Below are 57,157 nucleotides of genomic sequence, written 5' to 3'. Positions count from 1 at the left end.
AAGGGTTCCCGTCGGTCCCGCGATCCGTGTGGTCGCGGGACCGATGCGCGACGTCTGCAGTACGTGGTCGCCCTCGTGCGGCCACTGCAGGACGGCGTCGTCGATCGCCGAGTCGTAGACGAATCGGCCTCTGCCGGAACTGACTCCGTATCCGACCATCGTCGTGCTCCGGGCATCGATCGAGTTCGCGCCCACTGTCAACGGCGGAAACGACGCCTGGATGACGGTGTACGCCGAGTGCGGATCGTCCCAGTCGAGGCTGCCGTAGACGACCGGGCCACCCTGCCCTGAACCGAACCCGTTGGCGACGTCGGCCCAGACGTAGATCCGGTCGGCGTTCGTGCCCCAGCCCGCGCCCAGTTCGTCGGGCATGTCGGGAATTCGGCCTGCAGCGGACGCACGCATCAAGAGCTTGGTGGTGTTGGCGCTGCCCGCAGCCATGACGAGGGCACCGGTGGTGAGGATCTTGTTCTCGACCACCCGTCCGGTCTCGTCGGTGCGGTAGACGTACACCGTCCACCGTCCGTCGGGTGCGCGTTCGACGTCGCGTACCTCGTGCAGCGTCTCGACTTTCGCCGAACCCGTTGCCTCCGCTGCCGCGATGTAGGTGACGTCGACCGAGTGTTTACCGCCGTTGTTGACGCCGAGTGCACCGTCGCCGTTCGTGTACGACGGCGCCATCTCACCCCGTAGCTCCGCCAGCGCGTAATTCCAGTCGATCGGCATCGGGATCTTCGACACGGGGAAGCCCTCGCGAGCGGCATTGCGCGCAAAGATACGTGCGACCTCGTAGTTGGGGCTGTCGATCAACTCGTCCGGCGCCGTGGCGAGTTGGAGCATGCGAGCGACCCGCGGATAGTGGACGCGGTTCATCAGCGACCAGTCGAGTTCCTGCGGGAAGTTCGCATCGAAGACATGCTGGGCCGGTTGTAGCGTCATGCCCTGATACACGAGCGACCCACCGCCGACGCCTGCCGCGCACACCGCCGTCATGTTGTCCCCGACGACCGCTTCCAGCAATCCGACGTACGGCTCGAACGCCACCGGAGTTCCGAACAGTTGGGGATTCGATCGGTGCCACAGTATCCGCTTGTCCGGATTCGTGGCGTGCGGAAACGTGTCGGCATTCGGGCCTGTCGGCCACCGTCTTCCGCGTTCCAGCACCGTCACCGGAACACCCGCCTCGGCCAGCCGCAGGGCCGTCACTCCCCCGCCGAAACCGGAGCCCACCACGACGACTCGATGCTCTTCACGCGTCAGCGGGATGCGTTGAACTCTCGGCCCGGCATGGGCGAGTGGCCGGGAGACGGCAACCGCACCCACCGCCGCCGCGGCACCGAGGAGAAAGGAACGCCTGTTCGGACCGGTCAAGATGTACCCCCACACATCGAATGTGGGGTTCAAACTAGACAGTCGAGGCTGAAAGTGTCAAGATCTGCGGCGTCGCCGCCCGTGCGCGCAAAGTTGGGCTCTACTGCAACTTTCCGCGCACGGGCGCGAAGCGCATCAGCGCAGGCTCCAGCCACCGACGCAGGAATTCGCGCAGATTCTCGTCGGTACGCACGGTGTCGCTGTCGAACGAGATCACCGAAAGACCGAAGCGCACGACGAGTTCGACGACGTCGTCGAGGTCGTTGCGTTGCAGGAGATTCCGCTCGATCATCGGTTCGAACAGTTGTCGCGCAACAGGTTTCGCACGCGCGATCATGCCGGCGTCGAACACGGGGTTTCCATGCTCGGCGACGAGCAACGCCGCCAACACCGGGTGGGTACGCACGGCGGTTCGTCCCGCAACGATGACCTCGGCGATGTAGTCGAACGCCGTGTCCGCAGATTCGACACTCTTCTGGATCCCGCCGAGCACCTCGAGTGTCAACCCCGCCATTGCCTGCGACACCACTTCTTCACGTGATCCGAAGATGGAGTACACCGTCTGCCGGGAAACCCCGGCCGCAGTGGCGACCGCTGCGACGTTGACCCCCTCGAACCCGTTCGCCTCGATCAAGCGCAACGTGGCGTTCAGGATCTTCTGACGTGACCGCATGCCCACCATTATGTATGCAGACGACCTGCCAGGTGCTCGTGTAGATGGTCGACGGCAGCTCGCACCCTCCTGGGAACCTGTGCCGCAGCAGAATACACGGCGTGAATGTCCGCCGCAGGTGTCTCGACGTCGGGCAACAGTTGGACGAGTGTGCCGTCGTCGAGCATGGGCCCTACGTGCCACAGCGACCGCATGAGCACTCCGCGGCCCTCGACGCACCACTGCGTCGCGATGTCCCCGTCGTTGCTGATCATGTTGCCCGCGACGCGGATCGCCGAGTCGCCGACCTCGGATCCGAACCGCCACAGCGCGAAATCTCCCTCGTCCTGACGGAGCACGATGCAGTTGTGGTCGCGCAGATCGGCGATCACCGCGGGAGCCGAATGTGTGTCCAGATACCGCGGCGACGCGACGACGACACGCCGATTGCGGCACAACAGCTTTGCCGTCAGACGCGAATCCTGGAGCACGCCTACCCGTATCGCGATGTCGAACGGTGCCGCCGACAGATTGGGTGGTGCGGCGGACAGCTCGACGTCCACCTCGACGCGCGGGTGTGCGGCGACGAAGTCGGCCATGAGCGGCGCGATGTGCGCTCGCCCCAGACCGACCGACGAGTGGATCAACAGCTTGCCCCGCAGTTCTGCGTAGTGACCGCTGACCGATTCCTCGAGCTCGGCCAGTTCGCCGACGATGACCGCGACGCCTGCTGCATACCGCTCGCCCTCCGGAGTCAACGTCGACCGTCGGGTGCTGCGCTGCACGAGCCGGACTCCGAGACGCGCTTCCAGCTGCGAGAGCCGTTTGCTCACCGAGGACACCGACATCCCCAGCGCACGCCCGGCCTCGGTCAGGCTGGCCGAACGCGCGACGACGTCGAAGAACTCGAGATCGTCGAACTGCGTCATACCAGGCCTTCTTTCCATTTCGGAAAAGCAGTGTTGCCGTCGGGTGGCTTTCGCCTGAGCTTATTGCGCAATACGGTAGTAATACCAGTCGAACATCGATCGAATCGGAGCATCCATGGGCGCCACGCACCGCATTGCCGTCATCCCGGGCGACGGAATCGGCAAGGAAGTCGTTCCCGAAGGCCTTGCCGTGCTGGAAGCGGCTGCGTCGGCGTTCGACTTCTCGATCGACTACGAGGAGTTCGACTACGCCAGTGCCGATTACTACACCGCGACCGGGCAGATGCTGCCCGACGGGTGGTTCGAACAACTGAACACGTTCGACGCCATCTTCTTCGGTGCCGTCGGGTGGCCCGACGTCGTTCCCGACCATGTCTCGCTGTGGGGCAGCCTGCTGCAGTTCCGCAGGCACTTCGATCAGTACGTCAACCTCCGGCCCGTCAAGCTGATGCCGGGGGTGACGAGTCCACTCGCCGGCCGTGTGCCCGGTGACGTCGACTTCTACGTCGTCCGCGAGAACACCGAGGGCGAGTACTCGAGCATCGGCGGCAAGATGTTCGAGGGCACCGACCGCGAGACCGTCATCCAGGAAACCGTGATGACACGCACCGGCGTCGACCGAATTCTGAAGTACGCGTTCGACCTTGCGCAGAAGCGGCCCGCCAAACATCTGACGTCGGCGACGAAGAGCAACGGCATCTCGATCACCATGCCGTACTGGGACGAGCGCGTCGAAGCCATGGCGACCGGGTACGACGATGTGCGCGTGGACAAGTACCACATCGACATCCTGACGGCGAACTTCGTCATGCACCCCGACTGGTTCGACGTCGTCGTCGCCAGCAACCTGTTCGGCGACATCCTGTCGGACCTCGGACCCGCGTGCACCGGCACCATCGGTATCGCGCCGAGCGCCAACATCAACCCGGAACGGACGTTCCCCAGCCTGTTCGAACCCGTGCACGGTTCCGCACCGGACATCGCGGGCAAGGGCGTCGCGAACCCCGTGGGTCAGATCTGGAGTGCGTCGCTGATGCTCGAGCACCTCGGCGAGGCCGAGGCAGGCGCGGCGATCTTGACTGCCGTCGAAACAGTTCTGGCACAGGGCGGAAGCTCACTGACACCCGATATGGGGGGCACCGGAACGACGTCGTCCCTCGGGTCTGCAGTCCGCGACGAGCTGATTCGGGCGACCTCGTAATGGCACATGTGCTGATCACCACCGACTACCTCGTGCCCGGCGACGACGTGGACCGCATGTTCACCGGGCGCGGCCACACGACGGAACACAGCCCCGCCAGCGGATCCCGGCCCGCGGGCGAGTTGGCGTCGCTTCTCGCGAAAGCCGACGCCGCACTCGTCGCCGGGGAGCCCATCACCGCCGAGATGATCACGGGCGCTTCGCAGTTGGCGGTCATCGCACGCAGCGGAGTCGGATACGACTCGGTCGACATCGAGGCAGCGCACGCCCACGGTGTCGTCGTCTGCAACACACCCGGAGCCAACAGCAACGCCGTCGCCGAATTGGCCTTGATGCTGATGCTGATGTGTGCGCGTCGCGTCGGAGAGACGACGACGGCTGTCGCTCGAGGACAGTGGCCACGACATGACACGTTCGAATTGCGCGGCGCGACACTGGGAATCGTCGGATTCGGGCCGAGCGCACGCCGCTTGGCCGAGCTGGCAGCGGCTTTCGGGATGTCCGTCGTCGTCACGACCGGCTACCCGGATTCCACACGCGACGTGCGTTACGCCGAACTCGACGTCCTTCTCGCCGACTCCGATTTCGTGTCGTTGCATGCACGAGCGACACGCGAGAATGCCGGGCTCATCGGGCAGCGCGAGCTCGCGCTCATGAAACCGACTGCGTCGCTGATCAATACGGCCCGCGGATCGCTCGTCGACGAGAAGGCTCTGGCGACGGCGCTGCGCCGCGGCGAGCTGGCTGGAGCAGGGCTCGACGTCTTCGCCGTGGAACCGCTTCCTGCAGACAGCCCACTGCGTTCGCTGCCGAGCGTCGTGACGATGTCACACCTCGGAGGACAGACCGCTCAGGCTCGCGTGGCCGCGAGTCGGGCTGCGGCAGAGGACATTCTGCGGGTGCTGGATGGCGAAGCCCCTGCGTTTCGTGTGTCTTCATGACATTTGCCATGTCTCGACACTGACTCCGTCAACGAAGCCGATGACGGCGTGCACTGTTGTCCATGCTCTCGAAACGCGAGTGTTGTAGTCACACGAGAACAACACCGAAGAGAGCAGGAGAAACAGATGAGGAACTCGACGAAATTCGCACTGACCACTCTGGCTGCCGCTGCGATGTTCGGAACCGCAGGAGCCGTCGGCACCTCCGCCGCGTCGGCGGACACGCTCCACGAACTGGACCCGAGGACCGGAACCGGCGCGCATTGCATGGTCGTCGACGATCACGGCACCGAGCTGCTGCTGTTCACTCCCAACGACTGCAGCGTGGCCGAGCGCGACATCGCCGCCGAGGAACGTCGGGAGGAGCGCCGCGAGGAGCGTCGCGACGAGCAGCAGAACGCACAGGACGCCTCGCGCGCCGCAGTCACCGAGCGAACAGGCTAGCCCGCCACGACCCTGCGCAGTTCTGCGCACGTCGTTCGATAGATTTCGGCCAGATCGGCGTCCTCACCGGCGTCGATACGGGTCGCCCAGTCGTCGAACGCGATGCGCAGGGTCGTCCCAGCGCCCTCGACCAGCAACCGTGCGAACGAAAATGACTTCACGCCTGCGAGTTTCGACGCCACCGCGTCGGTCAAGCGGCAGAGCGTCGTCGCGTCGACGGCGATCGCCGTGGCGCGCAGATGAGCGTCACCGATGATGAGACGCCGCGTCCTGAGAACGCGACTGCGTACGTCGTCTGATGCTTCGACGAGCCGCACCGACGCACGTTCGTAGATCGCTTCGATGCCGGCGAGGTCGATCTTCTCGGGCGCGGTGGACACCAGCCACTCGTCGATCTCGGCCTCGATGTCGACGTCGGACGCGAGGATCGATTCCTCTTTCGTCGGAAACTGACGGAAGAACGTACTGGGTGAGACGCCCGCTCTACGCGCGATCTCGTCGACCGTCGTCGCTGCAACGCCCTTCTCCTCGAACAAGTCGAGCGCCGCGCGGGTGATCTCGAGCCGAGTTTCCAGTCGACGACGTTCCCTGAGGTCAGGCGTTGAACCGGTCATCACATCTCCCTTCGTCTCGGGCCAAGATACCAGTCGATTTCAAGTTGACAGTCACTGTCAGTTTGAATCAAACTGTCCGCACACGCTGACACTGTTGCAAGGGACCTATTACCGAGATGGATACACACGCGATCGACGCTGCGCCGGATCAGCAGTCCGCCGGACCGCTGTCACCCGCAAGCAAACTACTCATCGGCGTACTGGTCGTCGCCTCGTTCGTCATGATCCTGAACGAGACGATCATGAGCGTCGCGCTGCCACGCCTGATGGTGGACCTGAACATCACCGCCTCCACCGCACAGTGGTTGACCACCGGGTTCATGCTGACCATGGCCGTCGTCATCCCGGTGACGGGATTCCTGTTCCAGCGGTTCACGCTGCGTCAGGTCTTCGTCGCCGCCATGACTCTGTTCAGCGTCGGAACGCTTCTCGCCGCGTCGGCGCCCGGCTTCGAACTTCTCCTGGTCGGACGCGTCGTTCAGGCCAGCGGCACCGCAGTGATGCTTCCGCTGCTGATGAACACCGTCCTCAACCTCGTTCCGGCAGAGAACCGCGGAAAGATGATGGGCGTCATTTCCATCGTCATCGCCGTCGCACCTGCCATCGGACCGACGATCTCCGGAATCATTCTCGACGCGCTCGACTGGCGCTGGATGTTCTGGCTGGTCCTCCCGATCGCACTCGTCGCGTTCGGCGTCGGATCCGCGTTGGTCAAGAACGTCACGCCGACCCGAAAAGCAACGTTCGACGCGTTCTCGGTCGTGCTGTCGGCACTCGCGTTCGGCGGGCTCATCTACGGCCTCAGCAGCATCGGCCATTCCGCAGAGGAATCGTCTGTGCCGGTGTGGATTCCACTCGTCGTCGGAGTCGTCGCCCTCGTGATGTTCGTTCTCCGTCAGATCAAGCGTCAGGCATCCGGTCAGGCGTTGCTCGACCTGCGGCCGTTCGCCACACCGACGTTCAGCATCGGACTCGGCATGCTGGCGATCAGCATGATGGCGCTGTTCGGCGCGCTGATCCTGTTGCCGCTGTATCTGCAGAACATTCGCGGTCTCGACACGCTGACCACCGGCCTCATGTTGCTTCCGGGTGGCTTGCTGATGGGTGTGCTCGCGCCGTTCGTCGGGCGGGCGTTCGACCGCATCGGACCACGCCCGCTCGTCATCCCCGGCATCATCGTCGTCAGCGCTGCGTTGTGGCTGATGACGATGCTCGACGCGCAATCACCACTGCCGATGGTCGTCGCCATCCACTGCCTGATGACCGCAGGACTCGCGACGGTCATGACGCCGATGATGACGTCGTCGCTGGGTTCGCTTCCGGCCGAACTGTATTCACACGGCAGCGCGATCTTCAACACCCTCCAGCAGGTAGCGGGTGCGGCCGGAACGGCACTGTTCGTGACCGTGATGACGACGACCACCACGTCGCGCATCTCCTCGGGCACAGCGGAACTCGCGGCGAACGAAGCCGGAATCCACACCGCGTTCCTGTGTGGTGGCGTCGTGTCTCTGGTCGCCGTGGCGGCGTCGTTCTTCGTGCGAAGGGCGGCTACGCCGCACGTGCACGGAAATCCATAGTGCCTGTGGTCGTTCCGCAGGCTCCACTCCGAGCCGCTATGCATTTCCGTGCACATGGGGCTATGCCCCCTGCGTGTGCCGAGCCCGGATCGTCGCCAAAGCCGTGAGGCCGACGGCGGCGAGTGTCATGACGAAGAAGGCGGGCGACAGGATGTTGCCCGTCTTCTCCACGAGCCAGACCGCCACGAACGGCGCCGTACCGCCGGCGATGATGACGCCGAGATTCCAGCCCATCGCGACGCCCGTGTAGCGGGAAGGCTTGTCGAAGAACTGCGGCAGGATCGTGTACGCGCCGACCTGCGCCGCCGCACTGTTCAGCATGATCACGACGAACGCGATCGTGGCGACGACGAGACCCATGTGCATCAGACCCATCATCGGGTAGGTCAACACGATGAAGCCGATGAAACCGATGGCCATCAGACGAACCGTGCCGATGCGGTCGCCGAGCCTGCCCGCAAGAGGCATGGCCAGTGCGGCGATACCGATCGCCATCGTCGCCACCCAGAACACCGACGTCGACTCGTAGCCGAGTTGCTTCGTCAGGTGAATCGCCATGTAGGTCAGTCCGATGTACGCCGTGCCGTTCACCGCGGCACTCAGCGCGGTCGCCTGAGCAAGTGCGCGCGGCTGGCGCAGGAACACCGAATTCACCGGTGAACTCTTCTCCGCCTTGGTCTCGGTCACCTCGTGCGTCTCCTCGACGCGGGTGCGCACCCACAGGCAGAACAGCGTCAGCGGCAACGCGAGCAGGAACGGCACACGCCAGCCCCAGCTGTCCATCTGCACATCCGTCGTCAGCGCCGACACGATGCCGGCGACGGCGGCAGCCAGTGCGAAACCACCCGTCGAGCCCATCGGCGTGAATGCGCCGTACGTCGCCTTCAGATGCGACGGTGCCGACTCGGAGATGAACGTCGCCGAACCACCGACTTCACCGCCGGCCGAGAACCCCTGCAGCAGACGCACGATCACCAACATCACCGTCGCCCAGACGCCGATCTGCGCAGGCGTCGGGAGCAGTCCCATCGCGGTACTTCCGACGCCCATGCACACGAGCGTGGCCATCAGCGCCTTCTTGCGTCCGAGTCGGTCCCCGATGTGGCCGAACACGATGCCGCCGAGAGGCCGCACCAGATACGCCGTTCCGAACACGGCCAAAGCCGAGAGCAACGACGTCACAGGGTGCTCGCTCGGGAAGTACAGCGGTGCGATGACGACGGCCAGGTAGCCGTACAGGCTGAAGTCGTAGTACTCGATCAGTGTTCCGACGCCACCCGCAAGAGCTGCACGACGCGTTTTCTTGCGGTCTTCCGCGGTCCACGGCGCGGCGGGTGGAGCGGACGTGATGTCTGATGCGGTCATAGGGTGCGGCTCCTCGCGAATAATGTGACCTACGTCATGCAAGATAATGGATGTCGAACGATCGTTTGTCAATGGCTGAACATCGCGCCTGCTATCTGTAGTGCAACGACATCTCAATCGGAGTTCAGAACTGAACAATTGACAAACGATCGTTCTGATCACGACTATGGTGGCTACCGAAGCGTCAGAGCGTTGAGAGCTCGATCCCGATGAGGTGGACATACGTGAAGCAGATCGACGAAGCCTGGACGGCCTTCTACCCCGACTCCGTCCGCGCGGGAATGAACACGCCGTACCCCACGATGCGTGACGCATGGGACGCGCACGTCGCGACGCGTCCGACGGCCCCTGCCGTGCACTACTTCGGGGCAACCCTCACCTTCGCCGACATCGATGCGGCCGCGGAAGCCCTTGCATCGGGGCTGGTGGCAGAAGGACTCACACCGGGCGACCGCGTCGCGATCTACTTGCAGAACGACCCGCAGTGGCTGGTCGCGTTGCTCGCAGCATGGAAAGCGGGAGCGGTTCCTGCCGCGATCAACCCGATGCTGAGGGAGAAGGAACTCACCCACCACCTGCTCGATTCCGGTGCACGTGCGCTCATCTGCCTCGACAGCCTGTACGACGACGTCGTCGCCCCGGTCCGGCAGAAGACCGACCTCACGATCGTCGTCACGACTCACCCCCTCGACATGACGCCGACGGCACAGGTTCCCTCGTCCATCGCGTCGCACATCGGCGAGCGACGGACGTTCCCGGACGCGGTCGACTGGCTGGATCTGATCGCGAAACATTCTGGCGCGCGGTCTGTTTCAGTCCCGTGCACGCCCACGGACATCGGAGTATTGACCTATACGTCCGGAACGACCGGTCGCTCCAAGGGAGCGATGAACCTGCAGAGCTCCCTCGTCCACAGCTCGACGGTCTACACGTCGTGGTGGGACCTGCGTGCCGATCAGGACGTGATCATCGGCGTCGCACCGGTTTTCCACATCACCGGGCTCGTCGCGGGATTCGGAATCCACATCGTGAGCGGTGCACCGATCGTGCTCCTGCATCGCTTCGACGCCGAGGAGACGCTGCGTGCGATCGACACGTGGCGTGGCACGTTCATGATCGGTGCCAGTACAGCGTTCATCGCGTTGAGCAATCATCCGGCGAAGGACAAGTTCGATCTGACGTCGCTGACGAAGACACCGTCCGGCGGAGCAGCCGTCGGGCCCGCGCTCGTCGACCGAGTACGGGACGCCACCGGATGGATCCTCCGCGGCGCCTACGGCATGACCGAGACCACCTCCCCCACACACCTCGGTCCCGTCGACGTCGACCCGCCTGTCGACCCCGACAGTGGCGCTCTCGCCGTTGGGGTTCCGGTTCCCGGCGCACAGGTCCGGATCGTGGACATCGCCGACGGCCACGACGTGAAACCCGGTGAGGCAGGCGAGATCGTCGTCTCCGGCCCGATGGTGGTGCCCGGGTACTGGCAGTTGCCCGACGAGTCCGCGCATGCCATTCGCGACGGCTGGCTGCACACCGGGGACATCGGCAAGACGACGTCGGACGGGTGGCTGTTCGTCGTCGACCGACTCAAGGACATGATCAATGCCGGTGGCTACAAGGTCTTTCCGCGTGACGTGGAGGATGTGCTCTATCAGCATCCTGCGGTCCGCGAGGCCTCTGTCATCGGCGTGCCCGACGAGTATCGCGGCGAAACCGTCAAGGCATTCGTGTCACTGACACGCGAGAAGACGGCCACGCCCGCCGAACTCGTCGACTTCTGCAAATCACGCATGGCCGCCTACAAGTACCCGCGCGAGGTCGTGATTCTCGACGAGCTACCCAAGACGACGAGCGGGAAGCTTCTGCGTCGCGAACTCCGCACCACGACACCGGAAGGCAGCAAATGACTGCGACGACGACCGACGAACTGGACGCTGTTCGCGTCCGACAGTGGTTGGAAGACAACGAAACCGGCGACGTCGGCGAACTCACCACTCGGTTGATCGCCGGCGGGCGTTCCAACCCGACGTACGAGATCGGTGACGGCAACCGGCAGTGGATACTCCGTCGGCCACCACAGGGACACGTCCTTCCGACCGCGCACGACATGGGTCGCGAGTATCGAGCATTGTCGTCGTTGCGGGACAGCGCCGTACCGGTGCCCAGAACCGTTGGTCTGTGCGAGGATTCGAGTGTCATCGGCGCGTCGTTCTACGTCATGGACAAGCTCGACGGAATCACGTTGCGCACGCAGGAGGACACCGCAGCGCTGACGCAGCAGCAACGCGCCGGACTCACCGAGTCGATGATCGACACACTCGTCGCACTGCATTCCATCGATCCTGCCGACGTCGGTCTGGCCGACTGGGGTAATCCCGACGGGTTTCTCGAGCGCCAGTTGCGCCGGTGGCAGCGGCAGTGGGACGCGTCGGCGACGTCCGAACGACCGGAGGTCGCCGAGATTCATCGTCGGCTGACTGCTGCCCTGCCGAGTCGGAGCTACCCGGGAATCGTGCACGGAGACTTCAAGATCGACAACATGATGGTCGACCGCAGCGATCCGACCCGCATACTGGGTGTACTCGACTGGGAGATGTCGACCCTCGGTGACACGTTGACCGACCTCGGGATCCTCTGCTCCTTCTGGGACCAGGAAGGCGAGTTCTTCAACCCCATCACCGCGGGAGCGACGGCACTGCCCGGCTTTCCCACTCGGGATCAATTGGTCGAACGATACGTCACCGCACGCGGAATCGACGTCCCGGACATCGACTGGTACCTGGTGTTCGCGGACTTCAAGATCGCCGTGATCCTCGAAGGGATCCATGCACGCCACCAGCAGGGACACACCGAGGGCGACGACTTCTCCACCGTCGGCGAGATGGTCGGTCCGCTGCTCGGCCGAGCGCTCGAACGCGCCTCCGCCTCTTCAGTTTCCGGACTTCGTTGATCAGTGAGGACTTTCCCGTGACACATTCCGTCAACACCACCGCCATGCCCAGCACGATCGACACCGCGTCGCTGGATCTACGGCCGTCGGCCAAGGCGTTGGAGCTTCGTGAGACGCTCGTCGACTTCATGCACTCCCACGTATTTCCGGCCGAGCACGACTACGAGAGCTACCGAGCGTCTGTTGCGCCCGGCGACAGCTCGCTGCCTCCCGTCGTCGAAGAGTTGAAGAAGGAAGCGCGCTCGCGGGGGCTGTGGAATCTGTTCTTGCCTGCGTATTCCGGTATCAGCCAACTCGATTACGCGGGCCTCGCCGAAATCACCGGGTGGAGTTTGCACCTCGCGCCCGAGGCGACCAACGGGCAAGCACCGGACACCGGCAACATGGAATTGCTGCACATGTTCGGCACCGACGAGCAGAAGGCCCGATGGCTGGAACCGTTGAAGGACGGTGTGATTCGCTCCGCGTTCTCGATGACGGAGGTCGAGGTCGCCAGCTCCGACGCCACCAACATCCAGACCCGCATCCGACGCGACGGTGACGAGTACGTCATCGACGGTCGCAAATGGTGGACCAGCGGGGCGTCGGATCCGCGCTGCGAACTGCTCATCGTCATGGGCAAGACCGACCCCGACGCTGCGACGCATCGGCAGCAGTCGATGATTCTCGTGCCCATCGACACTCCGGGCGTGACCGTCGTACGAGATGTTCCGGTGTTCGGTCGTCACGATCAGCACGGCCACTGCGAGGTGATCTACTCGGGTGTCCGGGTTCCGGTGAGCAACATCCTCGGCGAGGAGGGAGACGGATTCGCGCTGGCGCAGGCCCGTCTCGGCCCCGGCCGGATTCACCACTGCATGCGTGCTCTCGGTGCAGCCGAACGCGCTCTCGGACTGATGGTCGCCCGCGCGCAGTCGCGCGTTGCGTTCGGTAAGCCGCTCGCCGAGCAGGGCGTCGTGCAGCAGCAGATCGCCGAATCGCGCATCGCGATCGATCAGGCCAGACTGTTGTGCCAGTACGCGTCGAAGATCACCGACGTACACGGCAACAAGGCTGCGGCGCCGTACGTTTCGGCCGCCAAGGTGTCCGTGCCTCGGGTTGCCCTCGACGTCATCGACCGGGCCATCCAGGTCCACGGCGGCGCGGGCGTCAGCGACGACGTGCCTCTCGCCGCGATGTACGGCTGGCACCGGGCCATGCGCATCTTCGACGGCCCGGACGAAGTGCATATCCGCACGATCGCGAAATCCGAGCTCAGGCGCTAGCGCGCCATGTGCACGAAAATACATAGCGGGCTATGTATTTTCGTGCACATGGAGTTGTCCCCCAAGGTGGATCGTGATCGCCATCACATGTTCCTAACGTTGTCTTCGAGCCCGGCCAGGCCGGCCGGACCCGGAGACACACGAAGGAATGGCAATGACCGAGACACACGACGAAGTCGGTACCGGAACCAACTTGTTCACCGCGGGCACGGTCACGGGGACCGCGCGCTGGTTTCGCGAGACACAGGACGTACTGTCGATCGACGAGGACGACCTGGAAGACACCATCGCGTTCGTCGACAAAGGCGGAATGACCTTTCTGTCGCCGATTCTCCCCGACCTGCTGGCCATCGTCTGCTCTGCGGGTAGCCGCGAATCGCACCTTGCGATTCTGAGCCGCGAGTCCGCCGTTCCCTGTGTTCTCGCCGCATCGCTGACCGGAACGGTGTCCGACGGCGAAACCATCACGCTCGATCTGACGGACGCGGACACAGCCGTCATCGCACGGACCTCGACGGTGACCGCATGACCGCGGCAGCTTTTGCCCCGACCGATCTGGCGAGGCTGTACACGGATCCGAACTACGAGCCCACTCTCGACGAGTGGAATTGGCTCGTGCACAAGGGCGGCGCCGCGTACAAGAGCGAGCTGTCCGCGCGGACGGTGTTCGAGTCCGAGCTGTTCGGGATGAACACTTACATCTTGATGTCGATGATGGAGGACTACCTCCGCGTCCCCGATCGCATCAGAAAGATCACCGAGAAGCACACCGCAACGGAACTCGTTCGCAAAGAACTCTCGATCGGTACGAAGAAGAACTTCATCAACCTCGCCGCGATGCCGTTGCACTACATGACCGGTCGTGAGATCTTCGTCGATCTCGGCGAGAATTCACTCGAGCAGGGCCTCGACGACCAGCTGACAGTGTTGCGGTTCTGGCGCGAGGCCACCATCGCGATGCGCGAGGACGACGTCCTGTTTAACATGGACGCCGAACCGGCGGACAGCTCTCGCGTCGTGAATTCGTCCACGCTCGAGAGCATTCGAACCAAACTACATCCCGTCGACGACGCCATGCGTCTCAAGCTACGCAAGCTCGGCGCCCGCTTGACCGGCTACATGTTCCTCGAGAACTGCGATGCCCGAACCGCGGTGTGCGACACCGGGCCGTACCACCTCGGTGACGGTACCTTCCTGTTCCTGCGCGAACTGTGTGCGGACAAGTACGGCGAATTCCCGTGGCTCGACGGCATCCGCGAGGGATTGGCACACCACCAGTTCGTTCTCGCGTATCGCCTGCCCGATTCGGTGAAGATGGACAACAACGTCTGGGGCACAGCATGGTTCGACCCCAGCAATTACCTCGACGAAGTCATCGACGCGCGCGTGTTCGTCAGCGACGAGAACGGCCTGCGGCCTCTTCATGGTGACGAGGTCGACGCGGTCGAGAAGTCGGTTCGCGGTGCACATCGCGCCCTCTACTCGCGATTCGCCGACACCGATCCCGAGCAGCGCAACCTGTACGCGACGCAGATGTACAGCTGGAAGCTCAAGAGCTGGGCCCGTGTTGCAGGGTGCTACGACGACATCGACTGGGCTATCACCCCGCGAATCGTCGATTCCTACGACAAATTCAGCGACCCGGCCGTCGCACTCGGCCTCATCGGGGGCATCTTCGTCCCTCCGGACCGCGACAGCTGTTTCCGCCCCATCGGTGTCGGCGCGTAGCGAAAGCAGGAACACAATGAGTTCGATAACCGACACGGCTGTAGCCGGGTCAGGAGTACCGTCGTACCGATTCGAATCGACGACAGGAGTCATCCGACGGTTCGTCTCCCCGCAGGATGTCATTGCCTCGCTCGACGAGGACGTGGAATCGATGGTGGCACTGGTTCATTCGGGTGGCACGACATTCCTGTCCCCGATCCTCGGGCGGCTCGCGGGAATCATCGCCTGCGACGGGACACTGCGATCCCACCTCGCAATCGTCTCCCGCGAGTTCGAGGTTCCATGTCTCGTCGGCGCCGTCGTCGACCCTGGACTGAGTGACGGGGCGACGGTGCGGCTCGACTACGTCGACGGAGATCGAGCGACGGTGACCGTCGAAGCCGAGCCCGACAGGGTCGACGTCGAGACAGCCGTCGACCAGTGGTGGGAGTACATTCGGCGGGTCGGCGACGACATCGCAGTCAAGGATTTCGACGTCGTGGTGACCGAGGAGGTCCTCGACGCGTTGATCGCCGAACCGTTGACCGACGCGCATCTCGACGACCTGGTGCAGCACATGGGCAGAACATTCAAGCCGGAAATGACGCGGAGGTCCGGCTTCACGTCGGAGTTGTTCCCGATGATGCCGTACATGTCGATGTCCACGATCGACGACTTCCACACCTACGCCACGCGAATCCGCACGATCGACGCGACCATGTCCGCCCAGGAGATCGGACGACGGCTACGCGGACAGGCTGGTGTCGCAAGCCCTCTATGGACGTGGATGGCCGGCTACCACTACCTCACGGGACGGCAGAACCTGATCCAGATGGGCGTGGTCGCGCCCACCGATCGAACCGACGACATCCGAACCGTCGTCGACTTCTGGCGCAGGCTCACGCTCGCTCAACGCGGTGACGGAACGCTCGACAACAAGGACGCGGGATTCACCAACCGGTATCTGCCCGACGACGAAGTGGCATCGCTACTCGGGCACGTCACTCCCCTGCAGGCCGCGGAAAAGAAGGCATTCAAGCGCCTGAACGCGACCGTCACCGGCTATCTGTTCCTGCACTTCACCGATTCTCGCGTCGGTATCTACGACTCGGGCCCTTATCCAGTCGGCAACGGGCAGGTTGCGATCGTCCGAGACCTCCTCTGTCTTCGACCCAGCGCGTTCGCGTACCCATGGGCCGAAGGGTTGCACAGCCCATACTCGGCGCTCTCCCTGGTGTTGACCTTCGATCCGGCATCGTTCGACTCGTTCGAGATCAACGATTGGGGAACGACGTTCACCGAACCGGACCAGCTGCTGTCGGAGGTGACGACCGTAGGCGTTGTCGGGCATACGGAGTCGGGAGAACGGGTGAATCTCGCGCCGGACGACTGGCCAGCGCTGTCTGCGGACATCAGCCGGATTCACGGTGAGCTGTATCAGCGATTCGCCGACATGACTCGTGAGGAGCGAATCTTCGCGGCCACCACCATGTACAGCTGGGGACTCAAGCCCTTCGCCGCACTCGCGGGCGTCGTCGACGACATCGATTGGTCCATATCCCCGGACACGCTCGCGCTCTATCCCGGTCCTCTCGGCGACGACGAAAAGGCCGGAGTCATTTTCGGTTCCGCCGTTGTCGCGAACGATATGCCAGGTTCCTTTTCACCAGTCTTGTAAGGAGATTTCTTCGATGCGTCAATCCATGCAAAAGCTCCTCCCTGCCGACGAACTGCTGCACCATCAGACAGCCCAGACGTTCGCGACGGTCTCGGAGTCGGATATCTCGTGGACCGAGAAGATCTGGTCGCCGATGTTCGCGATAGACGGTTCCGTCCAGATCGACTGTGGTCTCGGCAAATACCACAACCGCAACGTGATGGACATGTTCGCTGGAATATCACGCGGAACCGAGCAGATCACCGTACGTGCGAGCCGCGTCCTCGACGACGACCTCGAGCGCGTGGGCGCGGGGCCGTTCGACTACGAGGTCGTCGAGCCTCTGAAGAAGGTCCGGTTCGTACTGCAGAAGAACGAGATTCAGCCGATCGAGTTCGACGTGACGTTGACTGCTGTCTTGCCGCCGTTCCTCGAAGCGAAGGACGCGCAGCGCGACAAACTCGGACTTCGTATGTGTTCCGAGGTGCTGCGTTATCACCAGTTGTGCACGGCGGAGGGCACTCTGAAGATCGACGGCCAGAAGATCGACGTCACGCCGGACAAATGGCTTGCGTACCGCGACCACTCGTGGGGTGTGCGTATGGATGTCGGCGAGCCTGCACCGGATGTGAAGAAAGACCAGCGGCTCGACGGCGACTTCAAGCTTCTGTGGACACCGATGTACTTCAAGCGTCCCGACGGCTCCCAGTACGAAATTCACTTCTACCTTCAGATGGAGGGCGAAACAACCACGTATTTCTCGGGATTCGTCAACGAGTCCGACGGTTCGCAACGCCCGCTCGTCGGTGTGCGCGACGACTTGAAGTTCGATCCGAAGAACCGTCGCTTGCTCGGCGGGTCCATCGAGTTCGACGCCGGGTGGGGTGAGACGCGACGGATCGAGATCGAGCCACTGAGCGACACCGGATTCCACCTGGGCGCCGGGCTCTACTTCGGATACAAGAATCAGCGGCACGGAATCTACGCGGGGCCTTCACATCTCGATGGCGAGAGGATCGCGGACGTCTCGACGCCCGAAGCCGTGCGGGAGGTTCATCAGTTGCGCGATCTACCCATTCGCACCCGTGAGGGTGACGCGGAGGGCTACGGCATTTTCGAGTCCATGGTGATCGGCGAACACCCGAAATACGGCCTGACACGGGAGGATTCGTTCCTCTGATGCACTGACGCGCCCGTGCGTGCATAGTTGGTCTCTACGCCAACTATGCACGCACGGGCCGCGCAGCGGCCCTAGGAACGCGCGAGAAGCGCCAGCTCCATTCGGGTTTGGCATCCCGTCGTCGCCAGGATGCGGCTGACGTATTTCTTGACGCTGTCTTCGGCGAGCGACAGCGTTGCTGCAATCTGAGCGTTGCTCAATCCCTCGGCGATGAGCTTGACGACGTCGCGCTGACGCTCGGTCAGATCGTGGAAGTCACCACGACACGACACGAACGGAATGTTCCGCGCAACAGCCGACAATTGCCGTGCAACCAGCCGTAGTGTGGCCAGCTCGACGGGCCCCAACTGCTTCTCGTCGCCGGTGAAGATTCCGATCAACCCGGTGTGCATGCCGTACAGGTCGACGCGCATGGCCGCCGCGGCTTCCACCGACCAGGTGCCGGTCAGGAAGTGGTGGATGTATGCGGACGCGGTCGACGGGACCGCCCCCATTGCGTGCACCTCATCGAGCGAAGCGACACCTCCCGTCTGCAGCATGCGCAGCGCGGTCGGGGTCCCGAACACGTCGTGGTGGGCCCACCGATCGTGGTACTCGGTCAGCATCGACTCCGTACGACCTGTCACGACGGGTGTGCGATCGACGAACGTCGTCTGAAAGGTCGGGCCGGCGAAGAACGAGACGTCGCGGAACCCGAAGACGACCGACAACGCGTCGACCACTTGTTCCTTGAAGTCCGACAGGCAGTTGGCCGAATCGCACCGTTCGAGCACAGCAAAAGCTCGACGGTAGTCGGCGTTCTTCAGGACAGCGCGGCGATCGGAAGAGGCGGCGGACCGCCGGATCGGATCAGGACTGTCCACCATCGTGGACTGTGACACATGGCACACGCTACATAGATTTTCACCAGTGAACAATCACCCGGTCGAGGAGGGAAACCCACCGACCGGCCCCAACTCACGTGCGAAGAGGTCCTCATGACAGACCCGACGATCACCACCCCGAAGTGGGGCGCTCAGGAACTGACTCCGCTACCCGGCCGCTACAACTCCGCCATTCGAGCTCTCGTCGCATCACGGATCCAGGAATCGAACCTTCCGTGGGCCGAGCTCGTTCTCGACGGCAGCCTGTTCACCATCGACGACGCCGTCGCGGTCGAGAAGGACGCTCTCGACTCCGGTTACCGATTCGAATTCTCCGCGACGGCATCCTTGACCTCCGAGCCCGAGAAGTACAAGGCAAGCGCGAAGGTCCAGCCCTCAGAGCAGGACACAGGCGAGCTCGTCGACGGCCGCAGGCTCGTCGGTTCCGGTGACAACGTGATCCGCAAGGCGGCGCCGATCAGCGGCCCGGTGGCTCTGGTGTCCGACGTCGAGCAGGTCATGAACTTCCTGGTCGACGGTGTGCCTGCGGGAACCATCGCCGTCATCGACGACTCCGGCGGCACGCTCACCGCACCGATCCTGGAAGGTTTCGCCGGGATCATCTGCCTCGGCGGCACGGTGCGCTCGCACCTCGGCATTCTGGCACGGGAGTACGACGTCCCGACGCTCATGAACTGCAAGATCGGACCACTGACCGACGGCGACGTCGTCGAGATCGAAATCACCGCTGCGCCACCGGGACCCGATGCCTACGAAACGGGCGACACCGGCCATGCACGCATCTGGAAGCTCGAAGGAGATCACTGAACATGGCCACTGCCCGCTACGACTACCGCGATCTGCTCGAAACCAACAGCTACATCAGGAATCTCAGCGATACGACCTACTGGCTGTGCATCACGCGCACAGTGCAGGAGTCGAAGTTGTTTCCGATGAATCCATACATGCTGCTGTCGTATCTGAACAGCTTCTACCGCCTCCCGACACTGCTACGCGAGATCGACGCGGCAACCCCTGCCGAGGAACTCGGCGACCGCGCACGCGAGGTCAGCCTGAAGGTCGACACCGTCAACGCCGCGTGGGGAATGCCTGCGTTCTACCTGCTCGGCCGGGAGATGTTGATGAACTGGGGTCTGCTGCGGCCCGAGGACGCGACCCAGGACGTCGTCGACGTCGTCGATTTTTCCCGTCGTTTCGCGCTGTCCTATCACCGCAACGACGGCCACATCACCAACAAGGAATTCGGCGATCGCAGCCAGTTCTTGCCCGAGCGGACGCTCCAAGTTATCGAAGCCGATCTGCACGGAGTCACCGCAGGTGATCGACTGCACGACGCAACCGTCAAGCTCCTCGCCCAGCTGTCGCAATACGCGTTCCTCGCCCATTGCGAATGTCGAATCGGGATTCACAACAGCGGTCCGTACAACTTCGGCGACGGCCGTCAGATGATCATGCGCGACTTCTTCGACCTCACCGAGGGTGATTACCCGTGGCTCGACGGCATCGCCACCGCCCTTCCGCTGAACAACCTCAGCATCTCACTGGTGTTCAAGGACACCAACTTCAACTTGATGGACGACTGGGCGTCGTTCGAGGCAGAACCGACGTACGCCGCGTCGAACATCGTCGCGGTGGGTCTGTACACGGCGGACGCGCTGACCGACGGCTATCGGCCTGTCGGCATGGAGAGTTCCGAGGCCCTTGCCGAGACGATGGAGAGCTACCGGACAATCCTCAACGAGGCGACTGCAGATCTGTGGAAGCGCATCGCAACCTGGTCGAGAGAACAGATGATCGATGCCGGTGCGCTCGTTTACTCCTCCGTCGGAAAGGATTTCGCGCATCTCGCCGGGACCTACCGTCAGGACGATTGGTTCGAACTGGACGACCGCGCACAGCGGTTCAAGCCACTGATGAACGACGAGTACGCCCGTGACGGCCTCGGCGAGATGGTCGGACTGCTCAGCCTGCCGCACCAGAAGGCGAACGAATATCAGATGGCGCGGTATTCCGGACTGAATCAGCACATGATGACGGGCATCCCGTACGACGCGTTGCGCAACCCCGAGCGATTCGCCTTGACCGTCGGAGATCGGTCGACGTTCTCGGGATCATCGACCATCGAGCCCAAAACCGGACTGTGGGTCACCAGTGCGGGCCGACTGGAGATCGACGACTACAACGCTCGCGCAGCAGGTTTCACACCCCGCACCGTGCAGGAGCCGTTCCGCTACCTGGACGAAGAATGGGTGAAGCGGAACTGGCACACACCCGAGGCCGACGAGCTGTATTCCATCGGCCAGGAGACGTCACGCACCATCGCCGGTCGCGGCGCCGGCCTGCGTCGAGCTGACCTGTCCTGACTCCCATGTGTACGGAAATACATAGCCCTCTATGTATTCCCGTACACATGCGGCGCAGCCGCACTATCTGAGGAGAAAACATGCAGATCGGAGATCTGATCCGACGAGCCGGACGCCAGTTCGGCGACGCACCAGCGATCATCACCGATTCTCGAACGGTGAGTTTCGCCGAATTCGACAGTGCCACCGATCGTCTCGGAAACGCACTGCTCGCGCTGGGGCTCGTTCCCGGGGACCGCGTCGCCATCGCGATGCCCAACGAGATCGACGGCGTCGTCGTCTACTACGCGTTGGCAAAGTCCGGCCTGGTTCGAGTGCCACTGAACGTGCGCGAGACCGCGGCCGAACACAGTTACAAGATCGACGACTCACAGTCCCGCGGTTATGTTTTCAGCGGTGAACCGGCGACGGATGTCGAAGTCATGATCAGGGCCGAGGATCTGCCAAGGTTGATCACCGAGGCATCCGAAATGCCGTGCGATGTGCGACGTGGCCCCGACGAGCCACTCCGACTCGCCTACACCGGAGGCACGACGGGCAAGCCGAAGGCTGTCGTTTTGACTACCGCCAGCGAGCTCGCCGAGGTCGCGAATTTCCTCGTCGACCTGGTCCCGAACCTGAGCCCTGAATCGGTGATGCTGCACGCGGCGCCGATCACACACGGCAGCGGCGCGTTCTTCCTGCCGCACCTCGTCAAGGGAGCGCCCAGCGTCGTACTGGAGAAGTTCACGCCTGCAGACTTTCTCGCCGCGGCCGAGAAGTACAAGGCCACCAACACGTTCATGGTGCCGACGATGATCTCGATGCTGCTCGAACATCCCGACATCGCGACTGCCGAGCTACACCTCGAGCGGCTCTGCTGGGGCGGTGCGCCGATGGCGACGACGCTTCTGCAGCGCGGAATCGACACTCTCGGGCCAATTTTCGCGCAGCTGTACGGTCAGGCCGAAGCTCCACTGGCCATCACGTGCCTGCAACCGTGGGAGCACACCCCCGAGCGGCTCGCATCGGCCGGCAAGCCGTACACGTTCGTAGAAGTGGATATCAGAGACACCGAAAACCGGTCGCTCCCACCTGACAGCGTCGGCGAGGTCGTGACGCGTGGGCCGCACACGATGCGCGAGTACTGGCGTCGGCCGGAAGCCACTGCCGAGACGAAAGATTCCGACGGCTGGTTGCACACAGGCGATCTCGGCCGGATGAACTCCGACGGATTCCTGTATCTGATGGACCGCAGGCACGACGTCATCATCAGCGGAGGATTCAACGTCTATCCCCGCGAGGTCGAGGACGTATTGCTCGCGCATCCCGCGGTACTCGAAGCAGCGGTCGTCGGAATCGCCGATGACCATTGGGGAGAACGAGTTTCGGCCGCGGTCGTGGTACGCGCCGCCGTCACCGCCGAGGAATTGAGCGAACACTGTGCCACCCACCTGGCCGGATTCAAACGGCCGAGGCACATCGAATTCTGGGAGACGTTGCCCACCAGCCCCGTCGGCAAGTCCCTCCGTCGCGAAGTCCGCGACCGCATGAGCATCGAGAAGGAACCCACCAATGTCTGATTCGTATCTGTTGACACTGCATTCGCTCACGCTGAAACAACTGTCCGACGTCGACGGTCTCGTCGCGATCTTCGGACTCGATCCCGACGACGTGAAGAACGCGCTAGAGACCGCGGTTACAGAGAAGGCCGTCATGGCTGCACGTGACAAGTACATGATCACACCCACCGGACGCGCGGCTCTCGACGACGCCTACCCGGCCTGGTTCGCACACGAGCGTGACAGTGCCGAAATTCATTCTGCGATGGACTCTTTCGAATCCGGCGTCAACAAGCAGGTCCTGTCGCTGACTACCGCATGGCAGACCGTCGAGATCGCAGGCGAGCGCCAGCAGAACGACCACTCCGACACCGACTACGACGCCAAGATCATCGACAAGCTCGGCGCTGTTCTCGACCGCACCGCAGCAGTTCTCGCGCCGTTGACGGCGGCTCAACCGTCGGTGGACCGATTCCTGAGCCGCATCGCCGACGCTCTCACCCGTGCAGAGGACGGCGAGCTCGACTACGTCAGTTCCGTCCGCATCGACTCGTTCCACACTGTCTGGTTTCAGATGCACGAGCACATCCTGCGTATCACCGGCCGCGAGCGGGACGAATGAGCACCGCGGAGACGACGACGGCAACTCGCTGGATCGTCGTACCCGACGGGCAGTCGGCCGAACCGGATCGAGCACTCGTCGGCGGCAAGGCGTGGAGTCTGTGGCGGATGGCATCGCTCGGTCTGACGGTTCCGCCTGCGTTCGTCGTCACGACCGACGCGTGCCGCGCGTATTTCGACGGCGGAAAAACGCTGCCTGACGGCTTGATCGAGGAATTGCGTTCCGGCATAGCAGGACTGGAGCATAAGCTCGGCCGGACCTTCGGGGGCAGCGAGAACCCGCTTCTGGTCTCGGTCCGCTCGGGTGCCGCAGTCAGCATGCCCGGCATGATGGACACGATCCTCAACCTCGGTTTCACCGACGACGTCGAGGGGGCCCTCGCCGCGGAGACCGGATCACCCGAGTTCGCCGCCGAGGTCAATCGCCGTTTCCACGCGTTCTACGGGCAACTCGTTCTGGGATGCGTCGACGATCTCGAAACCCACGAGTCCGCGGCAGCCGTACGGAACGCCATCCGCTCCGAGACCGGCGCCGACGTTCCCCAGGCCCCTTGGCAGCAGCTCGAATGTGCCGTCGCGTCGGTCTTCGAGTCGTCGCGCACCCGCCGCGCCATCGCCTACCGCAAGCACCACGGCATCCCGCAGGACCTGGGTACCGCAGTGACCATTCAGGCGATGGTGTTCGGCAATGTCGACGACGACTCGGGCACCGGAGTCCTGTTCAGCCGCAACCCGTTGTCGGGTGCGAGTGAGGTCTACGGCGAATACTTGCCGCGCGGTCAGGGCGAGGACGTCGTCAGCGGCCGTGTCACTCCTGAACCTCTCGACGGACTGGCTCGACGCTCACCGTCCGTACATGACGAACTACTCAGTGCCGCTCGACAACTCGATGCCGACGGTCGCGACGCTCAGGACATCGAGTTCACCGTTCAGCACGGCACGCTGTACATGCTGCAATCGCGGCCGGCGAAGCGCACGGCGCGCGCGGCAGTGCGTATCGCCGTCGAACTCGTCGACGAGGGCGTGCTGACACCACGCGAGGCGCTCCGACGCGTCGCACCCGCGCAGGTAGCGACGGTTCTGCGTCCCGTCGTGGATCCCGACGCGGCGGCGTCGGCCACGCTGATCGCGTCCGGAACTTCCGCGTGCCCCGGCGTCGCGAGTGGTCTGGCGGTTGCGACGCCCGAAGAAGCCGAGCAGATTCCGAACGCCGTGCTCGTGCGTCAGAACACGAGTCCCGAGGACGTGCACGGCATGATCGCGGCGGTCGCCGTCGTCACCGAGACGGGTGGCGCGACGTCCCACGCGGCGGTCGTCAGTCGCGCCCTCGACACCCCCTGCGTGGTCGGATGCGCCGACGCCGTGGCCGACCTCGTCGGCAAGACCGTCACGGTCGACGCAGTCTCCGGGCACATCTACGCCGACGAACTCCCGACGGTGGCTGTGGACGAGGCGAACGACTGCGACCTGCAACGCCTCCTCGCATGGGCCACCGAGTTCGCACCGATCACCGTCGTCGCCGACGACGCGGACGCACCCCAGCCGCTGTTCGACCCATCTGCGACCGGGGACTTCGACCCCGACGCGATGCCTACCGTGCCGCCCGGCACGGCGTCCGTCGCCGGCGCGATCTTCAGCCGCCCCGACGCACTGCGCGCTGCGCTCGACGCAGGCATCACCACCGTGGTCGCGCCACGAGCACTTCCCGTACTGCTCGCTGCGATCGCCCTTCAGGAGGAATCACGATGACCGAGAACACGGCAGTTCCCACCGAGGTCACGATCCGCGAACTCACCGAGCTCGTGCGGGAGTTCACCGACTCCGGCTGGGCGAGTCTCGAACTCGACATCCGCGGCACCCGGCTGGTGCTCGGCCGGGACGGAGTGCCGTCCGGTGCGGCTGACGCCACCCGTGAGCGGAAAGTTGGTCCAGAGACGGACTCCGCACGCACAGGTGGCGAACCCGCCCGTGAGCGGACAGTTACAGCGGAGACCAGCCATGCACGCACAGGCAACGAAGTTGCAGTGAATTCGCCCGTCGTCGGGTCGTTCTGGACCGCACCGAGCCCGGGCGAGGCGCCGTTCGTCACGGTTGGACAGCACATCGACGAGGGCCAGCAGCTCGGCATCGTCGAAGTCATGAAGCTGATGAGCAACGTGTCGTCGCCGGTGGCTGGAACTGTTGTCGCGATCGAGGCGCAGAACGGGGACATGGTCGAGTACGACCAGGTTCTCTTCCTGATAGATCCAGACGATGAGTGACGTCGAGTACCGGCCGATCAAGCGGGTCTTCGTCGCCAACAGAGGCGAGATCGCGGTACGCGTCATCCGCTCGTGCCGCGACCTCGGCATCGAAACGGTCCTCGCGGTGTCGACGGCAGACCGCGATTCCGTGCCCGCACGGCTCGCCGACCGCACCGTCTGCATCGGACCGCCCGCCGCGAGGGCCAGCTACTTGAACATGCCGTCGCTGATAGCCGCTGCCCTCGGAAGCGGGTGCGACGCACTGCACCCGGGATACGGATTTCTGTCCGAGAACCCGGAGTTCGCGCAGCTGTGCGTGGACAACGGTCTGACGTTCGTCGGGCCGAGTCCCCACGTCGTCGCCGAGGCGGGAGACAAGGCCCGGGCACGCGAGATAGCCCGCAGCGCAGGTATTCCGGTACTGACCGGGTCGCCCATCGTCACCGACGTCGACGCTGCATCCCACGCCGCTGCGGACATCGGCTACCCCGTCCTCATCAAGGCGTCGGCAGGTGGAGGCGGGCGGGGGATGTCCGTCGTCGAGAACGACGCCGAACTGCGCGCTCGATTCTCGGCGGCAGGCTCGGAAGCCCAGTCGGCGTTCGGTGACGGATCGCTGTTCGTCGAGAAGTACATCCGACGGGCCCGGCACATCGAGGTGCAGGTTCTCGGTGATCGACATGGCGCCGTAGTCCAGTTGGGCGAACGAGACTGCACGCTGCAACGACGACACCAGAAGGTGATCGAGGAGAGTCCGGCACCCGGCCTGTCCGCCGACACCCGTTCCCGCATCCGCTCATCAGGCCTCGCGTTCGCCCAGGCCATCGGACTGGACAGCGCGGGCACCGTCGAATTCATCTACGACGCCGATACCGGCGACTACGCATTTCTCGAGTTCAACGCCCGGATCCAGGTCGAACATCCGGTGACCGAGTGCGTGACGGGAACCGATCTCGTCCGCCAGCAGCTGAGGTCGGCGCAAGGAGACCGGCTCGAGTTCGGCCAGGACGACGTCACCACCACGGGCCACGCGATAGAGGTTCGCATCACGAGCGAGTCTCCGAAGGACGGGTTTCTCCCGCGCACAGGCACATTGACGAAGTGGCACATTCCCGACATGGACGGAATCCGCGTCGACAGTCAAGCCGAGGAAGGCTACGTCGTCGGCCCGTACTACGACTCACTGCTCGCCAAGGTCGTCGCCTACGGTACGGACCGCGACGACGCCATCGCGAAGATGCTGTCGGTATTGGACGCACTGAAAGTTACGGGTGTTCCTACGACGGCCGAGTTCGCGCGATTCGCTCTCGACCACAACGACTTTCGATCCGCCGGCGTCAGCACCAACTGGATCGCAGACACCGGACTACCCGAATTCCTGGAGACATCATGACCAGTTTCATCGACTGCGCACCGACGCTCCCCGACGGTTCACGCCGCAAAATTCAGATCGTCGACCAGACTCTGCGCGACGGCCCGCAGAGCTGGTGGGGCATGCGAATGCGTCGGGATATGGGCCTACCCATCGCAGATCATCTCGACCGCACCGGTTTCCACACGATCGATCTGGTAGGAAGTTCGATCTTCGAGGTCCTCGTGCGGCACTGTAAGGAGGATCCGTGGGATCAGCTGATCTCACTGTCGAAGGCCATGCCGCGCACCACTGTTCGTGCCGGAACTCGAAGCAACGGCATCGTCACGTTCGGCTTGACCGCGGACAGTGTGATGGATCTCTGGGTTCAGCGATTGGTGGCGCACGGCATCGGCAGCTTCTGGATCTACGACGGCCTGTTCAACCTGGACAAGATCGGCCGGCTCGTCAAGACCGTTCAAGCCGAAGGCGCACAGGCGATTCCATGCATTCTGTACGCCGACAGCCCATATCACACCGATGACTACTACGCATCGCGTACACGGGAACTCGTCGGTCTCGGCGCCGACGGTATCGAACTGGAGGACGCGGCGGGCCTGCTCACCCCCGACCGCACCAGAAGCCTGGTGAACGCCATCAAGACCGCAGCGGGCGAACTTCCCGTCGAGGTGCACTTCCACAGCAACAACGCGATGGCGCCGATCAACTATCTGGAAGCCGCACTCGCAGGCGCGGACCGCGTGCACACCGCGAGTCGGACACTCGCCGCGGGCGTTTCGCTGCCGTCGACCGAGGTGACGTACTCGAACCTGAAGTATGCCGGCTTCGACGTCCAGCTCGACGAATCGCAGTTCTCCCCGGTCGAACAGCACCTGCAACGCGTCGCCGAATACGAGGGCCTGCCCGTCGGCACGCCGGCCGAGTTCAACCTGTTCCTGTACCGGCACCAGCTGCCCGGAGGTATGACCGGCACGTTCAAGGCGCAGCTCGCCGAACGTGGCATGGCCGACCGCTTCGAGGAGGTTCTGGACGAGATGTCCGTCGTGCGAACCGAACTCGGCTATCCGGTGATGGCGACTCCGTTCTCGCAACTCGTCGGGACGCAGGCAGTGCTGAATGTGGTTACGGGTAAACGATATTCGGTCATTCCCGACGAAGTACTGATGTACGTCAACGGTCATTATGGCGACGCCGTCGCACCGATGGATCAGAACATCGTCGACGTCATCCAGGACTCACCGAAGGCCAAGAGTTACAGCGACTGGGTTCCGGCACAACCGTCGCTCGACGAGTTACGGAAACGCTTCGGCAACGTCGACGACGACGAACTCATCCTGCGTCTCCTGGTTCCCGGCAACGAGATCGACATCATGCGCAACACCCCGAAGCGCAACCGCGACTTCTCGGCGTCGAGCAGGGAAATGAAGCACGTACGCGAGCTGGTGAACGCCGCAACCGGCGCGTATCTGCACCTCAGCTCACCTGATTTCAGTCTCACACTGCAGGGGGATCACTGATGACCATCCCCGTCGACGGGCGTATCACCAAACGGCGCCCCGGAGCTGTCAAAGGTGGTCTCGCCGTCGCCGACAGCAGGCCAGTCTTTCGTGACGGCCGGGTGCACGGATTGCGCTGCACGGTGTGCCGAAACCCGTCGGCGCAGCGGGATCTGCCATGGTGCCCGGTATGTCGGGGATCTCTGGCCCCGGACACCTTTTCCCCGTCGGGCAGATTGTGGGCCTCGACCCTCGTCGCGATTCCCGTCGGAAACAGAACGCCGCCGTTCGCTCTCGGCTACATCGATCTCGACGACGGACCCCGAGTCCTTGCGCATCTCGCAGAGCCGACGTCCTTACCGATCGACACGCGTGTGACGGTGACCGGCCTCGAATTCGGAGATCTCGTCGCGGAGGTGGACTCGTGAGCGCCGATCGAGACGTCGCAGTCCTCGGCGTCGGAACGTCGTCGTACGGCGCATTCCAGGACTGTCGCGTCGAATCCCTGGCGTGGGAGGCCGTCACCGAAGCGATAGGCGACGCCGAGATCGACCCACTGGACATCGATGCCATCATCGTCGGGACGGTATTCGGCCCGCCGGGAGTGGCAACGCGTATCCAGCGCGGGCTCGGGCTTCCGGGAATCCCGATGTGGACCATCGAAAATGCCTGCGCCAGCGGCACAGCGGCCTACCACGAGGCCGTCGAAGCAGTCCGATTCGGACGGTTCGAGTGTGTCCTGGTACTCGGAGTCGATCAGATGTCCACGTTGTTCACCGGAGCCATTGTTCCCGAAGCGACGGATCCGGAAGGTGCTGCATCGCTTCCACTTCCGGGCCTGTACGCGCTGCAGGCTCAGCGCTACATCGGCGAGTTCGGCGTGACTCCGGAACAGTTGGCGGCTGTGGCCGTGAAGAACAAGACCAACGGTCTGGACAATCCGCGAGCGCATCTCCGGAGGGGAGCGCCGACGATCGAGGAGGTGTTGAACTCCCGTGCGATCGCCGAACCACTGACGTTCCTTCAATGCTGCCCGACGACCGACGGAGCCGGGGCTGCGGTGGTCGGGGGACCACGCGTCGGCAAGAGGGACGTCACCGTCCTGTCCTCGGCTATGGTGTCCGGTGCACTGTGGGATTACGGCTCACCGCATGTATGGGGCTTCGATTGTGTCGCCCGGGCGTCGCGCAAAGCTTTTGCCGTGGCAGGCATTTCGGCGAGAGATATCGACGTCATGGAAGTCCACGACGCCTTCACGATCGGCGAGATCACGACGCTCGAAGCGCTCGGCGTCGCCGAACTGGGCATGGGTGCGGAGATGGCGCCGACGGGATACACCGCACGCACCGGACCGCAACCCGTCAATCCGAGTGGCGGGCTGCTCTCGCGCGGTCATCCTTTGGGCGCCACGGGTACAGCACAATTGGCCGAAATCGTATGGCAGCTTCGTGGCGAAGCGGGTCCTCGTCAGGTCCGTAAGCACGACATCGGGGTCGTCGAGACCATGGGCGGCGGCGCGGCAGGTATGGACGGAAATGCTTGCGTGGTCAGCGTGTTAGGGCGCTAGCGCGCCATGTGCACGAAAATACATAGCGGGCTACGTATTTTCGTGCACATGCGCCGAAGGCGCCTACTCAGAAATAGGCGAAATCCGACATCCGAATCACCGGGACGACCCGGTCCCCCTGGCGCACGACGGTGGCGTCGTGCGCCAGTGCGATGTCCGACGGCTCCATCGCGGTGAATACCGCAGGCCCACCGACCAATTCGGCGATGAGGTCCGGACGCGTCGGCCGGCGGCCGTCGGCCAGGACAGGCACGAGATGGCCAGGCCGCGTGAATTCTCCCGCAGTCGCTGCGGGCCTCGCGAGTGCCCGGGCCGTGGCAGCACGATCGAATCCCGAAATACCGGTCGTCGTCCCGTGCGACACGTCCACCGACACACGGGGGTTGCCGATGTAGAACGAACTTCGCTGCGACCACTCGACAGGCGGGAGATCCAGACGTTCGCAGGTCTCCTCGTCGACGGTGACGCAGACGAATCCCGATCCGAAACGAATCAGATGGGCCATGGAGGACACGTCGACGGTCCGTGCATCCACCACGAGGTCGCATCCTGTGCCCCGCAGGTCGTCGACCACGACGATCGGTGCACCCTGGGACAGCGCCACATGCGCACGTCGACGCGCGGAGTCGAATCGAGTCGGCCTGAAAAGCTGTGTCGCGACGCTCATGTCACACCGTGATTCCGATCTTGGACCAGAACGCCTCGAAGCTCGACGGCACCATGTCCGTCCCACGCACGACCTTGCCGTCGACGAACCGGTGCGTCATCACCATCGTGATGTCCAGTTCGTCGTCGCCGAGCTTGCGGTAGGCGCGAATGTTCGCGGTCACCAGTTCGTCACCGACGACCTCGACGCTGACGACCTCGTTGGCCGATGCGTCGAGCTTGGCGAGAACGCCGAACGCCTCGAGGAACTCACCCTTGGTGTACAACCGCAGATCGCCCTCCAACGTGAAACCTGCCCACGTCAGATCGTCCGAGTAGAGCGCGACGAGCGGTCCGGGGTCGCCTGCGTCGGCTGCCGCGAACGCTGCCTTCAACGCTTCTGCATTCTGCTGGCTCATGGAAACTCCTTCTCGTACGTTGCTGTGGTCCGTATCACTCTGACGTCCACCACGCCCGTACAGAACCGGTCTACTACGTGGTTCACCACGGGTGCACGAAACTGCAGATCAGCACCACTCTCGAACGCGAAGAACCGGAAAGATGACCGAACTTGACCCCTCGACGTTGACAACCGTCGACCAGGTAGGCCACAGTGACGTACGTCTCAACTTCACGCAGGCAATCGGCCGTAGTGACGCGAAACAGGGAGGCACCATGAACGCCGACGAATGGCGTGAAATCCATGCTCTTCGATCGGCGGGCGTTCCCATCAAAGGAATCGCGCAGCGGTTGTCGATGTCCCGGAACACCGTCCGGCGCGCTCTGTCACTCGAGGCCGCACCCGACGACCGACGTAGCATTCGCCGCGCCGCCGACGACGGCATCGACGCCTCGATTCGGGACACGCTCGCCGGCGCACCGGACCTGGGCGTCGGAGAAATCGGTCGCCGTGTCGGATGGGAGGGGTCACGAACCACATTGACCCGACGCGTCGAGACAGCCAGACGGCAACTCACCGAACTTGCCGACGCACCGGTGGAGTCGGAACCTGGTGCATCACTGCCGAATTACGCGACCGAATTCGTCGGTCGCGACTCCGAACTGCGCACACTACAGCTTCTGATCGGCACCGAGCGGCTGATCACACTCAACGGTCCCGGCGGAATGGGCAAGACGCGCTTGGCAGTTCAGGCCGCCAACCGGTTTCGACGAGCATTCGCCGACGGGGTCCGCGTCGTCGAACTCGGATCACTTCACATGCCCGAGCTACTCCCCCAGGCAGTGGCCGATGCGCTGGGATTGTCTTCTCGCGGTCTGCAGAGCACGACCACCGAGCACACTCTGGTGGACTATCTGGGAAACCGACGCATGTTGCTCGTGCTGGACAACTGCGAACATCTGCTCGACGCCAGTGCCCGACTCATCTCGGTGCTTCTCCGCGGGACGACGCAGCTGCACATCATCGCGACCAGCAGAGAGGTTCTCGGCATTCCCGAGGAACATCGACTGGCGCTGCATCCGATGCCCACTCACACCGATTCCAAGCGCAGCTCGGCGCCGGGCGCGGTGGAGCTGTTCGCGTCCAGAGCCGCCGCCATACTTCCCACCTTCACCGTCACCCCTACCAATCGCGATGCGGTGGAACGCGTCTGCGCGCGCCTGGACGGAATGCCGCTCGCGATCGAACTGGCATGCACGCGTTTGAGCGTTCTGTCGATAGACCAGTTGGCCGCCCGGTTGGACCACCGTCTCGATCTGCTCACCGAAGGCAACAGAACCGGTCCGACGCGTCACCGCAGCCTCCAGGCCACCATGGACTGGAGCTACGAACTATGCACGAGGGAACAGCAACTGTTGTGGGCACGGACGTCGGTGTTCGTCGGGGGATTCGACCTCGACATGGCCGAGGCAGTGTGCGCAGGCAGCGGCATCTCGAATCACGGCATCTTGGACGGCGTGTTCGCACTGGTCGCGAAATCGATCCTCCAGCGTGTGGAAGAGAACGGCCAGGTGCGGTTCCGAATGCTCGAGACTCTGCGCGAGTACGGCGTCGCGCAATTGTCCGCCGCCGAGACCCATACCCTGCTGAATCGCCATTTCACCTGGTGCGCAGATGTTCTGCGATGCGCAGCCGACAACTGGTTCGGACCGGATCAACGGGTCACCAGCTCGCGTATCCGCGACAACCGCGCCGACATCCGATTCGCTCTCGAACGAGCACTGCGGTCCCCCGATTCCGAGCAAGCACGACGCGGTGCGGATCTCATCGCGGATGTCTGGTTCCTGTGGGCGTGTGGAATCTCGGTCACCGAACACCGTCTGTGGCTCGATCGTGTTCTCGCGGAACCGGAATTCGCCGACGTCCGGGACCGAGCCTCGGCAACAGCAGGATTGGTCATGACGCTGCAGGGCGATCGCGATGCCGCCGATGCGGTGCTGCGCCGCGCACTGGGCTCACAGTCCGACGACCCACTGGTGCAGGCCTTCTCCACCCACGTTCTGGGCTTGAACGAGTTCTTCGACGGCCGCTTCGACACCGCGATCGGATACCTCACCGAGTCACAGACCCTCTATCAGCACATACCCGATCGTGTCGATCTGTTGTGCACCATGAAGATTCACCTCGGGATGGTGTACAGCTTCACCGGTAATCTAGGCGGCGCCCATGACGCGTTCGATTCGGTACGACTGCTCGCCGAGAACAACGGAGAGATCTGGCTTCGCTCGTACGCCGTGTACGGCCTCGGATTGGTGGAACTGGTAGCCGAAAACTACAGCACAGCAGCGTCGTTCGCCGTGAAGGCGCTCGATCTTCACCAAGCGTTCGACGACGTCGTCGGCACAACCCTGATGACCGATCTGCTCGCGTGGGCAGAGGCCGAATCCGGCTCACCCGACCGCGCTGCGGTCCTGCTCGGGGCCGCGTCGGCGATGTGGGGTTCGTTCGGTGAGCAGCTCTACGGATCGGGGCACTGGATCGACAAACGGGAAGTCTTCACCGAGCGCGCCCGCATCGCACTGGGCACACGCGTGTTCGAAGCCTGTCGCGCGTCGGGTTCGGCCATGTCCGTCGGCGAGCTCACCCGATACGCGCTCGGCGAGGACTCCCCCGCATCGACGACGACCGAGTCCACGACCACGGTGTCGCTGTCGCCGCGCGAGCAGGAAGTCGCAGAGATGCTCGCAGACGGTTTGTCCAACAAGGACATCGCCGCAAAACTGGTTCTGTCACCGCGCACCATCGAAGGCCACGTCGAGCACGTTCTCCAGAAGCTCGGCATGAGCCGGCGGCAGGAAGTCGCTGCATATTTCCAGACCGCCGGCCCAAGTCGATGAACGCTAGACCTTGCTGAGTGCCCCAGCGTCGATCGGGAGCGCGATACCCGTGACGTAGCGGGCCGCATCCGACGCCAGCCAGACGACACCGTTGCTGATGTCGACGGCGTCCACCCACGGGACCGGCAGTGTGTTCATCGCACCCTGGCAGGCCTCACGGAAGTCGTCCTGGGTGGGATGTTCGAGATCAGGACGGAAGAGCTTGTACATCGGTTCGTTGTCGATCATGTCCGTCAGCACCGACGTCGGATGGATCGAATTGCAGCGAATACTGTACTGGCCCAACTCGTTCGATGCGGTGCGAGCCAGTCCTGTGACGCCGTGCTTCGCGGCGACGTAGTGCGCGAAGTTCGGGAAGCCCTGGATTCCACCGGTCGAGGAGATCAGAATGATCGATCCACCCTCACCCTGCTGAATCAGGTGCGGCACGGTGGCGCGCATCGTCTTCCAGACACCCGAGAGATTGATGTCGATCATCTCGTCCCACTGGTCCTCGCTCAATTCGTGCAGCGGAGCGGACGAAAAGATACCCGCATTCGCGACGACGGTATCGAGCCGCCCCAGTTCCGCAATTCCCTCGGACACTGCGGCTTCCAGCTCTCCGAGATTGCGCACATCCGCGACGACGGCGTGTGCCCGCCGGTCGAACTTCTCGATCTCACGGACCGTCTGATCGAGATCTTCACGGGTCGATCCCTTGTACTTCGTCGTCTCCGGCTTGCTGCAGAGATCGACGGCAATGACGTCGGCGCCTTCCTCGGCGAGACGGACTGCATGCGAACGGCCCTGTCCGCGTGCGGCTCCGGTGACGAGGGCTACTTTGCCTTCGAGCTGTCCCATATTCGAACCTTTCCCTGATTACTTGTCGTACGACGGAACGATGGCTTTGGCCGCGTCGACCAGACTGATCTGATCGACGAGCATGTGCTGTGTAGCGACCGCGATGTCTCGACTGCATCGGCCGAGCGCACTGGGGTTTCGAATCGCTTGGCTGCCTGCCCAGCGGTGAGCGAATTCGACGATCTCCCCGGCGACTTCCTGCACCCAGGTGGTCACCTGACGCAGGCGGGCGCGCTGCTCGTCGGTGATCTCCTCGCCCCGTCGAGCGGTCTCCTCTGCGTCACCGTGGGCTTGGTAGACGTACGCGCGGGCGGCCTGCAGCAACGCTTCCTTCTTCGCGAAATCACGCAGGAACAACTGAGATTCGCCGACGGGACCGTCGTACCCCGGGCGCTGCTTCTTCGATCCGATCTTCACGACTTCTTCGAGTGCGCGCGTGGCGATTCCGAGCGCGACGGGAGCGTGACCGCCCACTCCGATACCGAGCAGACCCAGCTTGTAGACGGGTTCGGGTCGTACCGGCACCGTGGAGAACGTCTCCATCGTGAACGTGTCGGGTACGAAGACGTCCTCGACGAGGTAGTCGTAGCTTCCGGTGCCGACCATGCCCATCACGTTCCAGTTGCCGAGGAACTCGACGTCGGTACGGGGAACGAAGGCGATGCGGCAATCCGGACCGCCGTTCGCGTCGAGCACGGGGTTGCCTGCGTCGTCGTGGACGACGAATCCTGCACCGATCCACGACGCGTGGGCGGAACCGCTACCGAATTGGAACCGGCCGGTGACGCGGTAGCCGCCGTCGACGCGAATTCCCTTGCCGGTAGGCATGATCATGCCGGCCGTGATGCCGCGGGACGGGCCGTCGAACATCTCGCGGGCGCCGGTGTCGTTCATGAATCCGACTGCGACACCCGTGCTGAACGCGTTGGCCATCAGGGCCCAGCCGGTGGAACCGTCGGCGCGGGAGATCTCTTCGATGACCTTCAGGGATTCGACGATTCCCTTTCCGCCACCACCGAATTCGGACGGTACAAGGAGCCAGAACAATTCCTGCTCGACGAGTGCTTCGTAGACTGCGGTCGTGATGGTCGCGCCGGCTTCGATGCTGTCCGCTTCGCGTTCGACGACCTGTGCGACGGTCCGCGCGCGTTCGACGTAGTCGGTGGACAGAGTGGAGGCGATCGGGGCCTCGATGGTGTCGGTCATTGCTTCCCGCTTCCTGGTGTGCAGCTCGTTATGACTCACATCACAATGCGCTGTAGCACCTGTCCTGCGGACGCGGAAAACTACGTGATCAACTACGCGGTCGAGGCTGAAGGCCTGTTCTTCGAACGATCACACCGCCCAGACTGGGACTGCCCACTTTCGAGGACTGTCGAAGTACATGCCCGGGGCCTTACGTTCACGTCTGTTCCCGATGAAGCAAAGGACGCATTCTCATGACCGACACCGCCATCGATCCAGCCCATTTCAGAACTGTGCTCGGCGAATTCTCGACGGGTGTCGTCGTGGTCACGAGCATCGACGACGCCGGTGCACCCGTCGGCATGGCCGTCGGCTCGTTCTCGTCCGTGTCCTTGGCACCACCCCTGGTGGCGTTCTTCGTGGCGCACACCTCGACGACGTTTCCGAAGATCCTGGCCACCGGCCGCTTCTGCGCGAATATCCTGTCGCACGACCAACAGACCGTATGCAAGGCCTTCTCGCGCTCGGGCGGAGACAAGTTCGACGGCGTCGAGTGGAGTCGGTCACCGGGCGGCGCACCGTTGCTCGACGGGGTGCACGCGTGGATCGACTGCACCATCTCGTCGGTTCAGCGCTTCGGCGATCACGACCTCGTGGTCGGGCAGGTGGACGAGCTCGACACGGCAGGGAGCGACGGGTCCCCGCTGGTCTTCTACCGGTCCGGGTTTCATGCACTGACACGCTCGTGAGTGTTTATGTATAGAGGGCTATATGTGCTGTCTACATAGATGTGAGACACGATGTCTACATAGATGTGAGAGTCGATTCTAGGCGGCGGGGGCGTGGAGTTGTCCTTGGTATCGCTTGTCGCGGTCGAGGTGTAGGTGTCCGAGAACATCGCCGGTGAGCCGGAAGACGGTGACGTGGTCGCCGTTGCGCAGAACGGTGACCTTCATGCCGGCGTGTGCTCTACCGACCGAGACCGTGGAGTGGCCGACACTGATGACACCGGAGTTCGAGACGCTGTGGTGTCCGATGGTGGCGTCGAGCTGACGCGGTAGATGTTCGGGTCCTCCGAGCATCGCCGCGTTGGCCCATGCCTGCGCTGGAGGCATGTTCACTGCACTATGGCGACGTTCGGTGTTGTGGAACTGCTGGTAACGATCGCAGGCCCTCTGCAAGGCGGCCTGGGTGGCGGGGCGGTGTGGTTGTCGGTCGAGCCATTGTTTGAAGGTGCGGTGGTGTCGCTCGACTTTGCCGTTGGTCTGCGGGTGGTACGGACTCGAGTGGATCAGCCGCGCACCGGACTCGGTGACGAAGCGGGTGAATTGTGATTGCGCCCCTTTGGTGCGTTTGGCTGTGAAGGCGGTTCCGTTGTCGGACAACACCATTGCAGGTATCCCGTAGTCGTCGAATGCCTTGTTGATCGCGGCGACAGCGGCCTTGGCTGTCTCTGCATCGGCGACGAGTGTGGCGACCAGGGTGCGGGTGCAGTCGTCGAGAACTTCGAAGACCGTTGCCTTCGCGCCGCCCGCGAGGATCACTTCTGTGGCATCGATCTGATAGCAGTCTCGGGGTCGGGCGTACTGGAATCGCTTGTAGGACGATTTGGGTCGTTTCTTCGGATTCGATTCCAGTAGTCCGTGGCGGCGCAGGACTTTGTTGATCGTCGAGCGAGGCGGGACGTGCCAGCCTTTGGCGGACCAGCCCTCTCGCTGCGCGACTGCTTGGAGTTGGTAGTGGATGTTCTCGGCGCCGTTGTCGCCCTGCAGTTTTCCGCGCCATTCCACGATGGCTTCCTCGACCTCTACAGGGGTTCGACGTGGGCTCGAGTGCGGCCGGCGGGATTTCGGTTCCCACCGGCCGTCGAGTTCGATGCGTTGTTTGTGTCGGTAGAAGGTGGCGGTGGAGACCTCGTTGCGTTCGCACCACCCTTTTGCACCTCCGGCGCCGAAGACCGACGCCGGATCCACTTGCTCCACCACGACCGCGATGAGGACTGCATCGAGAAGTTGCATGAGGGCTGCACCTTTTCTGGCCATAAAATATTCCATAGCCGGTTCAGGTGCCCCACGCCTACGAAGCCAGCACGCGTGTCTCAGATGTCGGTGGACATACGACTCTCATATGTCTGTGGACTGGACATATAGAGGGCTATACATAAACACTCACGAGGGGGTTTAGATCTTCATCTCACCCATCTCACTCCACCCCGTCGCGTCGATGGACTGACTGATGATCTGGGGCGTGGAGGCGAGGCCCTTGGGCAGTTCGTCCATTGCCTTCTTGAAGTGTTCGCTGTTCACGTGGGCACCACCCGCGTCGCCGTCGCGGAAGGCTTCGACAAGGACGTAGACGTTCGGCTCTTCGAGGCTGCGTGACCAGTCGAACCACAGGTTTCCCTCTTCGGCCCGAGTCGCTGCGGTGAATTCGGCGACGTGCTCCGGCCACCGTTCGGTCCAGTCGGGCTTCGTCTCGAACTTGACGACGATGAAGATCATGGCGTACTCCTCAGGGGGTCAGGATTGCGCGGCCACGAATGGCGCCTGCGTCGAGATCGTCGATGGCACTTTGGAAGTCGTCGAGCGCATACTTCACGGTGTGCAGCACCACCGATCCTCGGGCGGCCAACGCCATCAGGTCGCACAAGTCGTTGTAGGACCCCACCAGATTACCGATGATGTTGATCTCGGACGAGACGATGTCGATCGTCGGCACGTCGATGTTCTCCCCGTACCCGACGACGTAGTAGTTGCCCGCCTGACGCAACATCGCGACGCCTTCTTTCGTCGCACCGCCCTCACCGACGAAATCGATGACGGCCTCGCCACCGTTGCCGCCGGTCAGCTCCAAAACCTGGTCGATATGCGTTCCGTCCGCGACGATTCCATGGTCAGCGCCGATCGACTTCGCGAGTTCGACGGCAGCAGCATTGCGATCGACGACGACGATCTCCGCCGATGTCAACGACTTCAACACCTGAATTCCGATGTGGCCCAATCCACCTGCCCCGATCACGACGACTCGGTCCCTCGGAGTCAGATGCCGCGACGCCTTGGCCGCCGCGTGGTAGGCCGTCAGGCCTGCGTCGGCGAGCGCTGCGACGTCGGCCGGTTCGAGCGAGTCCGAGATCTTGACGACGCTCCGCGCGGACGTCTTCAGGTACTCGGCGTAGCCACCGTTGGTGTCGATTCCGGGGAACTGGTTGACCTCGCAGTGCACGTCGTCACCGGATCGGCATGCGCGACACAGGCCACACGTGATGAGCGGGTGCACGATGACCTTGTCCCCCTCCTTCACGTTCGTCACCGCGGATCCGACGGCGTGCACCCATCCGGCGTTCTCGTGCCCGATCGTGTACGGCAACTGGACGTTCGACTTCTCGGCCCACTGGCCTTCGAGAATGTGCAGATCGGTTCGACATACCCCTGCACCCCCGATCTTGACGACGACGTCGAAAGGCCCTGTCGGCGTGGGGATCGGTAGCTCGGCCATCTGCAGTTTGTCGTGATAGCCCACGACCTGTACTGCTCGCATCGTGCTCATAGGTTGCCTCCTAGAGGGCGTCGACCGTCGTACGGTCAGGGTCGTCGTAGCGGGTGCGCAGAAGCCCGCGGCAGAAGTGCGCGTTGCCGTCGATCGAGATGCGCGTCGAACGCGCGCGGCGCAGTGCAAGCGGGACGTCGATCTCGGCGTAGTCGTTGCCGTCGTGGTCGACCATGACAAGGCTGTCGGGCGACACAGGCAGTCCGATGATGCTGCGGCGCTTCATCAGTGCGCGAGTACACGCGTCGTCGGGCAGCTCGCCCAATACCACCGTGCCCATCTCGGCCATCTCTCGTGACGGATCCTGCCGAAGCAGCCCGGTCAAACTCCTCTCCATCGCTGCCACATGGGCTTTGCGTTGGAACGTGATTCGAAGTTCGTCCAGATTCTCCTCCGCCTCGTGTGCGAACGTTCCACGGTATCCGGCATCGGCGGCAAGTCCTGCATTGATGATCTTCGAGTCGTGGTGGTCGATCAATTCGACTGTGACACTGCGTGTCCACGGCAGCGCCGTCAGAACATCCTTGGCATCGGACGCCATCAGATAGGCGAAGTTGGGTGCGCAGAACGACGTCGGCAACCGCAGTTGGACCAGAACATCGGAGGCCGACGACACGATCAGCGAATGCACGAAGTCGAGATCGGTTATCGGCTCGTCCAATTCGGGATCGACGACGGCATCCAACGCTCGAAATGCCTCTGTTTCACGTGAATCCGACATCTCAAGCACCGACCAGGTTGTCACCGGCCGCCCGATCCGCACCGCGTGGCCCGACGGCGGGCTCGTCCGCATCGGCGAGTTGCAGATCGGCGGGTACCTCGATGTCGTACATCTTCGCGGCGTTGAGCCCGAGCACCTTCTTCTTCTGATCGAGCGTGATCGGTGCGTATTCGCTCAGCTCCTCGGGAATCTGGAAGTCGACGAACGATTCGATCAACCACCGCGGCGTCCACAACGCGTAGTCCGACGAGAACTGGATCCGATCCTCGCCGAGCCAGTACAGAAGTTCACCCATGATCTGCGCGAAGTACTTCGGGCGTGTGTGGATGAACGGCATCGCGACGGCCAGACCTGCGTGGACGTTCGGCTCCTGCGTCGCGATCCAGCAGAAGTCCTCCAGCCTCGGAAGCCCGCAGTGTTCGACGACGAAATTCAGATCGGTGAAGTCGGTTGCGATGTGGTCGACGTCGGCGACGTCGAAGGCATCGCGGTCCAACGGCCGGATGGTCGGCCCCTTGTGAACGTGGATGTTCCTGATTCCCAGTTCGCGGCATACCTCGAGATAGCGCCGCGTCCAGTCGTCGTCCAGCTTGTACCCGCGGGAATCGCCGTGCCACTCGGCGGTGTAGAGCTTGACGCCCTTGAGTCCAAATCTCTCCGCGTCGGCGCGCAGCTGATCGAGTCCGCGCTCACCGTTGCGCGGGTCGAAGTTGTGGTTGTAGGTCAGCAAACCGGGGTGCGCCTGCGTCAACGCCCACGCTTCCTCGGTCTGACCGAATCCGTTCACGTAGAACTCGCCCAGGTGCGCCGGCTGAAAGATCGCGTGGTCGACGTAGCCGTCGATGAACAGATCCTTGATCAACCGCTCGCCGCCCTGGTAGAGGTACTCCTCGTACGTCCACAGCTCCGATTCCGGTGACAGATTGCGGTGGTAGTCGTAGAAGCAGTCGATGAACTGCTTCCCATGGATGTTGCGCAGGTTCTCGGGACGGGCGTCCCAGAGAGCCACGTGCGCGTCGACGATGAAGAAGCTGTCGTCACCCTTTTCGTACATGTCGAACCCCTTCCAGAAGTGACCGGCGCCACAGTTCGTGACTAGACGGTAGGTCGCGGAAAGGTCGTCGGGCAGGTTTCTGCCGTCTCAATCTGAGACGCGGAGAATTCGCGAACGCGATGTAACCTGAGTCACAGGATTGCTGTCGACGCACGAGGAACTCGCTTGTCAGACCACCGACCGGATAGACGCGCCTCATCCGGCCAGATCGTGAGCAGGGACGCCGACCTCGTCCCGAAGCGGCTTCGCGCGTCGTGGATTCGCAGCGAGCGCTACGGGGTGTCAGCAGACGCCGTCGAGCCGGTGTTCGCCGGCACCGAGCCGCCCGAATCGTTGTTTCACGAGTGCGGCAACGAGGTACTCGCCGACCTTCACCGCACGATGGAGTCCGAGCCCGTCGGCATGATGCTCACCGACTCCGAGGGTGTCGTGCTCAGTCGCGTGAGCGGTGATCACAGTCTGCTGCGGGCGCTCGACGTCGTGCATCTCGCGCCCGGATTCGGATATTCCGAGCGGGAGGTCGGCACCAACGGCCTCGGTCTCGCGCTTGCCGACATCACTCCGACGCTCGTGCGTGCCGACCAGCACTACTCACACAGCCTGACGGGTTTCACCTGCGCGGCGGCACCCGTCGTCGACCCCGTGACCGGCAAGCTCGAAGGCGCGGTCAATCTGACGACGTGGTCGGACACGTCGAGCAACCTGCTTCTGACTTTGGCCAGATCGGCTGCGAGCACCATCTCGAGTTCCATGTTGACGCGAGGGTCGCAGCGGCACGCCCGCCCGCCGTCGCGTCGTAACCTGTTTCGGATCGAACACCCGTCGTCGGTCGGCGGCCTGGAACTCGGCCAAGCCTGGTCGGAGGCGCTGACGATCGCAGCGACCGCGTTGGCGGCCGGCTCGGTCGTCGCGGCAGTCGGGCCGCCGAGCACCGGTCGCGCTACTCTGCTGGCCCAAGCTGCCCGACGCGCATTCCCGCGCCATCGGATCTTGTCGGCCGCAGCTCCCGATCTGGCCGACATTCAGGCGTGGCTCGATCTGTGGTCGTTCGAGGTAGGCAGATCGGACACGGTGGTAGTTCTCCGCGATGTCGACACACTCCCTGCGTACGCCGCCGGGCAGCTTCGAGATCTCCTGTTCGGAGCAGGAGGCACCGCGATGCCCGTGGCGATGAGCGCCGAGACCTATCACGACGTGCCGAGCGTCCTGGCGAACATGGTGACAGCCGTTGCGTCGGTGCCGCCGCTGCGAGACCGGCCCGACGACGTCCTGCCGCTGGCACGGCATATGGCGTCGACCTTCCGTGGACGTGAGGTGCAGTTCTCCCGCGCCGCCGAGCAGGCTCTCCGCAACTACGACTGGCCTCACGATGCAGCCGAGTTGGCCCGAGTGATCACGCGTGCCGTCAACCGGTCCGACGTCGTCGACACTCACGTCCTTCCGACCGAGATCCTCGCCGGGCCTGCGCGAAGACTGTCCTCGATCGAGGCCTTCGAACACGGCGAGATCGTCCGTGTCCTGTCGTCAGGGCGTCTCACGATGCAGCAAGCAGCGACACAACTCGGAATGAGCCGGGCGACGCTGTACCGGAAGATCGGCTACTACAAGATCGACGTCACGCGGGGCGAATGATTCAAATCCAGCGGCGGGGGTTATCCGCTCGCCTATGACTGCGAAAGAACCCGAGAATCATTCCGACGACGAGCCGAAGGGCGGGCGGCCCGGGCCGACCGACGAAGGCAAGGACGGCGGCATGGCCACGCGTGAACTGGCGCCCGAACTCGCCGAGGACGACGACTGACCCGTCCAGCGCGCCAGTACGGATTGCCAGTCTCCCGACGCACTGGCACCCGCCCACGCGACGTACCCGTCGGGACGCACGAGCATCGCTGGGCCGTCGTCCCGTCGGTAGGTCACGTGGCCGGCGAAACCGGCTGCTCCTGAATCCTTTTCGAGGACGAGCACGAAACCGGGGCGTCGAAGATCTTCGAACAGACGGCCGGTCGCCGTCGGGACGTCCGGCGCCCGGGTTCCGACGAGGCGATGCTCACCACGGCGATGACCGTAGGCGATACCGACGCCGGAGAACATCACCGCGATCTTCGACGCGAGGCGCGGTCTGCGCAGCACGGTGTCGACGACGGTATTGCGCATCCTCTTCGCAATCGACGACTGCACCAACAGCATCCGCATCGTCCCACCCGACATCCGAATCACCCTCTTACCGACCGGGTATCGCTCCACGTGATACGTGTCGAGCACCGTGTCGTCGGCCCCGTCGATCACGGCAGCCAATTTCCATCCGAGGTTGAGCGAGTCCTGAATTCCAGTGTTCATTCCCTGCCCGCCCGCGGGTGAGTGCACGTGCGCCGCATCTCCGACGAGGAAGACCCGTCCGGTTCGATACTGGTTCACTTGCCTTTCTTCACAACGGAATCGGGACGTCCACCGTACTTCCTGCCATCCGTAGTCGGTGCCCATCGCACGGACCAACACGCTACGCAGCACTTCTTCGTCGATCGGATCCTCGTCCTCGGACTCGTCGTTCCGATCCCACGCGACGACGCGATACCAGTCGCCACCGAACGGTGCGACGAACGCGAAACAGTCCTTGCCTGCGTCGACATTGACGAGTCCGACAGGCGGGTCGGTCAGTTTCACGTCGGCCAGCATGATCGACCTCAGCAGTGCCCGGCCGTGGAACTGCTGGCCCGTCTTCTCTCGCACGATGCTCCGCACTCCGTCGGCACCGACGACGTACGACGCGCGCCAGGACACCGGCGTCCCGTCGCACTCTACGGCCGTGACGGTGACGAACGATTCGTCCTGCTCGATGGCGGTAACGGTCACGCCCCTGCGCACGTCGGCGCCGACGTATGTCGCGTGCGTCTCGAGCAACGAATCCACGTTGGTCTGCGGCGTCGACAGCAGGAACGGGAACGGTGACGGCAGAACGCTCATGTCGAGGTACGTGTCGTCCCACAGTTTCAGCGCGTCGACCCGCGCGCCGGTCTTCAACAGATCCTGAGCCAGTCCGCGAGTGTCCAGCACTTCGAGCGTTCGTGCGTGCACACCGAACGCCCGACTGAGCGGCGACATCGCCTCGTGTTTCTCGAGTACGACGACAGACTTTCCGAACGACGCCAGCTCGCCCGCGATCATGCATCCGGCGGGTCCGGCTCCGACGACCACTACGTCCACGGTGTCCATGACGACCTCCACATTGCAGTCAACAGTTGTTGACTAAAACGGTATGCCTCGACGATGCGAAGGTCAACACTTGTTGACTATGATCGACGGCGTGGCAAGACCCAGATCCGCGACCGCGACCCGTGCAGCGATCCTCGACGCCGCTCGTACCCGCTTCGGAAACGACGGATACGAGCGCACCACGATGCGCGCCGTGGCAGGCGACGTCGGCGTCGACGCAGCGATGGTCGTCCGGTACTTCAAGACCAAGGACGCACTGTTCGCGGAAGCCGCGAGCTTCGAGTTGCACCTGCCGGACCTGCACGGCATCGCCGCTCGGGACCTGGCGTCGGTGCTGATGCCCAGGTTCTTCGACATCTGGGAAGCCGACGGCACGTTCCTTGCGTTGCTACGCGCCGCAGCGACGAGTCCCGTTGCAGCACAGGCGATGTTGGAGGTGTTCGCTTCTCAGGTAGCTCCCGCGCTGAGCACCATCACCCCCGATCGGCACGCAGAACGTGCGGCGCTCGTCGGATCACAGATCCTCGGACTTGCGTTCTCCCGCTACGTTCTTCGCGTCCCGCCGTTGGTGACGATGAGCCACGACGACATCGTCGACTGGGTCGGACCGACGCTCACCCGGTACCTGACCGGCTAGATCTCGCGACACATCACACCTGCGCCGGGAATGCGCGTCGGGACCAGGCTGCGATGCCCAACCCACAGGCGATGACGGCCGCCGCAACCCATGCCAGGTTCGAAACACCCACTGCCGGAAGCAGAGCCGCACCGATCGCGGCACCGCCTGCAATACCGATGTTCGACGTCGCATTCACCCACGCGCCTGCCATTTCCGGCGACGTCGCGTGGGTACGGACCGCCGCGGACTGGTAGATCGACGGCACGCCGCCGAAAGCCCCGTTCCACAGTGCTGCCGCGATGACGACGGCGATCAGCGACGGGTGCGCCGATCCGACGGCAAGCACTCCGACGAGTACGACGGACAGAATCACGATCGTCGTTCGACGAGGATTGCGATCGAGCATCTGACCGGCGAACCACAATCCCGCCAGACCACAGGCGCCGCAGATCAAGAGCAGCGGTCCGATCGACGAATCACTCACTCCTGCAGCGAGAAACAGCAGACTGATGTAGGTGTAGAGAATGTACTGGCCGATGTAGGTCACGGCATTGGACGACACGACCGCGGTCAATTGACGTCGGCCTGCACCCACCCCCTCGGGGCGTTCCGGAGTCTCGGACGACACCGACGGCAGAAATCTTGCCACCAACACCAGCGTGATCGCCGACGCCACCGCGAGAATTCCGAATGCAGATCGCCAGCCGAGCGCAGTACCCAACGACGTCGACACCGGGACCCCGAGCACGAATCCGACCGAGGCTCCGCCCGTCGCGAGCGCCAGCGCTTTGCCGACCTGCCCCCTGTCGACGAGGCGAGGCGCATAGCCGATGCACAGCGAGAAGAACAGTGCGTGCGCGGCGCCGCCGACGGCACGACCGCACACAACCACCGCGAACGTGGGTGCGAGAGCCACCACCGCATTGGAGACGACATATCCCACGATCGTCGCCAGCAGCAACGGCTTTCGCGCGAGCCTGCGCGTGACGATCGTCAGCGGCACGGCCAGAAGCGCAACCATGCCGGCGTAGAGACTCACGAGGAGACCGGCCGTCGACTCGGCGACGCCGAACCCGGATCCGATCGACGGAAGCAAGCCGACCGGGAGCATTTCCGTAGTGACAGCCAGGCACGACGCGAGCGCGAGGGAGATGAGGCCGGGCAGATTGGCCCGAACGGTTCGAGGAACCGTGGTGGTCGTCGTCATGCATGACGAATATACTCAGCTGTCGAGTTTATTCAAGTGGGATGATGACCGCGATGACGCGACCACAGGACAACACCGCCGCACGCTGGTACGGAGCTGCGCAGCTCGTCGGCCTCGTACGCGCCGAACCGGGCATCACTCGCGCCACCGCAGCGCAGCGACTCGGTATCAGCAGCGGCGGAGCCACCGACCTCGTCGCCCGTCTCAAGGCCCACGAACTGCTCGACGAGATCCCCGCCCCCAGCAGAGGCCGAGGCCGTCCGACGACCGTGCTGCAACCTCACGCCCGCGGACCGCTCGTGATTGCCGCGGACCTGCGTCCGAAGGACTGGCGCTTGGCCATCGCCGACATCGGCGGACAACCCGAATTCATCACTCGCACTCCGCTGGAATCGCCGGACCCCGCACAACTGGTCGACGAGGTCGCGTCGGCGATACGCGAGGCTCACGACCGTGAACCGGGTCGAATTCGCGCGGTGTCGGTCTCGGTCGCCGGAACCGTCAGCGATGACCGGCTGGTTCAGTTCACGCCGCGCGGGTGGTCCGACGTCGACCTGAGCCCGCTCACCGCCGATCTCCCCCGGCACCTCGACATACCGTTGCTGATCGGCAACGACGCGACCCTCGCCGGTTTGGCCGAGGCCAGAACAGGCGCCGCGCACGGAGCAGGCACCGCGTTGCACTTGATGATCGGCGTCGGGCTGGGTGGCACTCTCGTCGTCGACGGCCATCCTGCGATGGGTGCGCACGGCGCCGCGGGAGAGTACGGCCACATACCGTTCGGCGACCCAACACGGTTGTGCCCCTGCGGCGCTCGGGGATGTTGGGATCTGACGCTCGACGGCCGCGCGATCGCGACTCACCTCGGGGAGGACCCACCGGTCGATCCTATTACGTACGCACGGAACGTGCTGGCGAACACTGTGCCGGACAAGCGAATTCGCGACGCGTTCGACGCGGTCGCCACCTCGATCGGGCGCGGAATCGCAGGCCTCGTCAACCTGCACGATCCCGACGTAGTCACACTCGGCGGGCTCGCGCCGTCACTGCGGGCGGCCGCGTCGACCAGCTTCGAGGCGGCATACCTACAGGGGCTCATGGCTTTTCGAAAGAATTCCGCACCGCCTGTTCTTGACGGTGTGCACGGCGACGACGGCCCACTTCACGGCGCGATCGCCATCGGAATCGATCACATCACGTCGGAATCGTCGCTCGCGGAGTGGGCGCGGCAGTAACTATTTGTCCGGGTCGTGGCCCCAGTTCATCAGCGAATACCGCCACGGCGTATCGGTGACGTCGCCCTTCGGCTTCTGCGCCGAATGCCGGTGGACGTATCCGACGACCTTGCGCATGTGCTGGTAATCGTCGTCGGACAGATCCGCTTTCTTCGTGTGCAGAATATCGACGATGCGTCGGCCGCTCTCGTGCCCCGTCGACTCACCGCCGCCGTTCTTCTGCCCGACTTCCTTCGATTCGTCGGTCTTCAGGAACTTCTCGATCTCACTCGCAGTCATGTTGACCGCGTCCTTGAAATCCCGGTACGTGTCCTCGTTGTCGTCGGCCATGATCCTAGGACTTCTTCTTCAACGCGGACGGCTTGTGTACAGCGTCGTTGCCGGACTTCTCGCTCTCGACGCGGTACTGCGGCTCGTCCTTCGACGCTTTCACCGTACGGCCTGCGGCTTCGGTCTCGGAGGTGATCTTCTCCTTCACCTCACCCTCCGCGGTGCTGCCGTGGCTCTTCCATTCGACCTTGTCGCCTTTGTGGAGATCGTCTTTGCTCATGGAGTCCGGCCTACCCGGCGGCAGGCAAATCTACCCATCTGTTGTGCGGTTTCGGGCCTGCGAACCGCACATCAGGTGGGCAGATTTCGCACCGCCTCGCCGAGCCGGGCCGCCTGCAACGCCAGGTGACGACGCTCGGCGAGGTTCGACGCTTCCCTGGCCGCGTCGGTGTACAACCGCGCGGCCGACGCGAGATCCCCCGCCTTTTCGTGCAGGTACGCCTCGGCCGCTGCGTGACGCGGAACTGCAGGGGCGACGGCGCCAAGAGCGGCGAGACCTGCTGCTGCCCCGTAGGCCTCGCCGATCGCAACGGCTCGATTGAGCTGCACGACAGGGCTTTCCGTGACACGCGACAGCTCGTCGTACCACTCGACGATCTGCACCCAATCCGTCTCCTCGGCACGCTGCGCGTCGGCGTGGAGCGCCGCGATTGCCGCCTGAGCCTGGAACTCGCCGAGACGGTCTTTCCGAAGTGCTCGCTGCAGGATGTCGACGCCGTCGGCGATCATCGCCGTGTTCCAGAGGGAACGGTCCTGTTCGGCGAGCGGAACAAGCGTTCCGTCGGCGCGGGCGCGGGCAGGGCGTCGGGCATGATGCAGCAACATCAACGCGAGCAGCCCCTCGGTCTCCGGGTCGTCGGACATGTCGTTCAGTTGTCGCGTCAACCGGATCGACTCCGACGCCAGGTCGACGTCGCCGCTGTACCCCTCGTTGAAGATCAAATACAGCACCCGTCGAACCGTCGTGGGATCGCCGGGTTCGTCGAAACGGACGTCGGTGACGGTTTTCTTCGCCCGACTGATTCTCTGAGCCATCGTCGACTTGGGCACCAGGTACGCCGCGGCGATCTGCTCGGTCGTCAGGCCGCCGACGGCTCGCAGCGTCAGCGCGACCGCCGACGTCGGACTCAGCGACGGGTGTGCACACAGGAAGAACAGGTGCAGCGTGTCGTCGACGGTCTCGGCGGGCCCCGGCATCGGCTCGGCGTCGACGCGTACCTCCCGCTCGCGCCTCGCGACTTCGGACCGATGCGCGTCGAGGAATTTCCGCCACGCGACGGTGACGAGCCATCCCTTCGGGTCAGCGGGAATTCCGTCGGGCCAGCTCTGTGTCGCCTGCAGCAGTGCCTCCTGCATGGCGTCCTCGGCCGTCGCGAAATCCAGCCCGCGACGGACGAGGACACCGATCACCGCGGGAGTGAGCTCCCGAAGCAGAAGCTCATCCATGCCACTCGGTGACGGTCGGAGCCTGACCCATCAGCGGGCGGACCTCGAGCCACTCGTGGATCGGCTTACCATGCGCACCCGGGGCGGCCGAAAGTTCGGCTGCCAGTTCGAGCGCGCGGTCGTAGGTGTCGACGTCGATGATCATGAACCCGGCGATCAAGTCCTTCGTTTCGGCGAACGGTCCGTCGGTGACGGGCGGCTTGCCTTCGCCGTCGTAGCGGACCCATGCGCCCTCGGAGGACAGCGCGGTACTGGCGACGAACTCACCGCTCACTCGAAGTCGCTCGGCGAAATCCTCCATGTACTGCATGTGCGCGTCGACTTCCTGAGGCGCCCACTGGTCCATCGGAACGTCGTTGACTGCCTCGGGAGCGCCGCGGTAGTGCTTCAGGAACAGGTACTTCGCCATGACTTGTCTCCTTGCGATCTCGTACAACCCGTGTCGGCTGCAACCACCCCTGGGACGGAGCCACCGAACCGTTATCGACATGGTTTCAGAAGATTTTCTTTTCGACGCCTGTGACGGGCGAGGTTTTCATACGATCGAGGAGCATTCATGCTCCGGGCGTCGGCGATGATTTTCGGTCTCGGTGCCTGTCGATACAGCGAATACCGACCCGATTCGAAGGTGGAGATGACGATGACAACTCGACTCAATCCGTACCTCAGCTTCCGCGGCGACGCGCGTTCGGCCATGGAGTTCTATCAGAGCGTGTTCGGCGGTGAGTTGAATGCGAGCACGTTCGCCGAGTTCGGGGCGAGCGACGACCCCGCCGAAAAGGACCAGATCATGCACAGCCAGCTCGAGACCCCGAACGGGCTGACGCTGATGGGCGCGGACACGCCCGCGAGCATGCCGTTCGATGTCGGCAACAACGTCTCGGTGTCGCTGAGCGGCGAGGACACCGAGGAGCTGACCGGCTATTGGGACAAGCTCGCGGTCGGTGCACAGAACACGATGGGCCTGAACAAGGCACCGTGGGGCGACACGTTCGGCATGCTCACCGACAAGTTCGGAATCAACTGGTTGGTGAACATCTCCGGATAGCTTTTGCTCGAGGTAGGTTCCTTCATCGACACCCCGTCACTCGGATCGTCCGGCACGTTCCTGCCGGTGAAGGGATCTATTTCTCCATGGCTTCGATCACGTTCGACCGCGCTACACGGCTGTTTCCAGGATCCGACGCCCCCGCGGTGGACGGCTTGGACCTCGAGATCGCCGACGGCGAATTCCTCGTCCTCGTCGGCCCGTCGGGCTGCGGTAAGTCCACCTCGCTCCGCATGCTCGCCGGGCTCGAAGAGGTGAACAGCGGCCGAATCCTCATCGGCGGCAACGACGTCACTCACTCCGAGCCGAAGGACCGGGACATCGCGATGGTGTTCCAGAACTACGCGCTGTACCCACACATGAGCGTCGCCGAGAACATGGGCTTCGCACTCAAACTCGCCAAGGCGAGCAAGGACGAGATTCGCACTCGGGTACTCGAAGCCGCGAAACTGCTCGATCTGGAGCAGTACCTCGACCGCAAACCGAAGGCGCTGTCCGGCGGTCAGCGTCAGCGAGTTGCCATGGGACGAGCCATCGTTCGCCAGCCTCAGGTGTTCCTGATGGACGAACCGCTGTCCAATCTCGACGCGAAACTCCGCGTCCAGACTCGCACCCAGATCGCCCAGTTGCAGCGCAGGCTCGGCACCACCACCGTCTACGTGACGCACGATCAGGTCGAGGCCATGACGATGGGCGATCGCGTCGCCGTGCTCAAGGGAGGCGTTCTGCAGCAGTGCGCGTCGCCGCGTGAGCTGTACCGAACGCCCGTCAACGTCTTCGTCGCCGGCTTCATGGGTTCGCCGTCGATGAACCTGTTCCGTGTTCCCATCGTCGACGGCGGAGTCCGCGTCGGCGACCAAGTGATTCCGGTATCCCGTACGGCGTTGGCGGAATCGTCCGGCTCGGAGGTCGTGGTCGGAGTCCGACCGGAGCACGTCGAGATTTCCGGGTCCGGCCTGAAGCTCGAGATCGACGTCGTCGAAGAACTCGGGTCGGAGGCCTTCGTCTTCGGTCGTGCCGACATCAACGGGTCGACGCAGACCATCGTCGCCCGCGCAGACTGGCGTGACCCGCCGGAGAAGGGGCAGGTCGTGCACATCCGGTTCGACGAGGCGCACGCACACGTCTTCGACGGGTCGGGTGACGGGGTTCGGCTGAGCTAGCGTCGGTGCGGAGCCGTTTTGCTTCGATGGACCTTCGTAGCTATCTGATCGTATGGATGTGACATCCAAGCGGTGGGTGGGGTGGTGTTCCGACGAGCGAATGGCGCCTTCGGTCACTCTGAGTGACCGAAGGCGCCATTCGCTCCCATTTGTCAGACCTTCTGGCCTCCGAGATGCTCGGCGAGGAACTTCTCCACCGCTCGGTAGAAGGAGATGTTGTTCTCCGGGTTGACGAAGCCGTGACCCTCGTCGTCGTACACGAGGTAGTCGATGTCGACGCCTCGCGCACGTAGCTTCTCGACGACGTTGTCCGACTCTGCTTTCACGACGCGCGCATCGTTGGCGCCCTGTGCGATCAGCAGGGGCTTGGTGATGTCGTCGAGCCGCGTGATCGGCGATCGGGCGAGCATGTCGGCTTCCTGCTCAGGATCCGCGGGGTCGCCGACGTACCGGTACCAGTTGTTGACGATGCCTGCACGGACGAACGGCGGCTGCGTATGCATGAAGTTCGCGAGATCGGAGATCCCGACGTAGTCCACAGCTGCCGCGAACACATCGGGGGTGAACGCAGCACCGACGAGCGCAGCGTAGCCACCGTACGATCCACCCATGATCGCGACGCGTTCGCGATCCGCATAACCTTGTGCGACAGCCCATTCGACGCCGTCTATCAGGTCGTCGTGCATCTTTCCTGCGAACTCACCGATCGCGGCCTTGGTGTGCGCCTTGCCGTACCCGGTGGATCCACGAAAGTTCACCTGTAGCACCGCATATCCCCTGTTCGCCAAGAACTGCACGAAGGGGACGTACTTCCAGGAATCGCGGTACCACGGACCACCGTGCACCAGCAGTACCATCGGCAATCCTGCGGGTTCGATGCCGACGGGCAGCGTCAGGTACGACGGCAGCTCCAGGCCGTCACGCGCCGGGATCGTCACCGGGGTCATCGGCGCCAGATCGTTCGGGTCCAGATGCGGGTACGGGCGGAACAGCAATCGGCTCTCGGCCGTCGAATGGTCGTAGTAGTACGTGACCCCGGGGTCACGGTCGTGGGTGAAAGTCACGATCCATTTCTGCCCACTTTCGTCGGAGGACAGGACGCCGATATCGCCGTCGGACAATGTATTCAGATTTTTCAGCACGTCTGCGAAGTCAGCATCGAAAGTATGTATGACCTGGCGTTCCCCGAGGTAGCGCGCACCGATCAGCTCGCCTGTCTTCTTGCTGAAGATCAGCGGTGAGTCGCCCTGCTCGACCGCACGCCGCGACGCATCCAATTCCAGCGTCGGATGACTGTCGACGACGGTCTCCTCGCCGGTATCCAGGTCGACCCGAGCCAGCCGCGTCAGGTCGCTGTCGGTCGTCGACCCGACGTACAGACCCGTGCCGTCGGCGCTGATCTCCGTCGGAGTCACTCCCATCGGGTAGTCGGATCCGTCGAACGTCGTCACATGCTGCACGACGTCGGAATCCTTCTTCCGCCGCGAGATTTTCATGCCGCCTTCATCGGTGACCTCGAACAGAATCAGGTCGCCGCCGACGCCCGCGGTCCAGGTCTTCCCGAGCCCCGGACTCTCACCGATCACCGTGAGTTCGCCTGTCGCGATGTCGAGTTCGTAGAGATCGAACTCCGCGATGTTCCGCGCGTTGAGCAGTAGCGTGAACACGCCCTTCTTGCCGCGTGCCCGCTGCAGTCCGTACACCCGAGCCCCGGGAAACGGTGTCAGGTCGACGGCATCGGCATCGGAGTCGTCGAGATCGACACGAAAGACATGATGATTCTCGTCTCCGCCCGAATCCTGCAGGTACAGAAGCCACCTCGGATCATCCGTCCAGAGATACTCGTGAACACTTCTCGTTTCGTCGGCTGTCACGCAACGAGCTTCGGCGCCGGGAGCATTGTCCTCGACCCACACGTTGAGCCGGTTCTTCCACGGAGCGAGAAAGGCAATCCTGTTGCCGTCCGGCGAGATCGACGCTCCAGTGCGCTCGGGTGAATCGAAGAACTCTTCGAGCGAGATCAGTTGAGGTGCAGTCATGTTCGTCCTTTCGGGTAGTTCGAAGTGCTGACTTCCAGTGTCGTCGTCGGCGCCGAATGATGACAGTGCGCACGTTCATCGGATCCGGTTACACCGTCATCGTCGGGCCATGACTTATCTCATGGCAGCTACAGCGCGCAGCGCGCTCCCTCGGGCGGAGATTCGAGGTCGACCAGGTAGCTGTTCACGACATCGTTGACACAATCACTGGTCGCGGAGTAGGCGATGGTGTGCTGCTCCCCGTCCACCGTCAGCAGTGAGCCGCTTAGTGTGTCGGCCAGACTGACGCCGCCGTCGTATGGTGTGGACGGGTCGCCGGTGATCGAGATGGTCAGCGTGTCGGGAAGCCCCTCGATGTCGGTGGCGTACGGCGTCCCCAGAGTCGGTTCCGTAGGCCAGAATTCGCACGGATCCCGCGCTCCTTCCGGCCCCAGACCTGCATCCGTGAACGGAGCAATCTCTTGGATACGACGCTTGAGCTCGACTTCTTCCTCCGAGCTGTTGCGCTGTTCATCGTTGCAGTTGATCGCGTAGAGCGCGTCGTTGAAATTCGGGTAACTACCGTCGACGTCACGACCGGCGAACGTGTCACTGATCAAGAACAACGTATCGGCTTGTCCCGCTTGCAGTTCTGCGATTCCCCTGGCGATGACGGGCCACACTGTCGAGTCGTAGAGGCCTGACACCACTGCTTCGTACGCGCCGTCGAAACCCATCTGCCGTCCGTCGGCTGTCACTATCGGGGTATCGATGAGCGGTCGAGTCAGGTTCTGAAAATTCTCGACGGCCTTACCTGGGTCGTTGCCGAGAGGGCACTCCGGCTTGGTGGCGCAGTCGGCCGCCATAGCGTCGAATGCGGTTTGGAAGCTCGTGAATTGGTCGATTCGCCGGTCCGCTGTCGTCTGCAGCGGATCGATGCCGCCGTCGAGGACCATCGCGCGAACGTTCTGCGGGAACATCTCGCCGTACACAGCGCCGAGGCGAGTTCCGTAACTCTGACCCAGGTAGCTCAGTTTCTCGTCACCCAGTACAGCGCGCAGAATGTCCATGTCTCGCGCCGCGTCACGGGTACCGACGTTGGCGAGAACGTCCTCACCACCGGACCTTTCGGCGCACTGTTCGACGAGCCCGCGGGCGTCGTCCTCGGACAGTGTTCTCGAACCGGTGAGCACCGTCGTGTAGTTCTCACCCGCTGTGTTGTCCTCGTCGGAGAAGCAATCGATCGCGGGAGTCGACGCGCCGACGCCGCGAGGGTCGAACCCGATCAGATCGAAGTTCTCGGTGAGCGGGCTGTCCGCCCAGGTGGTCGCCGCCGTTGCGGCCATGCTCATTCCAGGTCCACCCGGACCACCGGAGTTCAGAAGCAACGATCCTTTCGGTTCCCCGCGCGCCGGCACCTTGAGAAGTGCGATCTGCGCGGTTCGCGCGTCGGGATCGCCGTAATCAAGTGGTACGTCGACACGTCCACACTCGAACGTCGGATTGCTCGCGAACGTTTCCCTGTCCGTCGTCGTCGTGCCATACCCCTCGCATGGCTCGAAGACGACGTTCTGGTCGTAGAACGCGTGCAGCTGGTCGGAGGGTTCTTCCTCCGGTGGGGACGAACTACAGGAGGCCAGAAGGACAGCCGAGACTGCAGCGAGAACACCCGCAGCGGGTTTGTATCGTGACGTCAGCATATTTCTTGTCGGCTCCGATTCGTGAAAAGCAGTCGATGGGATGCGGTTTCTAGAGGGCTGTCCAGATGGTCTCCATATCCAGAATCTTGTTGCGTCGCAGAGTAAGTACTCGTTCGACAGCAGCGAGTACCCCGGCGACGAGCAATGTAGTGCTGACCCAGACGGGCAGCTGGATCGGTGAAACGAAGGTTCCGAAACGCTCGGCGATCTTCGGTATCTCGGTTGCGGTTTCGAGCGCGAACGGAACAGCCAGAACCAGATTCACGACCAGGATCGCGATCGCCACCCACCCGATCGCTTTGCTCAGTGTGGGGTGACGACGGTCGAGGCGTCGGCGACGGTCTTCCAACGTGCCTCGGACTGGAGTGAGGCGACGCTCTACGCCGTCGTCGCGTACGAGGTGCACCCGCGTGACGCCGTACAGCGAGACCGCAACCTCGATGCGACCGTCCGCCACGGGAATCGAAGCAGGAAGGTCGTGCGTCGAGTCGAGCCATCCATCCTTGTAGAGCTGAACGGTTTCCTCCTCGCCCGCGGTGTCCACCTCGACGGTGTACAGCACCTCGGTGCCGTCCGATGCTGACTGTTCGAGCGTGTACAGATACCGATTCAGCACCTGCCACGGCCTGAACGGTCTCAGTCGCTTCATCGGTTTCTTGTTCACGACTACCAGCGTCGTCGGAATGCCTGAAATATGTCAGTGCGTGCCAGCATCTCTTCCTGTTACACCGTCACGGATCATGCATGACAGATGTCACTGATGCCGTGAATCCTGTTGGTGCTCAGCGAATATAGTCGACCGCATTCGAGGTCTGCACATGCCTGGGCAGCACTGTGAGCGGCACAGGTGGTGCTTCTGTGCCGCTCACGGTGTCTTATTCAGGTGCCTGTTCAGGTGCCGCCGTCGGGTCAGGTGGGCGGGGCGCCGGATCGTTCCGGGTCGAGATACTCACCCGGGTGGTGATAATGATTGACCCGCCCCCGTCGACTGGGATCGACCGTCGCCGGTGCATGCCACAACGTCCGACCAGGATACTGGTGATCGGGTCCGGCTTTCGTTGTCGCCCAATCGGTATCGTCCGGGCCGACCAACCGATGATGCTGATCGCACCCGAACGTCAAATCCTCGATATCGGTGCAACCACCCTTCGCCCACTCGTTCACATGATGCACCTGCGACCACGTCGCCGGCCGACTGCAGCCCGGATGACTGCACCCACGATCGGCAGCCATCAACACGATCCGCTGATCCTTCGAGGCGAGACGTTTCGACCGGCCCAGGTGCAGGGGCCGCCCGTCGTTGTCGAAGATCACCAGGTAGTGATGCGCATGCGAGGCCATGCGGATCGCATCGCGCATCTTCACCATCGACCCGGTCGCGGTGAACGCATGACCAGTCCCCGCTTCGAGGTCCTTCAACGTCATCGTCACCACCGCCGTCACCGGCAGACCCCGATGCTGCCCCAGCGTCCCCGACGCCAACATCTGCCGCAACACGACCTTCAACGCATCATGCTGACGTCGCCCCTGCCCCCGGAGATCACGCACAGCCCGGAGCTCGGCATCGACCTCGGCCCGAGTTTTTTCGGACGTAGATGTCTCCGACTTATCAGCAGGATCGGCATCGGCAGCACCAGGACCGTCGGCATCGGTAGCTGTAGCGGCGGTGTCATCGTCTGGGTCGTCATCCGGGTCGGCAGCATGGTTCGGGTCGTCGAACAGGGTCGGCCGGCCCTGCCCGCCGGCACTGCTGTCGGCCCCGCCGCCATCTGCGTTCCCGGAGTTCTCGTCCGGGTCGTCGTCGGGTCCGTCGACGTCGGGCTTGTCGTCCGCAGGGTTGCACTTGCCGGGCTTGGCGAACTTCGAGAACACCGCCTCCATGTACGCCCGCAGCTCCGCATCGACCACCCCGCTCATCGTCGACAACCCACACTCGTCCTGATGACCGAA

The 57,157-nt window shown here is 63.4% G+C and carries 52 protein-coding genes and 1 pseudogene (1 of these 53 cut by a window edge); 28 read left to right on the top strand and 25 right to left on the bottom strand.

All coding sequences use genetic code 11. The annotated features are described in order from the left end of the window. From CHB96_RS03105 to CHB96_RS03095, 3 genes are all read right to left on the bottom strand, one after another. Nucleotides 1-1,371: the 5' portion of a GMC oxidoreductase gene (locus CHB96_RS03105; RefSeq protein ID WP_089243812.1), read on the bottom strand. 228 nt of this gene lie to the left of the window's left edge; only the first 1,371 of its 1,599 coding nucleotides appear in the window; the start codon lies at nucleotides 1,369-1,371; its stop codon lies off the left edge, out of view. 100 nt (nucleotides 1,372-1,471) lie between these two features. Then, nucleotides 1,472-2,044 carry a TetR/AcrR family transcriptional regulator gene (locus CHB96_RS03100; protein ID WP_089243811.1) on the bottom strand — a complete coding sequence of 191 codons (573 nt, stop codon included), beginning with the start codon at nucleotides 2,042-2,044 and terminating at the stop codon, nucleotides 1,472-1,474. Between the two features lie 8 nt (nucleotides 2,045-2,052). Next, entirely contained in the window at nucleotides 2,053-2,952 is a 900-nt protein-coding gene (locus tag CHB96_RS03095; RefSeq protein WP_089243145.1) for a LysR family transcriptional regulator, read from the bottom strand. Between the two features lie 115 nt (nucleotides 2,953-3,067). Between CHB96_RS03095 and CHB96_RS03090 the strand changes: the two genes are divergently transcribed. From CHB96_RS03090 to CHB96_RS03080, 3 genes are all read left to right on the top strand, one after another. After that, nucleotides 3,068-4,153 carry a tartrate dehydrogenase gene (locus tag CHB96_RS03090; protein ID WP_089243144.1) on the top strand — a complete coding sequence of 362 codons (1,086 nt, stop codon included), beginning with the start codon at nucleotides 3,068-3,070 and terminating at the stop codon, nucleotides 4,151-4,153. Beyond that, entirely contained in the window at nucleotides 4,153-5,094 is a 942-nt protein-coding gene (locus CHB96_RS03085) for an NAD(P)-dependent oxidoreductase (protein WP_089243143.1), read from the top strand. Before CHB96_RS03090 ends, CHB96_RS03085 begins: the two co-directional genes overlap by 1 nt. Before the next feature lie 126 nt (nucleotides 5,095-5,220). Then, nucleotides 5,221-5,538, top strand: a complete 318-nt coding sequence (locus CHB96_RS03080; protein ID WP_089243142.1) for a hypothetical protein — start codon at nucleotides 5,221-5,223, stop codon at nucleotides 5,536-5,538. Here CHB96_RS03080 and CHB96_RS03075 read toward each other — a convergent pair. After that, a complete protein-coding gene (locus CHB96_RS03075; RefSeq protein ID WP_089243141.1) occupies nucleotides 5,535-6,152 on the bottom strand; it encodes a helix-turn-helix domain-containing protein in 618 nt (205 codons plus the stop codon). The genes CHB96_RS03080 and CHB96_RS03075 overlap by 4 nt on opposite strands. Before the next feature lie 116 nt (nucleotides 6,153-6,268). Between CHB96_RS03075 and CHB96_RS03070 the strand changes: the two genes are divergently transcribed. Continuing rightward, a complete protein-coding gene (locus CHB96_RS03070) occupies nucleotides 6,269-7,732 on the top strand; it encodes an MDR family MFS transporter (RefSeq protein ID WP_089243140.1) in 1,464 nt (487 codons plus the stop codon). Nucleotides 7,733-7,792: 60 nt separating this feature from the next. Here the strand turns inward: CHB96_RS03070 and CHB96_RS03065 are convergent, their stop codons facing one another. Further along, entirely contained in the window at nucleotides 7,793-9,097 is a 1,305-nt protein-coding gene (locus CHB96_RS03065; protein ID WP_089243139.1) for an MFS transporter, read from the bottom strand. A gap of 281 nt (nucleotides 9,098-9,378) precedes the next feature. Here CHB96_RS03065 and CHB96_RS03060 point away from each other — a divergent pair, with 281 nt between their 5' ends. From CHB96_RS03060 to CHB96_RS03030, 7 genes are all read left to right on the top strand, one after another. Beyond that, the gene (locus CHB96_RS03060) at nucleotides 9,379-11,004 is read left to right on the top strand and encodes a class I adenylate-forming enzyme family protein (RefSeq protein ID WP_371828983.1); all 1,626 of its coding nucleotides are present in this window, start codon (nucleotides 9,379-9,381) and stop codon (nucleotides 11,002-11,004) included. Next, nucleotides 11,001-12,047 (top strand): phosphotransferase family protein, encoded by a 1,047-nt coding sequence (locus CHB96_RS03055; RefSeq protein WP_089243137.1) that lies wholly within the window; start codon nucleotides 11,001-11,003, stop codon nucleotides 12,045-12,047. The genes CHB96_RS03060 and CHB96_RS03055 overlap by 4 nt, the downstream gene beginning before the upstream one ends. Before the next feature lie 44 nt (nucleotides 12,048-12,091). Continuing rightward, entirely contained in the window at nucleotides 12,092-13,312 is a 1,221-nt protein-coding gene (locus CHB96_RS03050) for an acyl-CoA dehydrogenase family protein (protein ID WP_089243809.1), read from the top strand. A gap of 154 nt (nucleotides 13,313-13,466) precedes the next feature. Continuing rightward, nucleotides 13,467-13,841 (top strand): PEP-utilizing enzyme, encoded by a 375-nt coding sequence (locus CHB96_RS03045; RefSeq protein ID WP_089243136.1) that lies wholly within the window; start codon nucleotides 13,467-13,469, stop codon nucleotides 13,839-13,841. After that, nucleotides 13,838-15,040: a hypothetical protein gene (locus CHB96_RS03040; protein WP_089243135.1), complete on the top strand. Its 1,203-nt coding sequence runs from the start codon at nucleotides 13,838-13,840 to the stop codon at nucleotides 15,038-15,040. Before CHB96_RS03045 ends, CHB96_RS03040 begins: the two co-directional genes overlap by 4 nt. Nucleotides 15,041-15,056: 16 nt before the next feature. Further along, on the top strand, nucleotides 15,057-16,697 hold the full coding sequence (locus CHB96_RS03035) for a PEP-utilizing enzyme (protein WP_089243134.1): 1,641 nt from the start codon (nucleotides 15,057-15,059) through the stop codon (nucleotides 16,695-16,697). 13 nt (nucleotides 16,698-16,710) lie between these two features. Next, complete coding sequence (locus CHB96_RS03030; protein ID WP_245865187.1) at nucleotides 16,711-17,856, top strand: Rv3169 family protein; 1,146 nt, start codon at nucleotides 16,711-16,713, stop codon at nucleotides 17,854-17,856. 71 nt (nucleotides 17,857-17,927) lie between these two features. Here CHB96_RS03030 and CHB96_RS03025 read toward each other — a convergent pair whose 3' ends face one another. Beyond that, on the bottom strand, nucleotides 17,928-18,737 hold the full coding sequence (locus CHB96_RS03025; RefSeq protein WP_245865185.1) for a response regulator transcription factor: 810 nt from the start codon (nucleotides 18,735-18,737) through the stop codon (nucleotides 17,928-17,930). A 96-nt stretch (nucleotides 18,738-18,833) separates the two neighbouring features. Here CHB96_RS03025 and CHB96_RS03020 point away from each other — a divergent pair, with 96 nt between their 5' ends. From CHB96_RS03020 to CHB96_RS02975, 10 genes are all read left to right on the top strand, one after another. Then, nucleotides 18,834-19,547 (top strand): PEP-utilizing enzyme, encoded by a 714-nt coding sequence (locus tag CHB96_RS03020; RefSeq protein WP_089243131.1) that lies wholly within the window; start codon nucleotides 18,834-18,836, stop codon nucleotides 19,545-19,547. A gap of 2 nt (nucleotides 19,548-19,549) precedes the next feature. Then, nucleotides 19,550-21,103 carry a hypothetical protein gene (locus tag CHB96_RS03015; RefSeq protein ID WP_089243130.1) on the top strand — a complete coding sequence of 518 codons (1,554 nt, stop codon included), beginning with the start codon at nucleotides 19,550-19,552 and terminating at the stop codon, nucleotides 21,101-21,103. An 80-nt stretch (nucleotides 21,104-21,183) separates the two neighbouring features. Next, entirely contained in the window at nucleotides 21,184-22,665 is a 1,482-nt protein-coding gene (locus CHB96_RS03010) for an AMP-binding protein (RefSeq protein ID WP_089243129.1), read from the top strand. Beyond that, nucleotides 22,658-23,266: a hypothetical protein gene (locus tag CHB96_RS03005; protein WP_089243128.1), complete on the top strand. Its 609-nt coding sequence runs from the start codon at nucleotides 22,658-22,660 to the stop codon at nucleotides 23,264-23,266. Before CHB96_RS03010 ends, CHB96_RS03005 begins: the two co-directional genes overlap by 8 nt. Then, a complete protein-coding gene (locus tag CHB96_RS03000; protein WP_089243127.1) occupies nucleotides 23,263-25,014 on the top strand; it encodes a pyruvate, phosphate dikinase in 1,752 nt (583 codons plus the stop codon). The genes CHB96_RS03005 and CHB96_RS03000 overlap by 4 nt, the downstream gene beginning before the upstream one ends. Then, nucleotides 25,011-25,526, top strand: coding sequence for an acetyl-CoA carboxylase biotin carboxyl carrier protein (locus CHB96_RS02995; RefSeq protein ID WP_089243126.1), 516 nt, complete (start codon nucleotides 25,011-25,013; stop codon nucleotides 25,524-25,526). The genes CHB96_RS03000 and CHB96_RS02995 overlap by 4 nt, the downstream gene beginning before the upstream one ends. After that, nucleotides 25,519-26,901: an acetyl-CoA carboxylase biotin carboxylase subunit gene (locus CHB96_RS02990; RefSeq protein WP_089243125.1), complete on the top strand. Its 1,383-nt coding sequence runs from the start codon at nucleotides 25,519-25,521 to the stop codon at nucleotides 26,899-26,901. Before CHB96_RS02995 ends, CHB96_RS02990 begins: the two co-directional genes overlap by 8 nt. Then, complete coding sequence (locus CHB96_RS02985) at nucleotides 26,898-28,397, top strand: hydroxymethylglutaryl-CoA lyase-like TIM-barrel protein (protein WP_089243124.1); 1,500 nt, start codon at nucleotides 26,898-26,900, stop codon at nucleotides 28,395-28,397. The genes CHB96_RS02990 and CHB96_RS02985 overlap by 4 nt, the downstream gene beginning before the upstream one ends. After that, the gene (locus tag CHB96_RS02980; RefSeq protein ID WP_089243123.1) at nucleotides 28,397-28,804 is read left to right on the top strand and encodes a Zn-ribbon domain-containing OB-fold protein; all 408 of its coding nucleotides are present in this window, start codon (nucleotides 28,397-28,399) and stop codon (nucleotides 28,802-28,804) included. Before CHB96_RS02985 ends, CHB96_RS02980 begins: the two co-directional genes overlap by 1 nt. Next, the gene (locus tag CHB96_RS02975; RefSeq protein ID WP_089243122.1) at nucleotides 28,801-29,943 is read left to right on the top strand and encodes a thiolase family protein; all 1,143 of its coding nucleotides are present in this window, start codon (nucleotides 28,801-28,803) and stop codon (nucleotides 29,941-29,943) included. Before CHB96_RS02980 ends, CHB96_RS02975 begins: the two co-directional genes overlap by 4 nt. A 67-nt stretch (nucleotides 29,944-30,010) precedes the next feature. Here CHB96_RS02975 and CHB96_RS02970 read toward each other — a convergent pair whose 3' ends face one another. Further along, on the bottom strand, nucleotides 30,011-30,610 hold the full coding sequence (locus CHB96_RS02970; protein WP_089243121.1) for a 3,4-dihydroxy-2-butanone-4-phosphate synthase: 600 nt from the start codon (nucleotides 30,608-30,610) through the stop codon (nucleotides 30,011-30,013). A gap of 1 nt (nucleotide 30,611) precedes the next feature. Next, nucleotides 30,612-31,007, bottom strand: coding sequence for a nuclear transport factor 2-like protein (locus tag CHB96_RS02965; protein ID WP_089243120.1), 396 nt, complete (start codon nucleotides 31,005-31,007; stop codon nucleotides 30,612-30,614). A gap of 142 nt (nucleotides 31,008-31,149) precedes the next feature. On the opposite strand from CHB96_RS02965, the gene CHB96_RS02960 reads away from it, so the two are divergent. Further along, a complete protein-coding gene (locus CHB96_RS02960) occupies nucleotides 31,150-33,885 on the top strand; it encodes a LuxR C-terminal-related transcriptional regulator (RefSeq protein ID WP_245865183.1) in 2,736 nt (911 codons plus the stop codon). A 3-nt stretch (nucleotides 33,886-33,888) separates the two neighbouring features. Here the strand turns inward: CHB96_RS02960 and CHB96_RS02955 are convergent, their stop codons facing one another. Both CHB96_RS02955 and CHB96_RS02950 read right to left on the bottom strand, forming a co-directional pair. Further along, on the bottom strand, nucleotides 33,889-34,725 hold the full coding sequence (locus tag CHB96_RS02955) for a mycofactocin-coupled SDR family oxidoreductase (RefSeq protein ID WP_089243119.1): 837 nt from the start codon (nucleotides 34,723-34,725) through the stop codon (nucleotides 33,889-33,891). 18 nt (nucleotides 34,726-34,743) lie between these two features. Next, entirely contained in the window at nucleotides 34,744-35,931 is a 1,188-nt protein-coding gene (locus CHB96_RS02950) for an acyl-CoA dehydrogenase family protein (protein ID WP_089243118.1), read from the bottom strand. 233 nt (nucleotides 35,932-36,164) lie between these two features. Between CHB96_RS02950 and CHB96_RS02945 the strand changes: the two genes are divergently transcribed. After that, nucleotides 36,165-36,659 carry a flavin reductase family protein gene (locus tag CHB96_RS02945; protein WP_089243117.1) on the top strand — a complete coding sequence of 165 codons (495 nt, stop codon included), beginning with the start codon at nucleotides 36,165-36,167 and terminating at the stop codon, nucleotides 36,657-36,659. Between the two features lie 78 nt (nucleotides 36,660-36,737). On the opposite strand, the gene CHB96_RS02940 is transcribed toward CHB96_RS02945, so the two are convergent. From CHB96_RS02940 to CHB96_RS02920, 5 genes are all read right to left on the bottom strand, one after another. Continuing rightward, a complete protein-coding gene (locus tag CHB96_RS02940) occupies nucleotides 36,738-37,928 on the bottom strand; it encodes a DDE-type integrase/transposase/recombinase (protein ID WP_245865181.1) in 1,191 nt (396 codons plus the stop codon). 162 nt (nucleotides 37,929-38,090) lie between these two features. Beyond that, a complete protein-coding gene (locus CHB96_RS02935) occupies nucleotides 38,091-38,411 on the bottom strand; it encodes a putative quinol monooxygenase (protein ID WP_089243115.1) in 321 nt (106 codons plus the stop codon). Nucleotides 38,412-38,421: 10 nt separating this feature from the next. Next, complete coding sequence (locus tag CHB96_RS02930; RefSeq protein ID WP_089243805.1) at nucleotides 38,422-39,447, bottom strand: NAD(P)-dependent alcohol dehydrogenase; 1,026 nt, start codon at nucleotides 39,445-39,447, stop codon at nucleotides 38,422-38,424. A gap of 19 nt (nucleotides 39,448-39,466) precedes the next feature. Beyond that, complete coding sequence (locus CHB96_RS02925; protein WP_089243114.1) at nucleotides 39,467-40,177, bottom strand: iron-sulfur cluster assembly protein; 711 nt, start codon at nucleotides 40,175-40,177, stop codon at nucleotides 39,467-39,469. A 1-nt stretch (nucleotide 40,178) separates the two neighbouring features. Further along, complete coding sequence (locus tag CHB96_RS02920; RefSeq protein ID WP_089243113.1) at nucleotides 40,179-41,231, bottom strand: amidohydrolase family protein; 1,053 nt, start codon at nucleotides 41,229-41,231, stop codon at nucleotides 40,179-40,181. Nucleotides 41,232-41,441: 210 nt separating this feature from the next. Between CHB96_RS02920 and CHB96_RS02915 the strand changes: the two genes are divergently transcribed. Continuing rightward, nucleotides 41,442-42,863, top strand: coding sequence for an AAA-type ATPase lid domain-containing protein (locus CHB96_RS02915; protein WP_245865180.1), 1,422 nt, complete (start codon nucleotides 41,442-41,444; stop codon nucleotides 42,861-42,863). Between the two features lie 177 nt (nucleotides 42,864-43,040). Here the strand turns inward: CHB96_RS02915 and CHB96_RS30025 are convergent. After that, nucleotides 43,041-44,441, bottom strand: a pseudogene (locus CHB96_RS30025) (FAD-dependent monooxygenase); the annotation flags it as partial. A 79-nt stretch (nucleotides 44,442-44,520) separates the two neighbouring features. Between CHB96_RS30025 and CHB96_RS02905 the strand changes: the two are divergent. Next, nucleotides 44,521-45,078: a TetR/AcrR family transcriptional regulator gene (locus CHB96_RS02905; RefSeq protein WP_089243112.1), complete on the top strand. Its 558-nt coding sequence runs from the start codon at nucleotides 44,521-44,523 to the stop codon at nucleotides 45,076-45,078. Between the two features lie 13 nt (nucleotides 45,079-45,091). On the opposite strand, the gene CHB96_RS02900 is transcribed toward CHB96_RS02905, so the two are convergent. Continuing rightward, a complete protein-coding gene (locus CHB96_RS02900) occupies nucleotides 45,092-46,267 on the bottom strand; it encodes an MFS transporter (protein ID WP_089243111.1) in 1,176 nt (391 codons plus the stop codon). A 53-nt stretch (nucleotides 46,268-46,320) separates the two neighbouring features. Between CHB96_RS02900 and CHB96_RS02895 the strand changes: the two genes are divergently transcribed. Next, nucleotides 46,321-47,502: an ROK family transcriptional regulator gene (locus tag CHB96_RS02895; RefSeq protein ID WP_371828977.1), complete on the top strand. Its 1,182-nt coding sequence runs from the start codon at nucleotides 46,321-46,323 to the stop codon at nucleotides 47,500-47,502. Here CHB96_RS02895 and CHB96_RS02890 read toward each other — a convergent pair whose 3' ends face one another. The 4 genes from CHB96_RS02890 to CHB96_RS02875 form a co-directional block, all read right to left on the bottom strand. Then, entirely contained in the window at nucleotides 47,503-47,832 is a 330-nt protein-coding gene (locus tag CHB96_RS02890) for a DUF3140 domain-containing protein (RefSeq protein WP_089243110.1), read from the bottom strand. It abuts the gene before it with no gap. Nucleotides 47,833-47,836: 4 nt separating this feature from the next. After that, entirely contained in the window at nucleotides 47,837-48,052 is a 216-nt protein-coding gene (locus CHB96_RS02885) for a hypervirulence associated TUDOR domain-containing protein (protein WP_089243109.1), read from the bottom strand. 71 nt (nucleotides 48,053-48,123) lie between these two features. Next, nucleotides 48,124-49,278, bottom strand: a complete 1,155-nt coding sequence (locus tag CHB96_RS02880) for an RNA polymerase sigma factor (protein ID WP_089243108.1) — start codon at nucleotides 49,276-49,278, stop codon at nucleotides 48,124-48,126. Further along, nucleotides 49,271-49,687, bottom strand: a complete 417-nt coding sequence (locus tag CHB96_RS02875) for a YciI family protein (protein WP_089243107.1) — start codon at nucleotides 49,685-49,687, stop codon at nucleotides 49,271-49,273. Before CHB96_RS02875 ends, CHB96_RS02880 begins: the two co-directional genes overlap by 8 nt. A gap of 231 nt (nucleotides 49,688-49,918) precedes the next feature. On the opposite strand from CHB96_RS02875, the gene CHB96_RS02870 reads away from it, so the two are divergent. Both CHB96_RS02870 and CHB96_RS02865 read left to right on the top strand, forming a co-directional pair. Beyond that, complete coding sequence (locus CHB96_RS02870) at nucleotides 49,919-50,326, top strand: VOC family protein (RefSeq protein WP_089243797.1); 408 nt, start codon at nucleotides 49,919-49,921, stop codon at nucleotides 50,324-50,326. 86 nt (nucleotides 50,327-50,412) lie between these two features. Beyond that, on the top strand, nucleotides 50,413-51,489 hold the full coding sequence (locus CHB96_RS02865; RefSeq protein WP_089243106.1) for an ABC transporter ATP-binding protein: 1,077 nt from the start codon (nucleotides 50,413-50,415) through the stop codon (nucleotides 51,487-51,489). 152 nt (nucleotides 51,490-51,641) lie between these two features. Here the strand turns inward: CHB96_RS02865 and CHB96_RS02860 are convergent, their stop codons facing one another. The 4 genes from CHB96_RS02860 to CHB96_RS02845 form a co-directional block, all read right to left on the bottom strand. Next, nucleotides 51,642-53,528 carry a S9 family peptidase gene (locus tag CHB96_RS02860; RefSeq protein WP_089243105.1) on the bottom strand — a complete coding sequence of 629 codons (1,887 nt, stop codon included), beginning with the start codon at nucleotides 53,526-53,528 and terminating at the stop codon, nucleotides 51,642-51,644. Between the two features lie 128 nt (nucleotides 53,529-53,656). Then, on the bottom strand, nucleotides 53,657-55,207 hold the full coding sequence (locus CHB96_RS02855; RefSeq protein ID WP_089243104.1) for an alpha/beta hydrolase: 1,551 nt from the start codon (nucleotides 55,205-55,207) through the stop codon (nucleotides 53,657-53,659). Between the two features lie 49 nt (nucleotides 55,208-55,256). Continuing rightward, nucleotides 55,257-55,871 carry a hypothetical protein gene (locus CHB96_RS02850; protein ID WP_089243103.1) on the bottom strand — a complete coding sequence of 205 codons (615 nt, stop codon included), beginning with the start codon at nucleotides 55,869-55,871 and terminating at the stop codon, nucleotides 55,257-55,259. A 245-nt stretch (nucleotides 55,872-56,116) separates the two neighbouring features. After that, nucleotides 56,117-57,157, bottom strand: a 1,041-nt coding sequence (locus tag CHB96_RS02845) for an HNH endonuclease signature motif containing protein (protein WP_141136430.1), incomplete at its 5' end; no start/stop codon positions are given.

Source organism: Rhodococcoides kyotonense (assembly GCF_900188125.1).
GTDB classification, from domain to species: Bacteria; Actinomycetota; Actinomycetes; order Mycobacteriales; family Mycobacteriaceae; genus Rhodococcoides; species Rhodococcoides kyotonense.
This window is presented reverse-complemented; position numbering and strand designations above follow the sequence as displayed.

Coding starts and splice junctions, on each gene's coding strand:
- CHB96_RS03020 (WP_089243131.1), top strand. CDS start 18,834: ATGACAGACCCGACGATCACCACCCCGAAGTGGGGCGCTCAGGAACTG.
- CHB96_RS02965 (WP_089243120.1), bottom strand. CDS start 31,007: ATGAGCCAGCAGAATGCAGAAGCGTTGAAGGCAGCGTTCGCGGCAGCC.
- CHB96_RS02865 (WP_089243106.1), top strand. CDS start 50,413: ATGGCTTCGATCACGTTCGACCGCGCTACACGGCTGTTTCCAGGATCC.
- CHB96_RS03095 (WP_089243145.1), bottom strand. CDS start 2,952: ATGACGCAGTTCGACGATCTCGAGTTCTTCGACGTCGTCGCGCGTTCG.
- CHB96_RS03035 (WP_089243134.1), top strand. CDS start 15,057: ATGAGTTCGATAACCGACACGGCTGTAGCCGGGTCAGGAGTACCGTCG.
- CHB96_RS02920 (WP_089243113.1), bottom strand. CDS start 41,231: ATGTACGAAAAGGGTGACGACAGCTTCTTCATCGTCGACGCGCACGTG.
- CHB96_RS03000 (WP_089243127.1), top strand. CDS start 23,263: ATGAGCACCGCGGAGACGACGACGGCAACTCGCTGGATCGTCGTACCC.
- CHB96_RS03070 (WP_089243140.1), top strand. CDS start 6,269: ATGGATACACACGCGATCGACGCTGCGCCGGATCAGCAGTCCGCCGGA.
- CHB96_RS02950 (WP_089243118.1), bottom strand. CDS start 35,931: ATGACCGACACCATCGAGGCCCCGATCGCCTCCACTCTGTCCACCGAC.
- CHB96_RS02900 (WP_089243111.1), bottom strand. CDS start 46,267: ATGACGACGACCACCACGGTTCCTCGAACCGTTCGGGCCAATCTGCCC.
- CHB96_RS02980 (WP_089243123.1), top strand. CDS start 28,397: ATGACCATCCCCGTCGACGGGCGTATCACCAAACGGCGCCCCGGAGCT.
- CHB96_RS02970 (WP_089243121.1), bottom strand. CDS start 30,610: ATGAGCGTCGCGACACAGCTTTTCAGGCCGACTCGATTCGACTCCGCG.
- CHB96_RS02895 (WP_371828977.1), top strand. CDS start 46,321: ATGACGCGACCACAGGACAACACCGCCGCACGCTGGTACGGAGCTGCG.
- CHB96_RS03050 (WP_089243809.1), top strand. CDS start 12,092: ATGCCCAGCACGATCGACACCGCGTCGCTGGATCTACGGCCGTCGGCC.
- CHB96_RS02875 (WP_089243107.1), bottom strand. CDS start 49,687: ATGGCGAAGTACCTGTTCCTGAAGCACTACCGCGGCGCTCCCGAGGCA.
- CHB96_RS02990 (WP_089243125.1), top strand. CDS start 25,519: ATGAGTGACGTCGAGTACCGGCCGATCAAGCGGGTCTTCGTCGCCAAC.
- CHB96_RS03060 (WP_371828983.1), top strand. CDS start 9,379: ATGAACACGCCGTACCCCACGATGCGTGACGCATGGGACGCGCACGTC.
- CHB96_RS02960 (WP_245865183.1), top strand. CDS start 31,150: ATGACCGAACTTGACCCCTCGACGTTGACAACCGTCGACCAGGTAGGC.
- CHB96_RS03065 (WP_089243139.1), bottom strand. CDS start 9,097: ATGACCGCATCAGACATCACGTCCGCTCCACCCGCCGCGCCGTGGACC.
- CHB96_RS02905 (WP_089243112.1), top strand. CDS start 44,521: ATGATCGACGGCGTGGCAAGACCCAGATCCGCGACCGCGACCCGTGCA.
- CHB96_RS02870 (WP_089243797.1), top strand. CDS start 49,919: ATGACAACTCGACTCAATCCGTACCTCAGCTTCCGCGGCGACGCGCGT.
- CHB96_RS02860 (WP_089243105.1), bottom strand. CDS start 53,528: ATGACTGCACCTCAACTGATCTCGCTCGAAGAGTTCTTCGATTCACCC.
- CHB96_RS03100 (WP_089243811.1), bottom strand. CDS start 2,044: ATGCGGTCACGTCAGAAGATCCTGAACGCCACGTTGCGCTTGATCGAG.
- CHB96_RS03090 (WP_089243144.1), top strand. CDS start 3,068: ATGGGCGCCACGCACCGCATTGCCGTCATCCCGGGCGACGGAATCGGC.
- CHB96_RS02855 (WP_089243104.1), bottom strand. CDS start 55,207: ATGCTGACGTCACGATACAAACCCGCTGCGGGTGTTCTCGCTGCAGTC.
- CHB96_RS02985 (WP_089243124.1), top strand. CDS start 26,898: ATGACCAGTTTCATCGACTGCGCACCGACGCTCCCCGACGGTTCACGC.
- CHB96_RS02925 (WP_089243114.1), bottom strand. CDS start 40,177: ATGTCGGATTCACGTGAAACAGAGGCATTTCGAGCGTTGGATGCCGTC.
- CHB96_RS02940 (WP_245865181.1), bottom strand. CDS start 37,928: ATGCAACTTCTCGATGCAGTCCTCATCGCGGTCGTGGTGGAGCAAGTG.
- CHB96_RS02880 (WP_089243108.1), bottom strand. CDS start 49,278: ATGGATGAGCTTCTGCTTCGGGAGCTCACTCCCGCGGTGATCGGTGTC.
- CHB96_RS03055 (WP_089243137.1), top strand. CDS start 11,001: ATGACTGCGACGACGACCGACGAACTGGACGCTGTTCGCGTCCGACAG.
- CHB96_RS02995 (WP_089243126.1), top strand. CDS start 25,011: ATGACCGAGAACACGGCAGTTCCCACCGAGGTCACGATCCGCGAACTC.
- CHB96_RS03080 (WP_089243142.1), top strand. CDS start 5,221: ATGAGGAACTCGACGAAATTCGCACTGACCACTCTGGCTGCCGCTGCG.
- CHB96_RS02885 (WP_089243109.1), bottom strand. CDS start 48,052: ATGAGCAAAGACGATCTCCACAAAGGCGACAAGGTCGAATGGAAGAGC.
- CHB96_RS02930 (WP_089243805.1), bottom strand. CDS start 39,447: ATGCGAGCAGTACAGGTCGTGGGCTATCACGACAAACTGCAGATGGCC.
- CHB96_RS03040 (WP_089243135.1), top strand. CDS start 13,838: ATGACCGCGGCAGCTTTTGCCCCGACCGATCTGGCGAGGCTGTACACG.
- CHB96_RS03085 (WP_089243143.1), top strand. CDS start 4,153: ATGGCACATGTGCTGATCACCACCGACTACCTCGTGCCCGGCGACGAC.
- CHB96_RS02945 (WP_089243117.1), top strand. CDS start 36,165: ATGACCGACACCGCCATCGATCCAGCCCATTTCAGAACTGTGCTCGGC.
- CHB96_RS03010 (WP_089243129.1), top strand. CDS start 21,184: ATGCAGATCGGAGATCTGATCCGACGAGCCGGACGCCAGTTCGGCGAC.
- CHB96_RS02935 (WP_089243115.1), bottom strand. CDS start 38,411: ATGATCTTCATCGTCGTCAAGTTCGAGACGAAGCCCGACTGGACCGAA.
- CHB96_RS03005 (WP_089243128.1), top strand. CDS start 22,658: ATGTCTGATTCGTATCTGTTGACACTGCATTCGCTCACGCTGAAACAA.
- CHB96_RS02890 (WP_089243110.1), bottom strand. CDS start 47,832: ATGGCCGACGACAACGAGGACACGTACCGGGATTTCAAGGACGCGGTC.
- CHB96_RS02955 (WP_089243119.1), bottom strand. CDS start 34,725: ATGGGACAGCTCGAAGGCAAAGTAGCCCTCGTCACCGGAGCCGCACGC.
- CHB96_RS03045 (WP_089243136.1), top strand. CDS start 13,467: ATGACCGAGACACACGACGAAGTCGGTACCGGAACCAACTTGTTCACC.
- CHB96_RS03015 (WP_089243130.1), top strand. CDS start 19,550: ATGGCCACTGCCCGCTACGACTACCGCGATCTGCTCGAAACCAACAGC.
- CHB96_RS03075 (WP_089243141.1), bottom strand. CDS start 6,152: ATGACCGGTTCAACGCCTGACCTCAGGGAACGTCGTCGACTGGAAACT.
- CHB96_RS03030 (WP_245865187.1), top strand. CDS start 16,711: ATGCGTCAATCCATGCAAAAGCTCCTCCCTGCCGACGAACTGCTGCAC.